Consider the following 54,195-nt stretch of genomic DNA (forward strand, 5'->3'; position numbering starts at 1 on the left):
ACGTCCCGGCAGCAACAGTGACGGACGCCTGGCCGTGGTACGGCTGGAGCGGCCAGTCATAAACGCTGAGCCGGGCGGTGACTTTTTTGCCGGCGTCTGAAGTCTGCAGAAGGAACGTCCGCTGATTGGACCTGTAGTCCTGGACGCCATTCACGAACCAGTCGTAGTAGGGACCGAAATCGGGGACGGGGCTGAGTGTTCCGTGGTTGACGGTCAGGGTGTTTCCCGCGCTGGGTGTGCCCGAAATGGTGAACGGGGCCGATGCAGTGACGGCCTCGGCGCCCGATGCACCGGCGTGAACGGTCTCGGAGTAGGACGAATACCCGGCCTTGGTCCCCGTGACCTTTGCCCAGATGTCATACCCGGCATCGGCGGCAGTGGGCACATACGTGGTGGCTGTGGCGCCGGCTATGTCCTGGAGCTGGGCACCTTCCTTGGAGCGCTGCCACTGGTAGGCCAGAGCCACCGGAGCGGGTCCCCATGCGCCGGGATCAACTGTGAGTGTCTGTCCTGCCTGCGCCGATCCGTAAACGTAGGGCCTGCCCGGAGCCATCGACAGGCCGTCCCGCTCCAGCTGGATTGCTGCGGGCACCCGCTGCCCGGCTGACGTTGCGGTCAGGATGGAAGCGGCTTCCATCGTGGCGACGTTGTTGTAGCACTCGGGCTTGTACCGGTACTCCCGGGGTGCGCCGCCGTAGACCGTGTCGGAAACGCAGAGCTTGTATTTTTTGCCCACGGTCATGCGCCAGTAGATCTTGCCGTTGGCGTCCGAGGTCAGTGGCCCCATCTGGGGGCCGTCCCAGGCGCCGGTTGCGTCGTTGTATACCCACGGGACGTAACCGACGTCGGCAATGGGTGCGCCGTCCGGGCCCGTAACGGTTGCTTCGATCAGCGTTTCATTGCTCATCACAAAATTGGCGTTGGTCCACTTAACCCCGGCAGGAACAGTGGCTGTGGTGTAGGTGTCCACGGCAGCGGTCCCGTTCCAGTACTTCTCCAGGTAAAGCCGCTGCCCGGACTCGTCCCTGACGCTGATGTAGGCCTTGTTGGGCGGGACCTTGCCAAGCGTGTAATACCCGTTGGCATCGGGTTTGGTGCTGCTGACCTGCCCACCGCCGGCGGGCGACGCCTCGACGGAAACGGCTGTCAACGGCTGCCCTGCCTGGTTGGTGATCCGGCCGCTGATGGTGCCGTACGCCTCCAGCTGCGGGTTGAACGTGGTGGTGGGGGCAGCATCGGTCACGGCCACGGGCGTCGAGTTGTAGGAGCCCGACTCGTTGTTGTTCCACTCGCTGGCATAGGTTGCCGAGCAGGGCCCGCTGCTGCAGGTGGTCCACATCTTGTAACTGCCGGCTGCCGGTACGGTGAAGCTGTAGGACCCGTCGGCCGCTGTCCACGCGCCGGCCACGGAGGAGGCCGCGGAGTTGTTGGTGTAGGCCCCCACCCACACATCCCCCAGCGGCGTGGCCGTTGCCGTGGCGCTCAGCTTTCCCTTAACAACGCCCTTGAAGGTATAGGTCGCGGCCGAGGCAGGAACGGCGCCGGCGAAGAGGCCGGCGGCCACCAGCACCACCGCCGCCAGGACAGCCCAGGGCCGCGCCCACACCCCCTGCCGTGGTCTTTGGATCGGATGGTCGGCGGCAGATCGCGGCAACGGCATGGGTAAGGTCCTTTTCCCCAAGAAAGTGACAGAAGGGACCGAGCGGTCCGCTGCCATCGTAGGCGCCGGTCCGCAGCAGCGCCATGGGGAGTTCTGCCCGGCGTCGCGGCAGCGTGGCGTGAACGGACGACGGCGGCGCGCACCCGGGAGTTCAGGTTCAGACTCCTGGGTGCGCGGCTTCCTTAGCCCTGGCATCAGTGAGCAGGGCACCGGCCATCAGCGTGGCCGTCCGCACAATCGCTGCCCGGCGCCGGACGGCCCGGTCCGGCGCGCTCCCGGCCAGGAGGGCGTCGATCTGTGGCAGCACCGGCCAGCCGTCGCACAGCGTGACAACGGTGATCAGCAGGTCCGCCGCGTCCTCGCGGTCCACGCCCGGCAAAACGTCCATCACCTGCCCCACCTTGATGGCGCAATGATCGGTGCGGGTGGCTCTGCTGACGGTTTCCCGCCCGCGTTCCAGCCCTTCCCAGAACACCAGCCGGGGCAGCACGCCGTCCGTGGTGTGCCTGTCGAACAGCCGGCCCGCATAATCGCCAAAGGCTTCCGGGCCGGAGCCGCGGATGGGAACCTCGGTCATCACCCGGATCATTTCGGCGGCCAGGACGGCATCGAACAGGTCATCCTTTTTGCCGAAGTATTGGTAGATGCGCTCCTTGTTGACGCCCGCGGCGGCGGCGATCCGGTCCACCCGGGCTCCGGCGAGTCCGTTGGCGCTGAATTCCGCGGTGGCGGCAGCCAGCAGCAGCTCTTTGGTGCGTTCGGTATTCCAGGCCATGGCACCCATCCTACGCAATTTCCAACCAAGTAGTTGCAATTGGCCGGACGTCCCCGTAGTGTCGCCATCAACATAAGCAACTAACCAGTTGGAGATTTCGATGACTGCCGTGCCACAGCCCGCCACCGACACCCCTCCCGCGGCTGCCCTGACGCCTCTGCCGCCCGCACCGCCGTCCATCCACACCCGCGCCGTCATGACCTGGCTGGCCATCTTTCCGCTCGTTTCCATCGGCATGCTGGTCCTCGGTCCGCTGATGGACAGCTGGCACCCGGTGCTCCGGGCCATGGGGCTGACCCTACTGGTGGTTCCGTGCGCCGTTTACGTGGTGCTCCCCCGGTTCTTCCGGCTGCACGGGGCCCTGGCAAGTCGCCGCGCGGCACGCTGACAGCTGCCGTAAACGCCAAAGGTGCGGTGCCGGCGAAGCCGGCATCGCACCTTTTCCTGCATCTTCCGGTAACCCCGGCTGGGGCAACCGGGCGTGAACTAGCGCCTTGCCTCGAGGAGGTCGGCGCCGTCGTCGGACTTGGCAACGTCCCAGGCGTGGCCCTGTTCCTCATCCAGCTGGGTGGGCTTCTTGTTTTTCAGCGCGAAAATGTACACCAGCAGCGACAAGGCAATGGCCACCGTGACGTAGGTGAAGAAGAGCTCGATGTTGCCGGCCTTCTGCAGCGCCGCGCCAATCAGGGGAACCGTTCCACCAAACAGGGAGTTGGCGATGGCGTACCCCAGGCCCACGCCGAGGGCGCGGATGGAGGCCGGGAAGAGTTCGGCCTTCACCAGTGCGTTGATGGACGTGTAGCCGCCCACAATGACCAGGCCGCCGAGCATCAGCAGGAAGGCCGTGAAAGGATCCCGGGTCCCGCCCAGCGCGGACAGCAGCGGCCACGTAAACAGGACGCCGGTGATTCCGAACCACAGCAGCAGCGGCTTGCGGCCCACCTTGTCGGAGATGATGCCGTAGACCGGCTGCAGGCACATAAAGATCAGCAGCGCCCAGAAGTTGATCACGGACGTCTCGGTCTTGGCGATGCCGGAGGTATCGTTCATGAACTTCAGGATGAAGTTGGTGTACGTGTAGAAGGCAACGGTGCCGCCCAGCGTGATGCCGATGCAGATCAGCAACGGCTTGAGGTGCTTGGTCAGCAGGAGGCGCATCGTTCCGGGCTGGGCCTCGCCGGCAACCTTCACGTGTGCGGCGCGCAGCTGGTCGGAGGACAGCGTCTCCTCCATGGAGCGCCGGAGCCAGAGAACCACCAGTGCCGCCACCCCGCCGATCGCGAACGGGATCCGCCAGCCCCATTCGGTAAGCACGGTGCCGCCCATGCTGTTCTGCAGGATGATCAGGACCAGCAGCGCCAGCATCTGGCCGCCCACCAGGGTCACGTACTGGAAGCTGGAGAAGAACCCACGACGGCGGGACGTTGCCGCTTCCGACATGTAGGTTGCGCTGGTGCCGTACTCGCCACCGACGGAGAAACCCTGTACCAGGCGGATGAACACGAGGATGATGAGCGCCCAGATCCCGATGACGTCCTTGGTGGGCAGGATGGCGATGGCGAACGAGCCGGCGGACATCATGGTCACGCTCAGGGTCAGGGCGGCCTTGCGTCCCTTCCGGTCGGCGTACCGGCCGAAGAACCAGGCTCCGATGGGCCGCATCAGGAAGGTCGTGGAAAACACCGCCATGGCCTCAAGGCCCGCCTGGAGGTCACTTTCGGAGCTGAAGAAGTGGGACTGGAAGTAGGCGGCGAAGACGGTGTAGACGTAGAGGTCGTACCATTCAACGAGGTTGCCGGCGGATCCTTTCAGGATGTTGCCCACGGCCCTCCGGGTCTGGGCCGCCTCGTTACGCGGCGTTGCGTGTTGGGTGCTCATCAGTGAACCTTCCTTGGCGTGGACAGTCTCCCGAACGGTTGGAGGACTTCCACCAAGTTAGGGGTGATGCGGCGCACAACCAACGCCGGGACGGCTTTCCTAACACTTCCTTAGGATTCGCCCAGCCGGGCCCCGCCCATGCCGCCGCAGGTATCCGGCCAATGGCCCGCCCCGGGTAATTCCGGCCCGCACGCGATAGTCTCCAGTGACGCTTCCACCCGGCAGCGCAGAAAAGGACAGGCAATGGACGTGCTGATCGTCGAGGACGACGACGCCATGGCCGCTGCCCTGACCGCCGCGGTTGGCTCAGCCGGACTGCATACCACCCGGGTCTCCCGCGGAGCCGACGCCCTGCTCTCGCACCGGAACTTCCAGGTGATCCTCCTGGACCTGGGGCTGCCGGACATGGACGGGCTGGAGGTCCTGCGGAAGCTCCGCCAGGTCACGGACTGCCCCATCCTGATCCTGACCGCCCGCGATGATGAACGCAGTGTGGTCCTGGGCCTGCGCTCCGGCGCGGACGACTACCTGGTCAAACCCGTCAAGTTGGTGGAGTTGTTGGCCAGGATCGAGGCGGTGACCCGCCGGGCAGGGCGCGCCCGGGACAGCGCGCCGGCCACCATTTCCCTGGCCGGGCTGGAGATCGACGTGAACCGGCGGTCCGCCACCCGCGACGGCGCGGTCCTGCCACTGACGGCCACGGAGTTCGACCTGCTGGCCCTGCTGGCCCGCCATGCCGGATCCGTGGTCACCCGGGAACAGATCCTGGACGCGCTGTGGGGCGATGCGTTCCTGGCCTCGTCCCGGTCGCTCGACGTGCACCTTACCGGGCTGCGGGCCAAGCTGCAGAAGCCCGGCTTCATCATCAACGTGCGTGGGGTGGGCTATCGGGTGGAGGCTGATCCGGCGTGAGGATCCGGGTCCTGGGCATCCTGAGCGTGCTGTGCCTGGCGGTGGTTTTCCTGGTCACCGGGACCATCCTGACCTCGGCGTCCCGGGAGCTGACCCAGGAACTGCAGATCAACCGCGCAGCCTCGCTGAACCGGCTGGCGCAGGTGGCCTTCGATGCCTCGTCCGACGGCGACACCGCCCGGCTGCAGCGCGACATGGACACGTACTCGGGGTTGTACGGGGAGGGCATTGTGGTCCGGGTACAGCAGTCAATGCTGCGGTCCGGCGGCCTGGACGGAGACCGGGCGGACGTCGCTGCTGCGTTGTCGCAGGCCAGGCTCAACGTAAACGGCACCTCGCTGGCGCCGATTGAGCCGTTCGGTGCCGGTTCCCAGCTCATGTTCCGGCCCTTCGGAAGTGCCAGCCAAGTGCTGGGGGCGGTGGTCCTGGAAGTTGACCTGGACGCCGCCCGCCAAAAACTCCGGGAACGCTGGCTGCTGGTGGGAGCTGCCGCACTGGCGCTGGCAGCCGTCCTGCTGCTGGGGGCCGCACGGCTGACCGGCTGGGTCCTGCGGCCCGTCCTGCGGCTGGATTCCGCCGTGACCGAGCTGGAACGGACAGGCCGGGCAGGAAGGCTGCCGGAGGACGGCCCGCCGGAGCTCCGCCAGCTGGGCAGGTCCTTCACTGCCATGGCCGGGACGCTGACGGCCAGCCTCGACTCCCAACGCCAGCTGATCGCCGACACATCCCACCAGCTCCGGAATCCCGTGGGAGCCCTGCGGCTGCGGATGGACCTGCTCCAGCTGGAGTTGGCAACGGCCCGGGAACGCGGCGCCGCGGACAGTGTCATGGCGGAGCTGGAACGTGTGGAGGAAATCCTGGACGGCGTGCTTAAGCTTGCCGCCGCCGAGCACCGGTCATCCGAGGACGCCGCCCGGCCGTTCAGCGGTCCGGCCCGGCCGCCGGCCCAGACCATGGACCCGTACCCGATCCTGCAGGGGGAAGTGGAGCGGGCCCTGCCGGCGGCGGAGCGGGCGGGCTGCCGCCTGGTGCTGGCCCCGCCGCCGGCGCCCAGCGCGTTGGTGGGCTGCCATCCGGCGGAACTCGCGCAGATGGTGGCTGAGTTGCTGAACAACGCCGTCAAGTATGCGCCGACTGCAACGGTCACAGCGAGCCTCCAAGTTGACCCCGGCACTGCAGTGGTGGAAATTTCCGACGACGGTCCAGGGCTTTCCGCGCCGGACCGGGCCGCCGCCGCCACCAGGTTCTGGCGGGCGGCGCAGCACTCCGCGGTCCGGGGGACGGGGCTGGGGATCACTATTGTGGGTGAGCTGGCGGCAGCCAACGGCGGCCGGTTGGTGCTGGCCGCGGTCGAACCCCATGGCCTGGCGGTGCGGCTGGAGTTCCCGGTGCTGCCGGATCAGCGGCTGGCCACGGACCCGGGAGCCAGGCGTGGCTGACGCCGGTGCGGGGCTTTCACGGCGGATGGTCCTGCGGGGCGGGCTTGCCGCAGGACTCGCCCTGGGACTGCCGGCTGCGCTGGCCGGCTGCACAGGTGCCGGCCGCCCTGATCTGGTCACCGTTGCCGGTGGTGAGCCTGGCGGCTTCTACCTTGAGTTCGCGGCCCTCCTGGCCGCTGCGCTGGAGCGGCACGGGGTGGCCGGCAAAGCCACTGCCGTCCCCACCGGCGGCAGCCTGGACAACCTGGCGGAACTGCGGGCGGGCCGGGCCACGTTTGCCGTGGCCCTGGCGGACGCCGCGGGCACCGGAACGCCGGTTGAGGCCGGGACGGATCTTGCTGCCCTGGGCCGGGTTTATGAAAACTACGTTCATTGCGTGGTGCGGCGGGACAGCGGCATCAGTGCACTCGGCCAGCTGGCCGGCCGCCGGATCGCCGTGGGCCAGCCGGGCTCCGGCACCTCCCTGACCACACCAAGGATCCTTGCGGCTGCCGGCCTGTCCGCCTCGCCGGAAGGTGCGGCATCGAAGGCGGGGACCGTCGTCGTCCTCAACCTGGGGCTCAACGAGGGACTGGCCGCCCTGCGGGCTGGCTCCGTGGACGCCTTGTTCTGGTCCGGCGGTGTGCCCACGGCGGCCATCGCCGTTGCGGGGCAGGACGTGGCGCTCGGGCTGCTGGACCTGTCCGCGGTGCTCCCGGAGCTCCGCCGGCAGCACGGGGCGGTGTACGACAGGGTGCTGATCCCCGCCGACAGCTACCCGGGCGTGCCGGCGGCGTGGACCGTGGGCGCCGCGAACCTGTTGCTGTGCCGGCCCGACCTGGACGCCGCAACAGTGCAGCGGACCGTGAAACTGCTGGTGGACAACGCCAGTGAGCTGATCCCGGAATCAAGCCTTGGGGTGCAGTTCCTCAGCCCGGAAAGCCTGATCAACACGGCCGGCATTACCCTGCATCCGGCGGCCGCTGCCGCGTACCGGGAGTTGCACGGCTAGGGCGTTTCGCGGTGTTTTCCACATACGTCCGATGGGTCGTGGCTGCCGGATATCTTCGGGCCTAGCTTTGGAGCACAGCCTGTCAATGCTGACAGCGCAGGAGAGGAAACGATGGCCACGAAATCACGCAACGCGAGGGGTCAACGGCATCATGCCAGGTGTCAGCCGGGAAACCCCTTCGTCAACGCAGACCAACACGTGGTTCTGCCCTCGCCCGCTAATGTACGCGAACTGGAAGCCCTCACTCCGGCCTTTATCCGCTGGTTCCGGGCAGGCCCCGGTAATCCTGACGCGACGTTTGTCGTCGAGCATCTGGCCTTCTTCTTTCGCTTTTACCCGCGGGACGAAGAAACATCCTCCATCACTGCATTGCATCCGGAGAATGTGGCCGCGAAGATGGCTTCGCTCCTTCTGCATACAGTCCAGGAAGGAATAGTGGCCATGTACTGTTTGATGCACTTTGTGGAATTTCTCCGCGATTCCAGCCGGTGGACCGGCGACCAGGAATCGTTCCGGGCAGTCCACGGGCTCCTTACCGATTTCATCTGCATCGATCTCAGGGCGGCGCGCCAAAGCCTGGACAGGGCAGTACGCCGCGGCTAAGCCGGCTCAGCTTCCCGAATGCGCCTGCAGGAAGCTGTACACCTCGGTTTCGTCCACGCCGGGGAACGCGCCGGGCGGCATCGCGGCCAGCAGGTGCGAGTGGGCGCGGGCGGACGGCCAGGCGTTTCCCGCCCATTCGGACGCCAGCGCCGCCGGCGGCCGCTTGCAGCAGTTGGGGTCCGGGCACAGCGACTTTTCCCGTGCGGTGGTCTCCCGTCCGCGGAACCACTTCACGTGCTGGTACGGCACCCCGATGGACAGGGAGAACTCGCCGTTTGCGGAGCGCTCCGTCCGCGCTGTGCACCAGTACGTGCCGGACGGCGTGTCCGTGTACTGACTGTAGGCACTGAACTTGTCGGGCACATCGAAGACGGCCCGCGACGTCCACGCCTTGCACGACGGTTGGCCCTCGATGGCGCCGGTATGGTCCTGCGGGAACGTCACGCCGTCGTTCTCATAGGCCTTGTAGATGATGCCGCTTTGGTGGGTCTTCTGGAAATGGGTGGTGATCCCCAGATGCCGGGTGGCGAGGTTGGTGAAACGGTGCGCGGCCGTCTCGTAGGAAACCGCAAACGCGTCCCGGATATCCTCAACAGCGATCTCCTTCGCCGCCTTGGCCTTCTGCAGGAAGTCCACCGTCGTCTGCTCAGGCAGGAGCAGCGCCGCCGCGAAATAGTTCGTGGCCACGCGCTGGGCCAGGAAATCACCGTAGTTTTTCGGCGTCTCGTGCCCCAGCACGTAGTGGCCCAAGGCCTGCAGCAGCACGGAACGGGGGTCATGGTCCTGCCGTTGGCTTTGCGTCAGGTAAATTCGGCGGTTCTTCAGGTCCGTCACCGACCGGGTGGAATGCGGCAGGTCCCCTACGTGGTGGAGGCTGAAACCCAGGTTCTCCGCGATGTCCGCGATGACGTGCTGGGACAACGGACCGGAGGTGTACCCCACGGCGGCCAGCACCTTCTTCGCCTCCGCCTCGTACTCCGGGAAGTAGTTGCCGCGCTCGCGCATCATGGCCCGCAATCCGCCGTTGGCCCGCCGGGCCTCCTCGGGGGTTGCCACCTGTTCGTTCAGCTTGCGTTCCAGCTCGTGCAGCAGCCCCACCTGGGCTTCCAGCACATCCAGCGGAAGCCTTGAGCTGATGCGGATTTTGGGGATGTTCAAGGTCTCATACAAGGGCCCCCGCTGGTAGCGTTCCAGCTCGATCTCCAGGGCCGCCCGGCGGCTTGGCGGTTCGGCCCCAAGCAGCTGTTCGATCCCCACCCCCAGGGCAGCGGCGAGCTGCTGCAGCATCCCGAGTTTGGGTTCCCGCTTGCCGTTCTCGATCAGGCTCAGCTGGCTTGGCGCGGTTCCCACCGCGGCACCCAGGCCGTCAAGGGTCAGGCCTGCCGCTTTCCGCAGGTGCCGGACCCTGCGGCCCAGGCTGATGACGTCCAGTTCGGGGACGGCGGCGGGGACGGTGGACGGCGCAACGTTGCGGTTCCAGCTGGTAGGCGGCATTTATGCAGGATAAGCGAAGAAACGCATTTCTTTCCAGTCTTTTGATCTATTTTCCGGATTGCAACTACGGAAAAGTGTTGTTCACGGAAAAGATTTGCACCACCGTACCGGCCCGCCGGCAACCGCAGCGAAGCGGCCCGGCGGCCGGAACCCCGGCGCATAAACGAGGAGACAACGATGACTGCAGCTTTTGAGCCCGCCCAGCAGACGCCCGGCCAGCAGGCAGCGGCCCTGGAACTTGAGTGGGCTGCCAACCCCCGCTGGGAAGGCGTGACCCGCGACTACTCAGCCTCCGACGTCGTCAAGCTCCGCGGCCGGGTCACCGAAGAGCAGACCCTGGCCCGCCGCGGTTCGGAAAAGTTGTGGAAGCAGCTCACGGAAGAGCGGCAGACCGGCGGCTACACCAACGCCCTCGGCGCCCTCACCGGCAACCAGGCCGTGCAGCAGGTCAAGGCCGGGCTGCGCGCCATCTACCTCTCCGGCTGGCAGGTCGCCGCAGACGCCAACAACTCCGGGCACACCTACCCGGACCAGTCCCTGTACCCGGCCAACTCGGTCCCCACCGTGGTGCGCCGGATCAACAACGCCCTGCTCCGGGCGGACCAGATCGAGTTCTCCGAAGGCATCCAGACCGTCGAGGACTGGCTGGTGCCCATCGTGGCCGACGCCGAGGCAGGCTTCGGCGGGCCGCTGAACGCCTACGAACTCATGAAATCCATGATCCAGGCGGGCGCGGCCGGCGTGCACTGGGAAGACCAGCTCGCCTCTGAAAAGAAATGCGGCCACCTGGGCGGCAAGGTCCTGATCCCCAGCCAGCAGCACGTCCGCACCCTGAACGCTGCCCGGCTCGCCGCCGACGTCGCCGGCACCCCCACCGTGGTCATCGCCCGCACCGACGCCGAGGCCGCCACCCTCATCACCTCGGACGTCGACGAACGCGACCAGGAATTCATCACCGGCGAACGCACGGCCGAAGGCTTCTACAAGGTCCGCAACGGCATCGAACCCTGCATTGCCCGCGCCAAGGCCTACGCCCCCTACTCGGACCTGATCTGGATGGAAACCGGCACCCCGGACCTGGACCTGGCCCGCAAATTCGCCGAAGCCGTCAAAGCCGACTTCCCGGACCAGATGCTCTCCTACAACTGCTCGCCCTCCTTCAACTGGCGCAAGCACCTGGATGACGACACCATCGCCAAGTTCCAGCGTGAACTCGGCGCCATGGGTTTCACCTTCCAGTTCATCACCCTGGCCGGATTCCACGCCCTGAACTACTCGATGTTCGACCTTGCCCACGGTTACGCCCGGGACGGCATGAGCGCTTACGTCGAGCTCCAGGAAAAGGAATTCGCCTCCGAGTCCCGCGGCTACACCGCAACGAAACACCAGCGCGAAGTCGGCACCGGCTACTTCGACAGCATCGCCACCGCGCTCAACCCGAACGCGTCAACACTCGCCCTCGTGGGATCCACAGAAGAAGGCCAGTTCCACTAATCCCCAGCCGCCTTTCCCACCCACTTGCCCTATCACATATGGTCCCTATCGACAGCTGTTGGGAGCCATAAGTGATAGGGCAACGGGGTGGACAGCCAAGGAGCAACTCCCATGAACACTTTCACCGACAACTTCAGCATCAACGGAATCACCCTGACCGCGCAGCCCGTGTGCCGGCAGGACGAGGTCCTCACCCCTGACGCGCTGGCGTTCCTCGCCAGGCTCCACCGGGCCACGGCGGGACGCCGCCAGGAACTGCTCCGGGCCCGCCGGGCACGCCGCGCCGGAATCGCAGCAGGACAGGACCCGAGGTTCCTCCGCGAAACCGAGGACATCCGCAACGACCCCACCTGGCGGGTGGCTCCCCCGGCCCCCGGCCTGGAGGACCGCCGCGTGGAAATCACCGGCCCGGTGGACAAAAAGATGACCATCAACGCCCTGAACTCAGGTGCCAAGGTCTGGCTGGCGGACATGGAGGACTCCTCCACCCCCACCTGGCGCAACGTCATCAAGGGCCAGCTGAACCTGACCGACGCCCTGGAGCGCCGCATCGACTTCACCTCGGAGGAAGGAAAGGAATACCGGCTCCGCCCCGCCACCGAGCTGCCCACCATGGTGGTCCGGCCACGGGGCTGGCACCTGCCGGAAAAGCACATGCTGGTCGACGGCACCCCCATCGCCGGCGGAATCGTGGACTTCGGGCTGTTCTTCTTCCACAACGCCCGCCGCCTGCTCGCCCAGGGCAAAGGCCCCTACTTCTACCTGCCCAAGATCGAGAACCACCTCGAGGCCCGGCTCTGGAACGACATCTTTATCCTGGCCCAGGACCTGCTGGGCATCCCGCAGGGCACCATCCGTGCCACCGTGCTGATCGAAACCATCACCGCCGCCTTCGAAATGGAGGAGATCCTCTATGAACTGCGGGACCACGCCGCCGGCCTGAACGCCGGCCGCTGGGACTACATCTTCTCCCTCATCAAGAACTTCCGCACCCGCGGCCCCCGGTTCGTCCTCCCGGACCGGGCCCAGGTGACCATGACGCAGCCGTTCATGCGGGCCTACACGGAGCAACTGGTCCGTGCCTGCCACAAGCGCGGCGCCATGGCCATCGGCGGGATGGCGGCAGCAGTGCCCAACCGCAAGGACGAGGCCGCCAACGGCATCACCTTCGAAAAGGTCCGTGCCGACAAGGCACGCGAAGCCGCTGACGGGTTCGACGGCTCCTGGGTGGCCCACCCGGACCTCGTTCCGGTCTGCCGCGAGGTCTTTGACGAAGCCCTCGGCAGCAAGCCCAACCAGCTGGACCGGCTCCGGGCGGACGTCACCCCCGATGACCGGGCTCTGATCAACGTGGCCACCACGGAAGGGACCATCACCGAACACGGCATCAGGATCAACATCGAAGTGGGCATCCGCTACATCGAATCCTGGCTCCGCGGCAATGGCGCCGTGGCCATCCACAACCTCATGGAAGACGCCGCCACCGCCGAAATCTCCCGTTCCCAGCTGTGGCAGTGGATGTACGCCCACGCCATCACGGACCAGGGCGAGATCATCACCCAGCAGTGGGTGGAGGAACTCCTCGATGAGGAATTCGCCCGCCTGGAGCGCTTCGACGGCGACCGTTTCGAGGATGCCCGGGACATCTTCGAAGAGGTCACCCTGGCCCAGGATTTCCCGACTTTCCTGACGCTGCCCGCCTACGCCCGCTACCTCACCGAGACCCGCGAAAAGGCCACCGTGGAGGAACTCGCCGCGGCCTGACATCCTTCCGTCCGCCGGCCCGGCACGCCCCTCGCAACAAGGCACCCCGAAATCCGGGGCGCCGGGCCGGCACGGAACCCCCGTCCCACCCCCTCCCTGAGTGGGTGGGACAATCCCGTTTTGCTGGCGGGCGTTCGGGGCCGCGTACGACGGCGGCACCCGGCTCAGCGGCCCCGCGGCACCTGGCGCACGGACAAGGTGGTGCCGGCGAAGAAGACCAGTACGGAACCAAGGATCAGCAGCAGGGGCAGGGTCCAGGAACCGGACGCGTCATGGACGAAGCCCACCAGGGGCGGCGCGAGGGCCGCGAAGCAGTAGCCCAGGCCCTGCACCGTGGCGGACATCCGCCCGGCGGACGCCTGGTCCCGGGCCAGCCGGATGACTGCGATGAACACAACGGTGATGCCGCCGCCCTGGGCGATGCCGCCGGAAACGCTCCACAGCCACCACAGCCCGGGCGCCAGCAGCAACCCGACAGGAACCGCGACCCACAGCACTCCCAGGGTGATGGCCACCGTTTTCATGCTCCAGTACTTGGCGGCAAACGGAACGCCCAGGCCGCCCACGATGGCCAGGATCTGGAAAATCGAGGAGGCCGCGCCGGCTCCGGACGCGGACATGCCGAGTTCGTCGTGCAGGTAGCTGGGCAGCCAGGCGGTCACCCCGTAATAAGAGAAAGCCTGGCCTGCAAAGCCGGCAGTCAGGCCTGCCGTGACCCAGCCGGCGCCCTTCACCGGCGGCAACGGCGCAACTGCAGGCACCTGGCCGGACACCAGGAAGGCGTTCCGCGGTCCCACCGCCAGCGTCCACCCCACGATGGCGAGGACGGCCAGGACCGCCACGGCCGCGAGCGCCGTCCGCCATCCTGCCGCGGCTGCCAGCGGGGCGGTCACCACGGACGTCAGAAAGGACCCCACGTTCAGGGCGGCCGTGTAGATGCCCATAGCGGTGCCTTGCCGGCCGGGAGCAAAATCACGCCGGATGATCAACGGCGCCGCAATGTTGCCCACCGTGATGGCCACGCCGATCAGCACGGTGCCGGCCACCACCAGCACCGGCCCCCCGGCGGACCGCAGCAGCACACCGGCCAGGACCCCCAGGATGGTCAGCGTCACCGCGAACTCGGCCCCGAATTTTCTGGCCGCGAGGGATGCCAGCGGCGCCGCGAGCGAGAAGCAGAGCACGGGGATGCTGGTCAGCAGCCCAAGCATCACCGGTGAGAACGCCAGTTCCGCCTGCATCAGGTCCACCACAGGCGCTACGGCCACAAACGGCCCGCGCAGGTTCAGCGCCAGCAGGCCAATGCATGCCAGCAGGATCCAGCCGGCAGGAATCCTGGCGGAAAGCCGGCCGGTCATGGGCGGCGGGCGGGTCGGGGCCGAAAAATCATCACCCCCATTGCTATCACGGCGCCCTTCCCCGCTTCAGAGTGTTGCCCCGTGAGGGCCTGCTTTACGATGAACATCACGCCATTCCGGGACAAAGGACACCGCCATGAAGCACCGCCTAGCCATCCTCGACGATTACCAGGACGTGGCCTCCGGTTTCGCCGACTGGGCCGCGCTCGAAGCCCAAGGCATCACGGTCACCACGTTCCGCAAGCCGTTCGCGTCCCCGGAGGCCCTGGTGTCGGCGCTGGCCGGCATAACAATTGTCATCGCCATGCGCGAGCGGACCGCATTCCCCGGCGAGGTCCTGGAACAGCTCCCGGCGCTGAAACTGCTGGTCACCACCGGCATGGCAAACGCCGCAATCGACACCGGGGCCGCAGCCGACCTCGGCATCACCGTGTGCGGGACGCCGGGCTCCCCTGCCGCCGCGCCGGAGCTGACCTGGGGGCTGCTGCTTGCCCTCGCACGGCACCTGCCCGCGGAGGAGCGTTCACTCCGTGCCGGCACCTGGCAGTCCACGGTGGGCTTCGAACTCGCCGGCAAGACCCTGGGGATTGTGGGCCTGGGCAAGATTGGCCGCAGGATAGCCGGCTACGGCAAGGCCTTCGGCATGGACGTGGTGGCCTGGAGCCAGAACCTGACGGCAGAGGCTGCTGCGTCCGCCGGTGCCCGGCTGGTCAGCAAGGAGGAACTGTTCCGCGCCGCAGACGTGGCCACCCTGCACCTGAGGCTCTCAGCCCGTTCCGAGAACGTTGTGGACGAACCGGAACTGCGGCTCCTGGGGCCGGAAGGGCTCCTGGTCAACACCGCCAGGGGACCGCTGGTCAACCAGGACGCGCTGGTCAGGGCGCTGAACGGCGGCTGGATCCGCGGTGCCGCCCTGGACGTCTTCGACCAGGAACCCCTGCAGGCGGGCCACCCGCTCCTCACCGCACCCAACACCGTCCTCTCCCCGCACCTTGGCTACGTCACCACGGAAAGCTACCGCCAGTTTTACGGCGGCGCCTTCGAGGACGTCACCGCCTGGCTGGCCGGTTCGCCCGTCCGCACCATCACCGCCTGACAGGAAGATCCCATGAGCCACCTCCTTCGGCAGGCAACAGCGGACGACGCCGGCGCGCTGGCGGAGCTGGCGGCCGTCACCTTTCCGTTGGCCTGCCCGCCGTCGTCGTCGGCTGTTGACATCGCCGCGCACCTCGCGGCGACCCTCAGCGAAGCCTGCTTCGACGACTACCTCGCGGACCCGGACATCACCATCACGGTGATTGACTCCGAGGGTGCGCTGGACGGCTACAGCCTCCTGGTGGCCCGGCCCGCCACCGACCCCGACGTGGCGGCCGCCCTGACCCTGCACCCTTCGGTGGAGCTGAGCAAGTGCTACGTCCATCCGGTCCAGCACGGGCTCGGCGCCGCCGCCGAACTGATGCGCGCCACGCTGGCCGCAGCCGCCGCTACCGGCGCTGCGGGCATCTGGCTGGGTGTCAACAACCAGAATGAGCGGGCGCTCCGGTTCTACACCAAGTCAGGTTTCCGGCAAGTGGGAACCAAGTCGTTCCGGCTGGGCACCACCGTGGAACACGACTTCGTCTTGGAGCGTGCCCTCACCCCTGAACCGCCGGTGTGGGATATCCAACAGCGGCAGCAGGAATAGCCGCCGCTGCCGTGCGGTTGTGCCCACCATGAAGGTAGAGATCTGGTCAGACGTTGCTTGTCCCTGGTGTTTTATTGGCAAGCGCCGCTTCGAGGCAGCGCTGGCCGAGTTCCCGCACCGTGCCGCGGTGGACGTCCAGTGGCGCAGCTACCAGCTGGATCCGGCACTGCCGGAACACTACGACGGCACCGAACAGGACTACCTGAGCACCCGCAAGGGTATGGCGCCGGACCAGGTACAGCAGATGTTCAGCCATGTCACCGAGGTGGCCAAGGGCGAAGGCCTGGCGTATGACTTCGACTCGGTGGTGGTGGCCAACAGCTTCACCGCCCACCGGCTCATCCATCTCGCCGCCACGCAGGGCGTCCAGGATGCCGCCAAGGAGCGCCTGCTCAGCGACCATTTCGAGCACGGCAGGGACATCGGCGACCAGGACTACCTGGCCGCACTGGGCCACGACCTTGGCCTGCCCCAGGCTGAGGTGGCGGAACTCTTCACCTCGGACAAGTACGCAGCGGACGTCCGCTTCGACTTCGAGGAAGCCCGGGCCCTGGGCATCAGCGGTGTGCCGTTCTTCGTGATCGACCGGAAGTTCGGACTGTCCGGCGCCCAACCCGCGGCCACGTTCACGGAGGCGCTGACCCGCGCCTGGGAGGACGCCAACCCGCTGGTGCTGGTTGACGCTGCCAACGCCGGGGAAGCCTGCGGGCCGGACGGCTGCGCCACCAGCTGACTGTTTTACTGACACATCGGGGTAAAGTGTCTGTATGCCACGGATTACAGCCGCCAGCAACGCAGACCAGCGCGCGGACACGCAGCGCCGGATCCAGACGGCGTTCGGTGAGCTCCTGTTTTCCCACGGCCTGCCCGGCCTGACCATGACGGATGTTGCCCGGCACGCCGGGGTTGGCCGCACCGCCGTGTACAACTATTACGCGGACATCGAGGAACTGCTGATCGCGTACGCGCTGGATGAGACGGAGAAGTTCCTCACCGAGCTCCGTGACTCGCTGGCCACGCTCGAGAACCCCGTGGACCGGCTGGCACTGTACGTGCGCGCCCAAGTGGTGGACCTCTCCCGCCGCCACCTCCCGCCGGGCCCTGCCATGGGCGCTGTGCTGTCGCCGTCGTCCTTTGCCAAACTGGCCCATCACGTGGGCGACCTCAGCGTGCTGCTGCAGGGCATCCTGCGCGACGGCATGGAGCAGGGCTTCCTGCCGGCCGCGGACATCAGCCAGCAGGCGCAGCTGATCCTGGGGACGCTGTCCTCCAGCGCGGCCCGCGGCAGCGACGAGGCCGCGGAACTGGAGGCACGCGTAGCCCGGACGGTGCGCTTCATCCAGCTCGGTGCCGGCGCCAGGTTTGACGACGGCGGCCGGCCCGTCCGCCAGGGGCTGGACCCCGCACCCCTCCCCTGACTTGCGCTATCAGATGTGGTCCCCATCGCCCCGGTATAACGACCAGGACTGATAGCTCAACGCGAGGGCGGGGGCCTAGGGAGCGGCGGACGGGACGACGGGTGACTTATCGTCGTCGGCGATCCGGCGGCTGTCCCGCGGGCAGCTGAGCCGGCCGGGCGTCTGGTCCACAACCTCCGGCGCAGTCAGTGCGCTGTAGGCCTGGGACAGGATCACGTCCACGCTGCCATCGGTCCTGCCGTCCTGGAAGTAGTCCGAGCCCGGCAGGTTGCGCTGGATGCTGAAGGCCGAGGACTGGCCGGTGGGGCCGGAGACCACGGCGGCGATGCCCCGGTAGCCGGCGTCGATGTTGGCCACGGCGCCCACCACGAACTTCCGGGCCAGGAGCTCATCCGCCACGGCGCGGGCCAGGCCGGGGCGGCTGGTGGAGTTGTACACGTTGACGTTGATGGTCTCGTTGGGCGCGTAGTCAAAGGTGGCGGCAGGACAGGTGGCAGCAGTTTCCCTGGCTGCCTCGGCCGCCGGGATCTTGAGCTGTCCGTTCATGATGGCCATGGCGGTGATGATGGCTGCCGCGATCATGCCGACGAGGAGCACCAGCACCGCCCCGTGCACCGCGCGGCGACGCACCTTGGCGGTGCCGTCGTCGTCCCGGACCGCATCCAGCGCGGCACGAAGCTCCGGTCCGCTGACCACATGATGGCCGTGCAGGACCGTGGTGTCCTGCGGCTTTCTCCTAGCCATCGAGCACCAGGACCCTGGCGTGGATCGCGGTGCGCTGGTGCAATGCCGTCCGGACGGCCCGGTGCAGGCCGTCCTCTAGGTAAAGGATCCCCTGGTACTGCACCACGTGCGGGAAAAGGTCGCCAAAGAACGTGGAGTCCTCGGCCAGCAGGGCCTCGAGGTCCAGGGTGCGTTTGGTGGTCACCAGCTCGTCCAGCCGGACCGGGCGGGGCGGAAGCGAAGCCCACTCCTTGGGCGTGGTGTAACCATGGTCGGGGTACGGGCGGCCCTCGCCCACAGCTTTGAATATCACCATGCCACCCTAGGCATCCTGCCAGCCCAGCGAAAGTCTCCAGCGCCGGCGGCGGGCAGGTTGTAGCCAAAAAGCAACCATTGGCCACGTCCCGGGCGGGCCCGTAACGGGGGCCTGCCCGGCGCCGCCCGCCTGACAGAATGGGACCCATGACAGGTTTCCAGTCCCCCGCCGTGCCCACCGCCGAAGCCCACCACCCGGCAGCGCCGCCGCTGGCGCTTTTGCTCGACGTCGACGGGCCCGTGGCCAGCCCCGTCACGCGCTCGGTCAAACCGGAAATCATCAACGACCTGCTGGCGCTGGCCGCCGCGGGCATCCCCGTCATCTTCAACACGGGACGGTCGGACGCCTTTATCCGCGAGCAGGTTATGGACCCCATGATCCAGGCCGGCATCCCGGCCGGCACCCTGATCCATGCCATCTGCGAGAAGGGAGCCGTGTGGTTCACGTACACGGCGGCCGGTGCGGGCCCCCTGCATGTGGACCACGAACTTGCCGTGCCTGCCGCCTACGGCAACGACGTCAGGACCCTGGTGGCTGACAAATACGCGGAACACATGTTCTTTGATGAAACAAAGCGGGCCATGGTGTCCGTGGAGCAGCACATCGGGGTGGCCAGCGCTGACTACCTGGCCGAGCAGAAGCTGTTCGACGCCGATGCCATGGATTTGATGACGAGCCATGGCCTGGGTGTGGTCCGGTTGGACCACCACGTCCCCGATTCCGATGATGCAGTGGACTACCGGGTGGACCCCACCATCATTTCCACCGACATCGAGTCGGTCCGGCTTGGGAAGGACCTGGGCGCCAGCCGGGCGGTGGAGCTGCTGGCCGCGCAGGGCATCACGCCGCAGGCCTGGCGGACAGTGGGCGATTCCCGCACGGACTACGCCATGGCCGACTGGCTGCACCACAACGGCCATGCCGTAAAACACGTTGATGTCCGCCCCGCGGACGGCGTCCCGGTCAAACCGTACACAGTGCTTACCGCGGCGGACCTGGGACTTGCCGAAGACGTCATCCACGACGACGCCGGCGGAGCATTCCTGCGCAGCTGGCGGGAGGAATCCAGCCGCTGAACCGGGTGGCCCCGGGCAGTCAGGATCGGTCCGGTAAACATTGCGTTAGCCCGGCAGGACTATCATGCAGGTAGGAACGCAACATATACCAGCATGGAGACAACCATTACAGAAGCAACGGTTCAGGACGAGGTCTACTACGGTGGACAGGCGTCGGCAGCAGAAGAATTCCATGCAGAGGTCACATCGGCCGAGGCGCAGCAGCGCCTGAAACACCGCCCCGATGTTGTCCGGCATAAGGGCCGCTACGCCCTGATCAACGACACCAGGACGCCTTACCAGGCCATGGTGGAGGATCTGGTCTTCCTGCGCAACGTGCTCACCGACGCCGGACTGGCCTATCTGCTGGTCCGTGGCAACAACCACCGCCCCGTCATCGCCCTGGACTGGAAAGACCGGAAGAAGCTGCGGGCGGCGCTGGTTGAATCCTGCCGGGACGAGCCGTTCTACTCCATGACGGTGGACGCCAAAAAGAAAACGTCGGTCCTGGTGGCTGACGGGGAACTATCCTCCAACCGGCAGGCCCGGATCTTCCGCCTGTACAGGCCCCGGGTGGAACCCGTGGGCGGCTTCGAGTTCGGCGCTTCCGCGGGCGTCCAGATTGAGCTGTGGTCCTTCGAAGGGGAAGAGCTCACCCTGCCCATCGAGAACTCGCTCACCCGCCGCACCCTCCTGCGCCAGGACGCGGTCCGCGGCACGGTGGAGCGTTACGGCCACTCCTGGCCCACCATCGAGAACATGTTTGCCGACCACGCCAGCGACATCAGCTTCGACATTGACCTGGTGTTCTCCTGGGTGGACGGCAGTTCCCCCGAATACATCGCGGCGCGGCGCTCCCAGCAGAAGGACGTGGTGCTGGGCGAAGGCGACGACCACGAGGCCCGCTTCCGGCAGATCAACGAGCTCAAATACGCGCTGCGCTCGGTGTACATGTTTGCGCCCTGGATCCGCCGGATCTTCATCGCCACCGACTCCCCCGCGCCGTCATGGCTGGCGGAGGAGCACCCGGCAGTGACCATTGTCCGCAGTGAGGAGTTCTTCTCCGACCCGTCGGTCCTGCCCACCCACAATTCGCAGGCCGTGGAGTCCCAGCTGCACAATATCGATGGCTTGTCGGAGCACTTCCTGTACTCCAACGACGACATGTTCTTCGGCCGTGCCGTCAGCCCTGACCTCTTCTTCACGCCCGGCGGCATCACCAAGTTCATCGAAGCCGAAACCCGGATCGGCCTGGGCGACAACGCCGCCGAACGCAGCGGTTTCGAGAACGCCGCGAGGGTCAACAGGAAGCTCCTGTGGAACAGGTTCGGGCGGATCACCACCCGGCACCTGGAACACACCGCTGCTCCGCTGCGCCGCAGCGTAGTCTCCCGGATGGAGAAGGAGTTCCCGGACGAGTTCCGCAAAACAGCGGCCAGCCGGTTCCGGGCCGCCGACAACATCTCGGTCACCAACTCGTTTTACCACTATTACGCCCTGCTCACCGGGCGTGCGGTGACGCAGACCGCGGCGAAGGTCCGCTACGTGGATACCACCATGCGGAGCGGGCTGAACTACCTGCCCAAACTCCTGTCCAAGCGCAACATGGACTTCTTCTGCCTGAACGATGGCAGTTTCCCCGAAGTAAGCTCCGATGAGCGCGCGCAGCTGGTGACGGACTTCCTGGAGAAGTACTACCCCATCAAGGCACCGTGGGAGAAGTAACCGCTGGTCGTCCCTCCGTTTAACCCAAGAGGCCGGCACCTGGGTGCCGGCCTCTTTCTTCCAATCGGGACTGTTGCGCCGGACCTGCCGGGGAACTACGTGAACCGGGATGGCTGGCCGAGTTTGGGGCCGACCGCCTGCTTGCGGGTCTCCGGGATCCGGACGCCCGCGGCGGCCAGCCGCCTGGCTGTCTCGGCCGCAGGAACGTATTCGCCCACCGTCGCGGCGCTGCCCAACGGCACCACCGAGTGCACAATGGTGTGCTCGTAGACATGGACCAGGTTGAAGGACTGCCCCTTGTCCTGGCCCCGGGTGCCGCCGACAGGGACATTCAGGTCCTGCGTGTAGCAGCTGGCCGATGCCACCGAAACCGGTACCCCGGCGAAGCTGGCGGTGGTGGAGTAGTGCAGGTGCCCGGCGAGGATGGTCCGGACGTCCGAGTTCCGCACCACGGCCGCCAGTGAGGCCTGGTCCCGCAACTCCACCAGCACCGACAGATCCAGGACCGACGGGACGGGCGGGTGATGCAACGCCAATATGGTCCCATCCGGTGCCGGCGTTTCCAGCTCCCGGGCCAACCAGTCCAGTTGATCGGGGCTTAGTTCTCCGTGGTGGAAACCTGGCACCGTGGTGTCCATGGTGATGACCCGCAGGCCTTCGATGAAGTAGCTGTGATCAACCGGCTCATCCGTCCCGGGCTGGTCCAGCAGTCCGCGCCGGAAGTTAGCCCTGTTGTCATGGTTGCCCATGGCCCAGATGATCTTGGCGCCCAGTTCTTCACACGCGGGTTCAACGATGGCCCGCAACTTTGTATAGGCGTCAGGATCGCCTTTATCTGCAAGGTCACCGGTGAAGATGACCGCCTCCGGCCGCGCCCCTGATGCCTTGACCTCTTCAAAAAGTTGAATCAGCCTGGCTTCGCTGTCAACGACGCCATAAAGGGGGTCCGGTCCTCCCAACAAGTGGGGATCGCTCAGGTGGAGAAGGAAGTGGCGTGGCCGGGGATGTTCGGCCTCGATGTGCTCCATTGCTGCCTCTGTGGTCGGTGGGAAACGGCGTTTCCCTTCTACCTTCAGTAACGTTTATCCAACCAGACATCCGGCAAACTTTGGGCAAATCGCCGACGCCCATGTGGAAAAAGGTAAAAAAACTGCGCTTCTGCGCCGCAAATTCGCGGAACGCGCGGTTTTTCTTATCCCAAGGCCTTTTCGACGGCGTCAATGACCTCCGCCGAGTCCGGTTCCGTGGTGGGGGCAAACCTGTCCACAATCTCGCCGTCGCGGTTGACCAGGAACTTCTCAAAGTTCCACTTCACCATCCCCGGCAACAGGCCCTTCTTGAACGTGGTGAGCTCCGAGTAAAGCGGGTGCTGGCTCTTGCCGCGGACATCAGCCTTGACCGTCAGCGGGAAGGTGACGCCGAAGTTGCGCTCGCAAAACTCGGCGATCTCGCTGTCCGATCCGGGCTCTTGTCCGGCGAACTGGTTGCAGGGGACGCCCAGGATCTCGAAGCCGCGGTCCTGGAACTTCCCATAGAGCGCCTCAAGGCCAGCGTACTGGGGGGTGAAGCCGCAGTTCGAGGCCACATTGACCACCATCACCACGTTGCCTTTGAACCTGCCGAATTCGGTCTCGGTTCCGTCGTTAAGGGTCAGCGGGATCGGGTACAAAGATGCCACGGGTCTCGTCCTCAGAAAGTTGTCCATACAGGGTGTTCGTTACCAAAGACCCAACGTACTGGTGGGTGCTGGTGGTTTCCTGTACGCGGAATTCGGTGCGGCGAAGGACCGTTGCGGGAGGCGGGGCAGCAGGGGCGCAGTTACCCGAGCGTGGGACGTAGCGTCGGCGTCAGTGTTGGCCCCGGCGTTGCAGCTGGTTCAGTTTCCGAGCGGGCAGGGGCCGACGACGGCGTGACGGCCTGTTTCAGCGCGGCAGGTGGCGTTGTGGTCGGCGTAGTCGTGGCCGTGGCAGTTGCCGGCGGGGTTGGGGCCGGCAACGTCGCCGGCACCGCCGCCTTCGTTGGAGTGGGGGTTGTCGTTGGTATTGGCGTGGGGGTCGGCGTTGCCGTGGATGAAGGCGTAGGTGAAGACGTGGAAGTAGCGCTTGGCGCCGGAGTTGCAGTGGGCGACGGCGACGGCGTTGTCGGGGTCGGCGTAGGAGTCGGCGACGGCTTTGTCGGCGTTGGCGTCGGTGAAGGGCTGGGCGACGGTGTAACTGTCGGCGTTGGCCTTGGTGAAGGGCTGGGCGACGGTGTAACTGTCGGCGACGGCGAGGGGCTGGGCGACGGTGTAACTGTCGGCGACGGCGAGGGGCTGGGCGTCGGAATGACTATCGGCGACGGCGAAGTGCTGCCCGACGGCCCGGTCACGTCTTCGTCGCCGGGTTCCTCACTTGTGGACGGAATCGCGGCAGCCTGCCCGCCGGGAATGGTCCAGATGATGGATCCGCCGGTGGCTGGACCGCTGCCGGGAAGATACGACTGCGCCGGGGTGGAGTCGCCGCCCGTCACCGCACTCAGCGGAACCAGGCCCCACGTCTGCGGATTCACGTATTTTCCGTTGACGATCGTTTCGAAATGCAGGTGGCATCCGGTGGACCAGCCGGTGGAACCAACGTGTGCGATGGCCTGGCCCATCCGGACCGGATCTCCGGCGCGAACCGAGATGGACTGCAGATGGTTGTACGTGGTGACGAGCCCGTTGCCGTGGTCGATCTCCACGCGGTTGCCGCCGCCCCACGGGTGCCAGCCGGCAGCGCGGACCACACCCCGGTCGGCCGCGTACACCGGGGTTCCGCAGGCCGCGGCGTAGTCCTGGCCCAGGTGGAAATCGCCGCCTCCGCCGGTGAGGGGACTGACCCTGAAGCCGAAGGGCGAACTGGGGCTAAGCGCCGCAAGCGGAGCCATCAGGAAACCCGCTGGAGGGCGTCCGACTCCGCTCGTGCCGATGGCCGAAGGCAAGATGCCGGCGGTGCTTTGGCCGGTGATCGGCGATCTGGTGAAGGGTACTGCCGCAGTGGGATCCGAAAAAATGACCTGCGCAAGCGCACCCGCGCCCACGGTGCCGGAGGCGGGCTGGCCGGAGTCACCGGTTGCAGCGCCGGAGCCGGGAGAACCAAAAGCGCCCGTAGCGGCTCCATTGAAACTCGCGGCCGGGTCGACGGACCCGCGGGACAGGGCCGCCGCGTCACGAAGGTTGGTGCCGCCGGCAGGGGCGCCCGACTGGCTGACCACACACACCACAGCGGCCAACACGGCAGAACCTGCGGCAGCACGACTGGCAGCGCGGAAGGAACGTCGACGTTCCTGGCCGTTTCCGGCGCCCCAATGCTTGCCCAATAGATCGACTCCGATGGTGATCCAGCGCATGTTGCCCTTGCGCGTTCTCCCATGGGAACACACCTCCGGCGGCGTGTGAACCCTGCTGGGCTGCGGTGTGGCAATAATTGTGGAAATACGCCACCCCCGCCGGTTCCATGCGGACCAACACCACCCTGTCCTGGGTCCAACCGCCGCATTCGCCCGCGGCTGGGCAACAATGGGGCATGCGGAATTTCTTCAGCGAATGGCGTGACGAAGTCCGGAAAACCTTCTCGGGCAAGTCCGGGGCGCCACCGGAATGGACGCTGCGCCTGGCCGACGGCGATGATCCGGGCTACCACCTGCCGGGGTCGGCAGTCTGGGCAGTACATGGTTCCATGTCCCCCATTGTCGGGGGCATCCGGACGCTGCTGATGCAGTCCCTGCATCCTGGCGCGCTGGCCGGCGTCCACGAGCACTCAAATTTCAGGGAAGACCCGCTGGGCCGGCTGGCAAACACCATCCGATGGATCTTCACGGTCACCTACGGGTCGCAGGCAGCCGCCCGGGAAGCGTCCCGACGGGTACGGCGACTGCATGAACCGGTGCAGGGCAGCTACCAGGACAACCAGGGTGCCAGCCAAAGCTACAGCGCCAACGATCCGGATCTTGCCAACTGGATCCACATCGCCTTCACGGACGGATTCCTCGCGGCCCACAAGCTCTGGGGCGGCCCCATCCCTGGCGGCGCCGACGCCTACGTCCGGGAGTGGTCACAGGCAGGAACGCTGATGGGAGTGGAACATCCGCCCCGCACAGAAGCCGACATGCGGCGCCAACTCGACACATGGCACCGTAACGGCGACCTCCGCGTGGATGCCAGGGTCCAGGAAACTGTTGCCTTCATCCGTGATGCACCACTGCATCCCATGCTCCGGCCCGGATACCGGATTCTGTTTGCCGGCGCGGTCTACAGCCTGGAGCCCGAATACCGCCGGATGCTGGGCCTGACTGTTCCCCGGCTAGGGCCGTTCCCCCTGCCGGTAAAGCTGGCCACCAAAGCCGTTCTCGGCGTCGTCCGCCTTGCCCTGGGACCCATGGGTCCCAGCGAAGTCTCTGCCCGGCAGCGGCTGCGCCGGCTGGGCTCCCCGGCGGCGGACCGGCCTTAATGGGCCCCGGAAGCACCGGGGGTATCTCCGGCCGGCCCTTCCGCTCATTTGCCTACGTACACGTTCTGGTGAACCCGCTTCAAGCCTTCAGACTCGAGTTGGGCGGCGTCCGCGTTGTCCCGCACCAGGACGGCCGGTCTCCTGTCTGACCCGGTCACGGTCACGATCTTGTTGCTGGAGCTGCCGGCTGCAGCTGCGCATCCCGCGTAATCGGTGACGTGCCCATCGGCATTGACCACCGCCAGGCATGCCTGGGCGCCATCGGTACTCTGCGCTGCAAAGAACTGCCGGCCGTTATCTTCGACCAGGAACCGCAGGGTTGTGGCATCAATGTGTTCAGGAAACTGAAAGTGCGCATCGCTTGGGAGTTCGTCTTCAGGTCCGGCAGGAGTTGTCAGTGCAGCAATACCTGACCCGTCGCCGGCGCAGCCTCCGAGCAGCAGTGGAACCGTCAGTATTGCCATCGCTGCCGCTGGTTTGAGCTTCATCGCCTGTCTCCCCCGTTAGTTACCGTGCCAAGGATGCTAGCGCACGGCTATCGGCAGGTCTTGTCATACGCGGGAAGGCCTGAGCGGCCAAGCCGCATAGGCCTCGTAAGCCGCGGGGCGGTTAAACCAGGAAATCCGGCCCCATCATGATGGGACCGGATTTCCGTTCGGCGGAGAATGGGGGATTTGAACCCCCGAGGGCGTTAACCCAACACGCGTTCCAGGCGTGCGCCATAGGCCGCTAGGCGAATTCTCCAACTGCTTCTGAATCAAAAGCAGATACTAGATTACCTGAACCTTTCCCCATCGCCCAATTGGCGCCTTTTCCGGTTTGCGTACGGGGCCTGGCAGTGTCCGGAGGGCCGGCGCTTAAAACCGAAATGGACGCCCCCAATGCGCCCATTCCCGTGTGCCACCGTTGAGCTGCCGGGTCCGGCCCCGTTCTCCCAGGCCCCGCAGCTCACAACCTTGAGATTGCCCCAATCGGTGTACATACCCATGATCGGGGGTGGCGGGGGGATAAGCAATCAAATTCGCTGATTGGCCGGACTCAGCAGCCGCCACCGGGGCCCGCGCCCGCCGATTCGAGTCACGCCGGATGTTCGGGTAAAGTAACTGGCGGCCCCTCATGTGGCGTCATCCTGTTGAACTCCCCCAGGACCGGAAGGTAGCAAGGGTAAATGGGCTCTGGCGGGTGCATGGGGGGTCTTTACTTTTCCCCCACAGGGCGGCAGGTTGTCGGCCCGGATTGGTAGGGTTTTCTCTGTGACAGTTACTACCGCCCTCTACCGCAGATACCGTCCGGATTCCTTTGCAGACGTTATCGGGCAGGAACACGTCACGGAGCCGCTCATGACGGCCCTGCGTAAGAACCGCGTCAATCACGCCTATCTTTTCTCCGGCCCCCGCGGCTGCGGCAAGACCACCTCTGCGCGCATCCTGGCCCGCTGCCTCAACTGCGCCAAAGGCCCCACGGACACCCCCTGTGGCACCTGCCCCAGCTGCGTCGAACTGGCCCGGGGCGGCTCCGGATCGCTTGATGTCATCGAAATCGATGCGGCGAGCCATGGTGGCGTTGACGATGCGCGCGATCTTCGCGAGCGGGCCACCTACGCCCCGGTCCGCGACCGCTACAAGATTTTCATCATTGACGAGGCCCACATGGTCACGTCGGCCGGCTTCAACGCGCTGCTGAAAATCGTCGAAGAGCCGCCGGAACACATCAAGTTCATCTTCGCCACCACGGAACCGGACAAGGTGATCGGCACCATCCGGTCACGGACCCACCACTATCCGTTCCGCCTGGTTCCGCCAGAACCGCTGATGGCCTACCTTGAACTGCTCTGCAACCAGGAGAACGTGCCCGTGGCCCCCGGCGTCCTCTCCCTGGTGATCAGGGCCGGTGGCGGCTCCGTCAGGGACTCGCTGTCCGTCCTGGACCAGCTAATGGCCGGAGCCGGCCCCAACGGCCTGGACTACGAACTGGCTGTTGCCTTGCTGGGTTACACCCACGCATCGCTGCTTGACGACGTTGTGGAAGCGGTGGCGGCATCTGACTCAGCTACCGTCTTCCGCGCAGTGGACCGGGTCATCCAGACCGGGCACGACCCCCGCCGTTTCGTTGAGGACCTGCTGGAGCGCTTCCGCGACCTCATCATTGTCCAGGCCATGCCCGAAAGTGCGCAGACCATTCTTCGGGGAATGCCTGCGGACCAGATTGCCCGGCTGCAGAACCAGGCCCACAACCTGGGTGCAGCTGAACTGTCCCGCGCGGCTGACGTCACCAACACCGCCCTGACCGAAATGACCGGGGCCACGTCCCCGCGCCTGCACCTCGAACTGCTGTGCGCCCGGATCCTTTTGCCCAGTTCCGAACAGAACGAACGCGGCATGGCCGCGCGGATCGACAGGGTGGAACGCCGCATCAATTACGCCGGGAACGACGTCGGGGCTGCCGCCACCGCGGGTCCGGACGGCACCGCAACTGCCCCTGCCGCGGGCCCGAGCGGCTCTGCCCCGGCAGCGGCAGCGCCCAGGGCTGCAGCCGCCACGGCTCCGCCCGCGACTCCGGGTCCGGCCCCGTCTTCCACCTCCCTGGCAGGCCCGTCCGCCAACTCCACCCCGCGGGCCACGCCGCCGGCAGCAACCGCGCCGTCGGCCCAGACTGGGCAGTCCGCAGCCCAAACTGGGCAGCCGGCAGCCCCGGACACCAGCGCCGGGACGGCCGCCCCGGAACCTTCGTCCGCCAACCCGGATGAGGCTGAAGGTGCAACCCGGCAGCCGCTGACACCACCCAGGGTCAGCACCGCCGACTGGCCCGTCGAGGACACAGCTGGCCGCCGGCCCCAGGCCACCGAGGCATCCCCCGCATCCCCGTCCACCAGTGGCACCAGCGCAGGCAGTACCCGCGACGCCAGCGTGGCGGCTGGCAGCGGCGGCACCGGCAGCGGGGATTCGGCGCCCACCGTGTCCCGCAGTGCGCCCTCCGGATTGGGCGACGTCGAAGTGCTGCGCCGGGCCTGGCCCGAAGTGCTTCAGGCACTGTCGAAGATCAAGCGCAGCACGTGGGCGCTGGTCGAACCCAACGCACAGGTCAGCGCCTTCGATGGCACCATCCTGACGCTCTCGTTCTCCACGCAGGGACTGGCCGGCGCCTTCGGGCGTGCGGACCACGCGGAAAACCTGCGCCAGGCCATTCACAAGACCTTGGGCATCGACTGCCAGATCACCGCTGTTGCCGGCGGCGGACAGTCGAGCTCTGACCCAAACCCAAAAGCACCGGCCAAGGCAACGCCCCCGGCCACCCCCAGTACCCCGGCGGCCGCCAGCTCGGCTGACGTCGCCTGGGGCCTGGCACCTGCGCCCGCACCGGGCGCGGAACCCGCTCCAACTGCAGCGGAGGTGTCGGCGGCTGCGCCTGTATCTACGTCTGCGGCTGCCCCTGTGGAGGAGCCGGCCACAGCGGGACCTGACCAGGCACCTGCAACTGCAGCTGACCACACCGGGCCTACCGGCGCGGCAGCAACGGGACCTGCCGCGCCGGCAGATTCACCCGCGGCGGGAGGCAGCGCAGGTTCAGCGAACGGCCTGTCAGGCTGGCCAGTCACCAGCCAGGATCTTTCACGCCACAATGACACCGCTTCCACCAATCAGCCGACACCTGCGGATCCTACGGTAACGACTGGGGCCACTGCTGCCACGGCAACTGCTGCCCCGGAAGGTCCTGCCGGGACAGCGGCGGCCGCTCAGGAGCTGCCAACCGGACGCACCGCGGCTGCAGCGACCCCTGTTCCGGAATCGCCTCAGCCGGTGCAACAGGACACCCACGGCGTGGCAGGCGACTATTCGTACTCCGACGACGACTGGGGACCGCCCCGGGATGAGGACGCTCCCCCGCTGGAGGAGGAGCCGCCCATGGACTGGGCGCCGCCGCGCCAGTCCACGCCCCCGGCGTCCGCTGCTGCCGCCAGCTCCGGCTCAGGTACCGGTCGCGGCAGGGCACCGATCGCGGATGCTCCGGATCGCTCACAGAACAAATCTTCGGCACAGCAGTCCGCCCAGGCTGACAGCGGGACAGACCCCTTGGCCCGCGACCCCTGGGCCCGCGCCGTGGAGCAGGCCCCCGGAGTCTGGGTGGTGGGCGACACCAGTAACGTGGGCGCCACCGCGGAAACCTCCGAACCGGGAAGTCCGGGATCGGGTACTTCGGAATCCGGCGCTTCGGCACCGGGTACTTCGGCACCGGGCACTTCGGCACCGGGTACTTCGGCATCGGGCACCTCGGACCCGCAGCCGCACTACGAGCCTGCAACCGCTTCTGTTCCACCCTCAATTCCAGCTGGCCTGCCGGGAACATCATCAGGGCCGGAATGGGGCGCTGTCACGGGCTCTGACCCGGCGCCGGGTCAGGCGCCGGCGCCTGCGCCGGCCACTGAACCGGCGAGCGCTTCGGCGCGTGCGTCTGCGTCCGCTCCGGAGGCAGAGCCTGCACCCATACCTCCTGCCGCGCCGTCCGCTGCCGCCGCTCCAGCCGTGTCCGAGCGGCGCGAACCCGCCTACGCAATGGCCGCGGCAGCTGCGGCCCCGACTTCGACTGCAGCTGCAACTGCGGCCCAGGCCCAGTCACCGGCCGCCGTCGAAACCCGGCAAAGCCTCTACCAGCGGCTGTCCAACAGTCCGGAAGCCGAGGCCGGCCGGGCCAAGGCGCCGGCACGCGCAGTGGCCACCGCCACCTACGTCCAGGATGTCCCCAGCGCAGATGATGAGACCATCGAAGAGTCCGGGGTATTTGGCCGGGCCGCAGTGGAACGCATCCTGGGCGGCAAACTCATTGAAGAGCGCTCAGCCGATGGCAGCCCCATCGCACCAAGATACTGACCCCGTACGGTTTCGCCGCGGGCCGGCTGACCACAATCCACACCAAGTTAAGAGGAAATCGTGTACGAAGGTGCTGTCCAGGAGCTGATCGATGAGCTCGGACGCCTTCCCGGCGTGGGCCCCAAATCCGCGCAGCGGCTGGCCTTCCACATCCTTGAAGCCGACCCGCAGGACATGAAACGGCTGGTGGAGGCGATCACAACGGTGAAGGAACGGGTCAAGTTCTGCACAGTGTGCGGCAACGTCACGGAGCAGGAACTTTGCAACATCTGCAGGGACCCCCGCCGGGACCCCGCGATGATCTGCGTGGTTGAGGAATCCAAGGACGTCCTCGCCGTGGAGCGCACGCGTTCCTTCCGGGGCCGGTACCACGTCCTGGGCGGGGCCATCAACCCCATCGCCGGCGTAGGCCCGGAACAGCTGCGGATCCGGGAACTGCTGACCCGGCTCAACGATGGCGCCATCCAGGAAGTCATCATCGCCACGGACCCCAATCTGGAAGGCGAGGCCACCGCCACCTACCTTGCCAGGATGCTGAAAACCATCGGTATCGCCGTAACGCGGCTGGCATCTGGCCTGCCGGTGGGCGGCGACCTGGAGTACGCCGATGAGGTCACGCTGGGACGCGCCTTCGAGGGCCGCCGGAACGCCCTGACGTAGCAACACCTGGTTGGCGAAGCACAGGACTGAGCCGATTCCTCAGACCGGAAGCTTCCGGCTGCGTCCCGCCGCCCGCTGGCCGGCCGCCAGCACGACACCTGCGGCGGCCAACTGCGTCCCAAACCCCACCGGAGCCAGGGGCACCCCGCTACCGGCCTCCTCGCCGTCGTTCCCCGCCACGCACGGAACCTGCGTGCCCTCCGCGGCGGCCTGCAACTCCCCCGGCACCCAGTTGATGGCATCCACGCGAGGATCGGTTTCCCCTGCCAGCAGTGCCAGGAGCACCACCGGGTGGCTTGTGGCCAGCCACATTATCCGTTCCGTATGGTCAACCACGCTGGTGCCGCTTACCTCGGAAGAGCAGCTGTACGATGTGACCCGCCCCAGCTCATCCCGCTGGATATTGATGGTCACCAGGACCAATTCCTCCGCCCGGACCGTGGGCAACAACGCCACAACCGCTCCGACGTTTCCGACCAGGAGCAGTCCCGCCATCCCCCAGGCTAAGGCCCGGCCCCGCCAGTCCTCGAACCAGCACGCGGCGCCGGCACCAATACCGGCGAAAACCACTGCTTCCACCACCATCAGTCCAAACGAAACTGCGGCGACGGCAGGGCCGGAGTCCGTCAAGGCCGCAAACACTGTAAGGAGCAGCCCGGCGGCTGCAGCAAACACCGTTCCTTTGACCGTTGCCTGGGCCCAGCCCCGCCACGGACCATCGGCCCGGCCGTCGGGCGGCCCGGGTAGCACCGGAACCGCACCCCACCTGATGGCCAGCACGCAGCACGCCACCACCAGGGCTGCGGCGGTCAGGATGTAGGTCCAGCCGTGGGAATCCGGTGGCAGGCCACCGATGGCAACTGCGGCGCTCACCAGCAAGGCGCCCGCGCAGCAGCACACGGCGAGGACGGCCGCGCTCCACCCCCAAAACCAGCGCGAACGGGTGCCCTTGAGTCCGGCAGCGAAACCACGACGCAGGAGGAACCAGATATGGGGTGCCGCGGGCGACGGCGGCCCGCCGCTGACGTCGTCAGCGTCACCAACGCCGGGACTGCCATCCCCGATCGGCTCGTACCGGGGCTCACTGGCAGCCGGGTTGTCACCGTCAGTCATGGTACCCCTCCCTCCCGGTCGGACAGGCCCAACCCACTTTTTAGATGGCCGTCCCACTGGCTGTTCCAATCGTGATCCGCTGTGGTGTCCGTGTCCAGTACCGGCAGATGCCATACCGGCCGGGCGGACCACAGCGGGTCCTGGCGCGCCCTGGCGGCATGTGAGAATGGGCGTGGCCAGCGGATGGAAGGAGCACCGGCAGTGGAAGTACCTTCGGAATCTTCGTCCATGGCCCAAGGCCTTCGGATCGTCCGCATGGTGGCGGATCGGGAAAAACGGGGCAGGCGGCTGCTGGGCGTTTCCCAGCTCGCCGCGGAGCTTCACATGGAGCCAAGCCGCGTCTCCCGGCTGGCCCAGGAACTATGTGAACTGGGGCTGCTGGAACGCGTAGAGAGAGGACCATTCCGGACGGGGCCGCGGTTCTTCACGCTGGCAGCCTCGCTCAACACCGGTTGGATTCGCGGAGCCCGGACCGAGCTGGAGGCCCTCGTGGCCATGTCCGGGTTCAGGTTCAGAATTTCCGTGCGTGATGGCTACCGCGTGGTTCTGCTGCGGACGTCCAGCAACGATGCGCTGCCCGGAAGCTTTGTGAAGCCGGGCATGGTGACACCCGTCTGGTGTACCGGAGCGGGCCGGGCACTGCTCTGGGACCACGGACAGGCAGCGGTTGAGGACCTGCTCCGCGGGGTGAACTTCATCGGCATCGGCGGTCCGGGTGCGGCGCATTCGCCGGTCGAAGTCTGGGGACTGATGGAACGTGACAGGCCCCGCGGCTTCGTCACGGCTGCCGAAGAATTCGAGCACGGCATCCATGAACTGGCAGTTCCCGTCCGGAATCCTGAGGGCATCATCCTTGCCTCGCTCAGCGTCCTCGGCAGCGGTCCCGCGCTCCACGACAGCACCAGCCGCCTCGCCGGCGCCCTGCTGGTGGCCGCCGAACGGCTGGGATCCGGTGCCAGCCCTACCCTGGACGGCGCCGGCCCGGCGTCTGGCTGAACCGCGTTCCTTGCCCGGCGCGCGCGGGCATCCACCAGCTCACGGGTCATCCCCCGGCGCTTATCATTGTGCTTCGGCCTGCTCCGGCATCACATGGCCAAGCGCAGACTCAAGCCACTTTCCCCACGAAATCAGAGCCGCCGCGCAGGCCTCCCGCCGCGGCTCAAGCCGTGTTTTGGACCCCACGATCTGCAGCGCAGCCACCACCTCGCCCTTGAAATCCCGGATCGGAACAGCCAGGGAATAGAGGCCTGGCTCGGCTTCTTCGTCGACCACGGCGTACCCCCGGGCCCGTGCTTCCCGCAGCCGGCTGAGGAAATCCTCGGCGTCCACGGGTGTGCTGGGGCCGTGCCGAACGAAGTCGGCTGCGGCGAGCACGGTCCGGACCTCGGTATCCGAGGCTTCCCACAGCAAAGCCTGGCCCGCGTCGCTGCAGTAGGCGGGGTACGGCCGGCCCAGCCAGGAGCCCACCATGTTGCTGCTTGCCGGAACATTTTCGCCGATGGTCACGGTGCTGTCCCCATGCAGCACTCCCAGGAAACATCCTTCATCCGTCTCCCGGGCCAGGCCTTCCAAGGCGATGGCACCGTCCGTCTGCAGCCGCTGTTCAGTCAGCAGTTGGGCGTCGGTGAAAAGCGACCAGTCCAAGGCGTAGGACCGTTGATCCCGGCGCTCCAGGAAGCCTTCCTGCTGCGCACCGCGCAGGCTCCGGGAGACCTGGCTTCGATCCTTGCCCAGATCCGCGGCTATGCCGGCGACCGTTCCGCCGGGAAAGCCCTTGGCGGCGCGGGCACCGACCGCCAGGACGGCCATGATCCCCCGTCCCATGCTGGATGTCGTAGGCATGGCTCCGATTCTAGCCCCGCACTGCGTCGCCGGAATGCCCTCGCGCCCGGGCCGGAATCCGGCACTTCCGTGACCGCGGAAAGGCCCGATGGCCGGGATGCGGTCACAATTGTCCGCCGCGTTGCGGGCGGCGATAAACTGTCGGAGGAAGTCGCGCCATGCCGGCGTCAGGCTGCCAGGCCTCCAGAATTCCAACTGATCCAGTGAAGGTATGCGCATGAGTACGCCCACTACCGAAGTGCACAACGCAACCGAGCAGCAAGTGCTGCCCACCGGCCGTGCGGTGACCAAACAGCTCATCGTGCAGAAATTCGGTGGCTCTTCAGTCTCCGACGCAGCCGGCGTGAAGCGCGTGGCCAAACGCGTGGTGGACGCCCAGGCCGCCGGCAACGAGGTTGTGGTGGTGGTCTCCGCGATGGGCGACACCACTGACGAGCTCCTGGACCTCGCCTCACAGGTCACCGATTCCGCTCCCGCCCGCGAAATGGACATGCTCCTTTCTGCCGGCGAACGGATCTCCATGGCGCTGCTGGCCATGGCCATCAACAAACTCGGCGCCTCTGCCCAGTCGTTCACCGGTTCGCAGGCGGGCATGATCACCGACGGCATCCACGGCAAGGCCCGGATCATCGACGTCGATCCGCACCGCATCCGGACCGCCCTGGACAAGGGCAACATCGCCATCGTCGCCGGTTTCCAGGGCATGAGCCGCACCACCAACGAAATCACCACCCTGGGCCGCGGCGGCTCCGACACCACGGCTGTGGCCTTGGCCGCAGCACTGGAAGCCGATGTCTGCGAGATCTACACCGACGTCGACGGCATCTACACCGCCGATCCCCGCGTGGTTCCCTCCGCCCAGAAAATCGACACCATCTCCAGCGAGGAGATGCTGGAACTGGCAGCGTCAGGCGCCAAGATCCTGCATCTGCGGTGTGTTGAGTACGCACGCCGGTTCGGCGTTCCGCTGCACGTCCGATCCTCATTCAGCCAGCACGAAGGCACCTGGGTCATTCCCAGCGCCGAAGACAAGATCACCACTCAAGAGGGAGTTGCCTTGGAGCAGCCAATCATCTCCGGCGTTGCACATGACCGTTCCGAAGCCAAGGTCACCGTTGTTGGCGTCCCGGACATTCCCGGCAAGGCCGCAGCGATCTTCCAGGTCATCGCCGACGCACACTCGAACATCGACATGATTGTGCAGAACGTGTCCACCCACGGCACCGGCCGGACGGACATCTCCTTCACGCTGCCCATCGTGGAAGGCGCCGACGCGCTGGCTGCGCTGCATGCGGCGCACGACCAGATCGGCTTCGAGACCATCGAGTACAACGAGCAGATCGGCAAGCTGTCCCTGATCGGCGCCGGCATGCGCTCACACCCCGGCGTTTCAGCGACGTTCTTCAAGGCGCTCTCCGACGCCGGGATCAACATCAACATGATCTCAACGTCGGAGATCCGCATCTCCGTGGTGACCCACGCGGACCTGCTGGATGAGGCCGTGCGCGTCATCCACAACGCCTTCGACCTGGACAGCGACAGCGAAGCCACCGTTTACGGCGGCACCGGACGCTGACGCTGCGGCTTTGACCCGTTGGCGGCCCGGCAACCGGGCAGTCAGCGGGTCCCGCCGGTGTCCTCGCGCCGGACGGCGTAGTGATGTCCGGTTGAATCTGATTCCACTACAAAATGCGACAGGTCCTCTTCCGAGGCCTGCTCGAATTCGTCGTGCCGGTGCACCACCGGTGTATCGGCGTCGAGCCTGGTGGCGGGACCGAAGACGAACCGGAGCCTGTCGGTGAGGCCCATAAACCCCTTGAGTGCGTGTGCCACTGTTTCCACCCCCTTCCCTGCAGGGTAGGACTCGAGGCCGCCGTCATGGGCGAGCCAGTGACCCCATTTTACGCTTGGACCAGCGAAAAGGACCGGGCTTCCCCCGGCCGGAAGACGCCGGGAGGGGGGGACCTCAGGCTGTCACCGGAGGGATTTGTCGTCCGGGTTCCGGGGTACCACGTAGGTGCTGCCGTCCGGCCGGGTCAGCGTTTCCCACTGCTGGCTCTCCGCCTGGCGTTCGGCCAGCAGCTTCCGGTTGTCCTCCGTCATGGCGTGGCCCAGCGACGAACGGTTTGCCGGGCCGAACACGGCCCGGAGCTTTCCGGTGGCCCGCATGAACCGCTGCGAGGCGTTTTCCCTGCCTTCGGGGCTGGACTTACCCATGGACCTGGATTCCTTTCATCCACCGACTACCTGATCCCAGTGTAGGCTAATAATTAGTGCACTAACAATTGGAGGTCTGATGACCAACCGCGCCGACGCCCCGGCTGAGGATGACCTGCTCCTGGAACAGCAATTGTGCTTCGCGCTGACAGTTGCCGCCCGGAGTGTGGTGGGGGCCTATAAACCCGTGCTGGAGAAACTGAACCTCACCCACCCGCAGTACCTGGTGATGCTGTGCCTGTGGGAGGCCAGTCCGCGTACGGTCAGGAACATCAGCGACGCCCTGGCCCAGGAACCCGCCACCATTTCACCGCTCCTGCGGCGGCTTGAGGCCGCCGGACTGATCACCCGACGCCGCGCCGACGGCAATGAACGTGCCCTGGCCGTCGACCTCACGCCCGCGGGCGCGGACCTCCGGACCGAAGCGCTCAAGGTCCCGGGCACCATGATGGACAGGCTGGGCCTGACCCGCAGCGAGGTGGCCGGCCTGCACGCGTCCATGATGGGCCTCATCGCCGCCACGGCCGGTTCGCCGGAGGCGCGCACCGCTAGAATTGAACAATGACGGAAGTACCTGCAGATGCGTAGCGCGCGGTGGCACCTGGCACTCTTTGTGCTGGCGGCGGGCCTGCTGGCGTCCTGCTCCGGCGCTCCTGGCACGGTCGCCCCATCGTCAGCTCCTGCCGCCTCAGCCTCAGCCTCAGCCTCAGCCTCAGCCTCAGCCTCAGCAGACCCTGACCCGCTGCCTGATCCCGGGAGCACAGTACCTGCACCCTCGCCGGAAGCCAGCCCGCCGCCGTCGGCCGGCCCAGGGCAGGGCGACGCGGAACTTGCCATTTCCGTGGTTCCTGACGTGGGCCAGGAACCCGTGAACTACACCCTGGTGTGCCGGGCGGGAGTTCCGGCCGCCGAGAGCAGCCATCCCACTGCCCAGGCCGCCTGCGCCGCGTTGAAGGCCAACGCGGCGCTGCTCAGTCCGCCGAAACCCACGGCCGCGGTGGGCTGCACCCAAGAGTATGGCGGCCCCCAGAAGGCCACCGTGACCGGGGTGGTGGACGGCGTGCCCGTTGACACCGCTTTCAGCCGCAACGACGGCTGCGCCATTGGCGCCTGGAACGCCGCCCGCAGCATCCTGGGTCCAGCCGGTGGAGCAGTTTAGCGTCCTGGCGCCGGACCAATGGCAGGCGCTGGAGCGCGCCCACCAGGACCGCGTCAGCCGCTACGCCGATCCCTACCTTGCCCGCCGGTCCGCGGGCCGGAAGCATCCCGTGGAGGACTTCCTTTTCACTTATTACACCCAGAAGCCGGGCCAGCTGCGCCGCTGGCATCCCGGCGCGGGCACCGTGCTGCTCGGCCCACCGGCTGCTGCCCGCAGCAGCTGGAAGCATTACCGGACGCTTGACAACGGCGAACTCGCCGGGCTGGGGCTTGCCGCCGGAACCAGCGCTGTCACCATGGACCGGGCCGCCTTCCTGGCCGACCGCAGGGACGCTGTGGTGTTCGCGGACGTCATCCTGCGGGGCACCGCTGCCCGGCCCGCCCAGTTCGGCTGCTTCGGCCTGCATGAATGGGCGATGGTGTACCACCAGGACAGGTTTGACCTGCGCCACGAATACCTGCAGCTCCGGCTCGGCTCCGAGGGTACGGACAAGGTGGTGGAGGACAACCGGATCCGCTGCACGCACTTTGACGCGTTCCGGTTCTACACCCCTGATGCCACGCCGCTCAACGAGCTCGAACCGACCCGGGAAAACCAGCGGCAGCTGGAACAGCCCGGCTGCTTGCACGCCAACATGGACCTCTACAAATGGGCGTACAAGCTGACGCCGGCGTTGCCCAGCGAGCTGGTCATGGACTGCTTTGAGCTGTCCTGGCGGGTGCGGGCCATGGACATGAAGGCTTCCCCATACGATCTGGCCGAGTGGGGCTACCCGCCCATCCGGATCGAAACACCTGACGGCAAGGCGGACTACGTGGCCCGGCAGCGCGCTTTTGCCCAGGAGGCAGCTGTCCTCCGCAGCAGGCTGACTGCCGCCCTCCACACGGCAACGGCCGTCGAGGAAAGGGACGTTGACCATGCCCGCACCGCTTGAGCTTCGTTTGGCCATCCGCCTCAGTGACACCCCTGACGGCCCGCACCATGACTTCTCTCTGGTGGCCAGCGAGGGAGTGCTGGCCGACGGCTCCACCGTCCCGGATCCGCAGGCAGCCCTCGCGGCGGTGCTCCGGTACGGCGAAGGTATTTTCTTTCCCAAGCCGGGACCGCCCAGGATCTGCACCCAGCAGTACGGCGGCCCACAGCGGGCCGTTATCACCGGCACGTTCGGGGGCCGGCAGGTCCACACCGAGCTCTCCCTGACGGACGGCTGCGAAATTGCGCGGTGGCGGGCCCTGGCGCCCCTGCTGGGCGGAACCGCCACCTAACCTCCGCCGAATCTCCCCGCCTTCGAGGGAACAGCAACGGCGCACCGCTTGGAAAATGCGGCGCGCCGTTGGTGTTCACTGGCGAAGCTGGGGAATTTCAGCGGTCAGTGCCGCCTACACCCCCAGGTCTGCGTTGCCGGAGTTCTCCGGCAGCTCCTGCTTCTTCTTCTCCTTTTTGACCTTGTCCTTTTTGTCCTTCTTGGACGGGTCCGTCTGCTCGTCGTCAGGGACGACAACCGGCGCACCCGGGGTAACCACCACGGAAACGAAGGTGGGTTGGGCGCCGCCGGAGTAGTTCACGCGGCCGATGTAGGAACCCGGTGCCAGGTTCTTCCAGTCCAGCGTCACCTCACCGGCGGAACCGTTGGCCAGCCGGAGCGGGTTGGGGCTCACCGTTGCGTTACCCACGTTGGCGCCCAGCACCGCAGCGTCCAGGGAAGCCTTGGTGGGCTGCCCGTTGGGGCTTGCATAGAGATTGGCGAACATGGTGTAGACACCTGCCGGCGGGTTGACGACGGACACGGACTCGCTGGCGGACACCGTCTGGGCGGCAAGCTGCCGTCCGTCCGGGGCGAAGACCAGCAGGTCGAAGTCAGCGGTCTCGTCCGATGAGAATACGGAGAACTTGGCCAGCGGAGACCCTGCAGCCACAGTAACCTGCTTCACGGCGTTGGCCGGGTTGTTGGCCAGGGCCAGCGGGCCGGGGACCAGTTCAATGGCGGTGGAGTCCGCCTTGGACAGCCCATCCACGGTCATGCTGATCGGCGCGTTGGTGCCGGACACCACGGGGATCTTCCCCTGTCCGTTGCCACCCACCGAGCTGAAGGCGGCGTTGGCCGGGGCCACTGCCGACTGCGGCCGGACGGCCACCGGGGATGCGACGTTCTTGCCGGCGCCCTGCCACACCAGGCTGCCCATGGCGAACTGGCCGGTGGGTGCTGAGGTGTTTTCGAACTTGACCTTGAACGTCCGCTTTTCGCCGGCGGCGCTGAAGTTCAGGATCGACGGCGTGACGGTCACCTTGACGCCCGGCACATTGGCTTGCGCCCGGTAGAGGCCCGGGGTCAGGGCGGTGACGGTCCGGGTCACTTCGGTTTTGCCGGTCAGTGCGCCGAGGGCGAAGGATGCCACGTTCATGTCCCGCGGAGCGGTGCTCCCCAGGTCCGGGATGCCCAGGTCGAGGCCTGTGCCCTGGATGAACTTGAGGTAGTCGTTTTCGTTGGCGTCGTACACCAGGCCCGGATCGAGGACCTTGGCCACGGAGACCTGGCCGGCGCCGGTGGCGAAGACGTCAGTGTTTTTGCTGCCGTCCGCGTTCTTGACGTCAGCGGCCGTGGTCATCATTGCCGACTTCACGGTGGCCGGTGACCAGGTGGGGTTCTTGGCCAGGACCAAGGCACCGAAACCGGCCACATGCGGGGCGGCCATTGAGGTGCCGGACATCATGCCAAACTGGGCGCCGCCTTCGGCGATGGGTGAAACGCCAGCCAGGACAGCGACGCCGGGAGCGGCAACGTCAGGCTTGAGCAGATCCGAACCGGTGGCCAGCAGCGGTCCGCGTGAGGAGAACCCGGCGATCTGCGGCTGGGGTGCCTGCGGCAGTCCGGTGGTGTCCTTATTAACCAGGGCCGCCGTGATCTCCGGATTGGCCGCCAGCTTGTCCTTGATCTGCTGGGTTGCCGGCGGGTTCACGTGCACGGTGGGTACTGCGTGCTGGTCCACGTCCTCGGAGGATGTAGTGACGTTGACCAGGATCATGCCCACACCACCCGCACGCTTGACCTCGGAGCTCTTGGCGACGCGGTCCACTACCCCGCGGTCGCAGACCACAATCCGGCCCGTCGCTTTGGCGGGGTCCAGGGTGTTGGGTCCGCACAGTTCCGGGCTGGCTGCGCCTGCGGCAGCAGCGTTGGCGGCCAGGACCAGCCGGCTGGCCGGGACGTTGTTGGCCATCAGGCTGGCGCCGCGGAACTTGGTGCCGTCGGCGAATTCGACGGTTCCCTGCAGCTCAGTGGAGAAGGAGCTTGCGGCGACTGTGGTGAGCCACGGAGCACCGTGGTTCACGGTGCTGGCCGTGGGGCCGGAGTTGCCTGCGGAGGCAGAGACGAACACGCCGGCCGAGGCTGCCGAGAGGAACGCCAGCGCCACCGGGTCGGTGGTTGTGGAGGTGCTGCCGGAGATGGAGTAGTTCAATACATCCACGCCGTCCAGGATCGCCTGGTTGATGGCGGCCACGGAAGCGGAGCTGTAGCAGCCGCCCGTGTTGGGATCCGTGTCTTCCCAGCAGACCTTGTAGATGGACAGCTTGGCGGCAGGGGCCACGCCGCCGGTGATGCCCATGTCGCGGGCTCCCAGGTTGGCCCGGACATTGGCGTTGCCGGCCGCAGTGCTGGCGGTGTGGGTGCCGTGGCTTCCCACGTCAACGGGCGACAGGACTTCTTCAGGTGCTCGGTCCTCGACCGGGACGTAGGCCTTGAAGTCGTCAGCGAAGTAGCGGGCGCTCAGGACCTTGGAGTTGCAGGCGCTGCCGTCAAAGTCAGCGCCGGTGCCCTCACCCTTTTGGCACTCGCCAACGAACGTGTCGCCGTCGGACTTCAGCATGGCGATGTTGCCCTCGCCGTTGCGGTAGGGAACCCCGACGACGGGTGCGCCCTCGAGCGGCTTGACGTCGGCGCCCGCGAAGAAGGGGTTGGAGGGCGTGTAGCCGGAGTCGATGACACCGACCACCACGCCCTTGCCGGCGTTGTCCGTACCGCCGAATGACGTGTTCCAGATGCCCTGCGGACCGGACAGCTGGAGGAAGTCGGTGGTGGAGTAGTCAGGGGCGTTTTCGGTGTCCGGTGCCACCATCAGGACTTTGGGGTCCTTGGCCAGGTTCAGCGCCTGATCCGCGGACAGGTCGGCGGTGAACCCGTTGATGGCCGCGGTGAACGTGCGCTTGATCTGGACGCTTTCGTCCTTGGCCACTTCCTTCTGCCGGGTTTCCAGGTGCTGCTGGTACCGCTGGACCTCGGGCTTGGAAGCGTCCAGCTTTTTGCCGGTCTGGGGCTTGGTTGCGCTGAGCCCGTCGGTGCCGCCATCGTAGGTGGCCGCCGGCTTTTCGGCCAGCACTACGATGTACCGGCCCGCCTGGTAGTCCTTCGGGTCAACGTTTTTCTGCTGGACGGACGGGACCTGTCCCGCGCCGGGGGCCGCGGTGGCCGGCATGACGGCTACTGATGTGAGGAGTAATGGAATGCCGATGGAGAGCGCCGCCGCCCTCCGGACCCCTGGGCTTCGAAGGAAGCTCTTGCCTGCTGATTTCACGGGTGGTTTGAACCTTTCCTAAAGGAACGCTCCCGGCGGTGCCGGGCACACGAAGCCAGCCTGACGATGTGACAGATTTTGTCGGCCTTTTCCCGAGGCTGGCCGAACTCACACTACAGACTGAGAGCTAAATATGACATAGGTAACACGCAAGATTCATACGGTGTCACGTGAATTTACACAGCCTTTACACAGCCGGCGGGCGTAGTCTCCTGCGGCGGGCACGGTTGCGGGCCGGAGAGGGGTCAGGGCTTGCATAAGCGGCCGCCGGCATACGCCGGGCAGGCCGCGGCCAGCCGGTCCACAGCGTGCCGTGAAGGCGGGGCCGGGGCCTGATTGCCGGAAGGTGCCTTAGCGCGGAGTGCGCACCACGTCGCTGATCCATTGGCGGGTCTTCTCGTCAACGGGACCAGCCAGCCTGCTGTCCCGGGACAGACGGTCCGCTTTGACCTTCTGCAGCACCATCCGTCCCAGCCCGGCAAACACGGCTGCTGCCATCACGGGCAGGAGGAGCGACTTCGATTTCTCGGCCATCCAGCCATCCTAATGAAGGCCCTGCAACAACTCCAGACCCAACAGCCGCTGCGCCGGAAACGAGGCGGCCGTCACGGGCCGGCCGGCGGAAGCAGCCGGATGCGGAACGGGGCGCTGCGGCCGGTAGAATAGGTACGCAAGCTCGCGGAGCGCCCGTCCTCACTGTCCATTGCCGGCAGATCCCACCTTCGGAACGGCGTGAGACGGCATCACTCCGCTGCGCCCTTACCCAAGCTCACGCACAGGAGTTGCCGGATGCCCCGGATCGTTGTTGACGTCATGCCCAAGCCCGAGATTCTGGACCCGCAGGGGAAGGCAATCGTAGGCGCCCTCCCCCGGCTGGGCTTCACCAGCTTCAGCTCTGTCCGCCAGGGCAAGCGGTTCGAACTGACGGTGGACGGCGAGGTGACCGAGGAGATCCTGGCCCAGGCACGCGATGCCGCCGCGACGCTGCTCTCCAACCCCGTTATTGAGGACGTTGTCAACGTCGAGGTCGTCGAGGCCTGACATGACTGAACTTCCCCTCATCGGCGAAGCCGTCGCCGTCGCAGCGGTGCCGCGCCTGGCAGGCGCCCGGATCGGCGTCGTCACGTTCCCCGGCACCCTTGATGACCGCGATGCCGCCCGCGCCGTCCGGCTGGCCGGCGGAACCGCCGTCCCGCTGTGGCATGCCGACACCGCCCTCGGTGACGTGGACGCCGTCGTGATTCCCGGCGGCTTCTCCTACGGCGATTACCTGCGCGCCGGTGCGATCGCCCGGTTCGCGCCGCTGATGTCAAAGATCATCGACGCCGCCAACTCCGATGCGAAGCTCCCCGTCCTGGGCATCTGCAACGGCTTCCAGATCCTGACCGAGTCGCACCTGCTGCCCGGTTCCATGATCAAGAACGACCACCTGAAGTTCCTCTGCCGCGACCAGGTGCTGCGGGTCGAAAACAGCAACACCGCCTGGACGCTTGACTACCAGGCGGGCCAGGAAATCACCGTTCCGCTGAAGAACCAAGACGGCCAGTACCTCGCCGATGAAAAGACGCTGGACGCCCTGGAGGCCGAAAACCGCGTGGTGTTCCGCTACGTGGGTTTCAACCCGAACGGCTCCCGCCGGGACATCGCCGGCATCTCCAACGCGGCCGGCAACGTGGTGGGCCTGATGCCGCACCCGGAGCACGCAGTGGAAACCGGCTTCGGCCCCGAGTCGCTGGACGGCATCGGCGGCGCGGACACGGACGGGCTGGGCTTCTTTACCTCCGTTTTGACCAAGATTGTGGGAGGCGACAAGTGAGCACCGAAACCACCAAGAAGTTCAACATCGACACGGTGGCGAACGCCGAAAAGACGCCGGACACCGAGCTGCCCTGGGCCGGGCTGGGCCTGAAGCAGAACGAGTTCGATGACATCCTCAAGGTCCTGGGCCGCCGCCCCACCGGCGCGGAACTGGCCATGTACTCGGTCATGTGGAGCGAGCACTGCTCCTACAAATCCTCCAAGAACCACCTGCGCCAGTTCGGCGAGAAGGTGACCCCGGAGATGAAGAAGGACATGCTGGTGGGTATCGGCGAGAACGCCGGCGTGACCAACCTCGGGGACGGCTGGGCCGTGACCTTCAAGATCGAATCGCACAACTCGCCGTCGTTCGTGGAGCCCTACCAGGGCGCCGCAACCGGCATCGGCGGGATTGTCCGCGACATCATCTCGATGGGCGCCCGGCCCGTTGCCGTGATGGATCCGCTGCGCTTCGGCGCCATCGACCACCCGGACACCGCACGCGTTATGCACGGCGCCGTGGCCGGCATCGGCGGCTACGGCAACTCCCTGGGCCTGCCGAACATCGGCGGCGAAATGGTGTTCGACGCCGTTTACCAGGGCAACCCGCTGGTCAATGCCCTCGCCGTGGGCGTGATGCGCCACGAGGACATCCGCTTGGCCAATGCGTCCGGCAAGGGCAACAAGGTGGTCCTGTTCGGTGCACGCACCGGCGGCGACGGCATTGGCGGCGCCTCGGTGCTGGCCTCCGAGTCCTTCGACGACACCAAACCCTCCAAGCGGCCCGCCGTGCAGGTAGGCGACCCCTTCGCGGAGAAGGTCCTCATCGAGTGCTGCCTTGAACTTTTCAAGGGCTCCCTCGTGGAAGGCATCCAGGACCTGGGCGCAGCCGGCATCTCCTGCGCCACCTCGGAACTGGCCTCCAACGGCGATGGCGGCATGGCCGTCGAGCTGACATCGGTGCTGCTCCGCGACCCCACACTGACGCCGGGCGAAATCCTGATGTCAGAGTCGCAGGAACGCATGATGGCAGTGGTCACCCCGGAGAACGTCGCGGCCTTCGAAGCCGTGATGGACAAGTGGGCCGTGGAATACGCCTGGCTGGGTGAAGTGACCGACAGCGGCCGCCTCATCATCACGTGGGAGGGCGAGGTGATTGTCGACGTCGACCCCCGTACCGTGGCGCACGACGGCCCGGTCTACGACCGCCCGTTTGCCCGTCCCGACTGGCAGGACGCCGTCCAGGCTGACCTGTTCACCGGGTCCGTGCAGGACGCCGGGCGGCCCGCCGCCCCGGCCCAGCTTGCGGCGGCAGTCACCGAACTGGTGGCGTCCCCCAACATGTGTTCCAAGGCCTGGATCACCAACCAGTACGACCGGTACGTGGGCGGCAACACCGCCATGGCGTTCCCGGACGATGCAGGCGTGGTCCGCGTGGACGAGGAATCCGGCCTGGGCGTTGCCCTGGCCACGGACGCCAACGGCCGCTACACCTACCTCGATCCGTACCACGGCGCCCAGCTGGCCCTGGCCGAGGCCTACCGCAACGTCGCCACCTCCGGCGCCGTCCCCATGGCCGTCAGCGACTGCCTGAACTTCGGGTCCCCGGAGGACCCGGACGTGATGTGGCAGCTTGCCGAAGCCATCCGCGGCCTGTCCGACGCCTGCATGGTGCTGGGCATCCCGGTCACCGGCGGCAACGTTTCGCTGTACAACCAGACCGGCACCACGCCGATCCACCCCTCACCGGTGGTGGCTGTGCTGGGCAAGCTCGACGATGTCGCCCGCCGCACGCCGTCGGGCTGGCGGGAAGACGGCCAGGCCATCTACCTGCTGGGCACCACGGCCGTGGAGCTGGACGGTTCGGAATGGGCCAACATGCGCGGCCACCTGGGCGGCCTGCCGCCCAAGGTTGACCTCGACGCCGAACGGGCGCTGGGCGAGATCCTGATCAACGCCTCCCGCGACGGCATGGTCGACTCCGCGCACGACCTCTCCGAAGGTGGCCTCGCAGCCGCCCTGGTGGAGTCCTCGCTGCGTTACGGCGTGGGCGCCCGCATCGCTCTGCAGGATGTTATGGACCGGGACGGCGTGGACCTGTTCACGGCGCTCTTCTCCGAAACCCAGGGCCGCGCCGTGGTGGGCGTCCCCCGCTCCGAGGAAGTCCGCTTCACGGACATGTGCACCGCCCGCGGTTTCGCGCACACCCGGATCGGCGTGGTGGACGCGGACAGCGGAACCCTTGCCATCAACGGCGTGGACGAACTGGCGCTCGACGCACTCCGCGAAGCTCACGAAGGGACCCTGCCGAAGTACTTCGGCTGAACCGTAACACCGCCAGCGCGGGGTCGCCTCCGGCCCACCGGCCCTTCGGGACCGGGCCGGAGGTGGCCCCGCGCTGCTGTTACGGGCGGGGACTCAGTCCTCACTGTGCAGATCCCGCCGGCGGACCCCCAGCAACTCAATCTCCGGGCGGTACGCCACAAAACGTTCGACGGCGTCAAGCACCGCCACGAGGTGCGCCCGGTCAGCCGCCACCAGCCCGGCCCCGACGCGGGAGCGCCGGTACTGGTCGTGGTCCCCGACTTCCGCAACCGACACCTCGAAACGTCGTTTGGTCTCGGCCAGCAGCGGCCTGATCACGGAGCGTTTTTCCTTCAGGCTGTGAACATCGCCCAGGAGAATGTCGAACTCGATCCAGCCGATCCACATGCCTCATCGTAACGGCCGCCTGATCCGGCGGAGCGGCTCAGATGCTGAGTTCGCCCATGGTGTCCCAGCCCTCGCCGTCAACCTGGCGGCTGATGATCCGCGGCGTTTCCACCAGGGCCTGGCGCATGTCCACCATGGCCTGCTGGAAGTGGGCGCTGTTGACGTGGTCGCCGGCGGCGTCGTCCTTGAAGGCCTCCACCAGGACAAACTCGTTGGCGTCCGAGGTGCTGCGGGACCAGTCGAACCAGAGGTTGCCGGGTTCCTGGCGGGTTGCCGTGGTGAAGCCGTCCACCAGGTCGAGCCAGCGGTCCGACCAGTCGGGCTTGACCTTGAACTTGACGACAATGAATATCACTGGGGTGTTCCTTCCGTGGCGAGTGCTTTTGCCCCTTCAATGTACCGGGCGGTCACGTACCGCTGGGCAGCGCCGGCCACCACTGCACCTGCGGAATAGAACCAGTTGGCGGGCTTGCTGAAGGCCCGGATCCGCAGGTGCACGGCCCCGGCGGCGTCGATCAGCACCTCGAAGGACTCCTCGCCGCGCTCCGGATGGCCCGGCAGGGTCCCGTAGCCGAATCCGGCCGACTGCGGGGAGCCGCCCGGCACGGCTTCGCGGACCCACACCACCTCGCACGGCGCGTTGATGCGAAAGGGCCCGACGCCGAATCCGCTCACCACCCGTGCGCCCGGCCGGACGGTTGGGACGTCGGCCCGGACCCGGAGTCCGGCCCGCCGCTGCAGCTCCCAGGAAAGGATTCCCGCGGCAACGTGCCGGTACAGGTCCTGGCCGCTGCCCAGCCTTACTTCCTTCAGGACCTGGTGGTAGCCGGCAGGCGCAACACCATGTTCAGTCCCACCGACGCCCGGATAGTCCAGCGTGCCGCGCTTACTCATTGCCACCTGCAAGTCCGGCCCAGCCCAGCTGTTCCCGCTGCTTCCGGTTGAACCGCGCCACCACCAGGTCGTACGAATCCTCCACCATGTCCTTGACCATGCCGTCCGGCAGAGCGCCGTCCAGCCGGACCCCGTTCCAGTGGGTTTTGTTCATGTGCCAGGCACCGGTGATTTCCGGGTGGGCGGCGCGCAACTGCTCTGCCAGCGCCGGCTCGCATTTCAGGTTCACGTAAAAGTCGGCCGCATCGAGGGAAGACAGCGCAAAAAGCCGTGACTCGTGGGTTGCGCCACCGGCAATGTGGGCCCGGACTTTGAACACCGCCGTCTCCGGTCCGAAGGGGTAGTCCTCGTAGCTCCCCGGGAACGCCAGGCAGATTTTCCGTAAGTAGGCTGGATCCATACCTAGACCCTACAAAGCCGGACCGGGCGGTGCTAGTCTGCGGACATGGCACACGATCCGGGAGCCATCCCCGTTCTGGACCTCACCACAGCCCGGCTGCCCGGCGGGACGTTCAATCCGGAATTCATTGAACAGCTCCGGCACGCCACCCACGACATCGGCTTCTTCCAGGTCACCGGCTACGGCGCCGCCCCCGGCCAGGCCGAACACCTGCTGTCCGTCATCCGGGACTTCTTCAACCTCCCGCTGGCGGAACGGATGAAACTGGATAACCGGTTGTCCCCCCATTTCCGCGGGTATACCAGGATGGGCACTGAAGTGACCCAGGGCAGGGCGGACGCGCGGGAGCAGATCGACTACTCCCCCGAGCGGGAACCGGCCACCGGGCACCCCGCCGATGAACCGTACTGGCTGCTGCAGGGCCCTAACCTCTGGCCGGACCAGGGCTTTCCCGGCCTGAAACCGGCTGCCATGGCCTGGGCGGAGCTGATGTCGTCCGTGGGCATGGACCTGCTGCGCGCCATCGCTGTGTCCCTGCACCAGCCGGAGGACTACTTCGACGAACCGTTCCACGGGACCCCGGCCTGGATGGGGAAGCTGGTCCACTACGTGGGCGGGGTGGTGACGGCCGCGGGAAACCAGGGGGTGGGCTCGCACGCTGACTACGGGTTTGTCACCCTTCTGCTCCAGGACGATGTGGGCGGGCTCGAAGTGCTGCCGCCCGGCACGGCGGAATGGCTCCCCGTGGAGCCCCTGCCCGGGGCGCTGGTGGTGAACCTCGGCGAGATGCTGGAAGTGGCTACCGAAGGGTATCTGGCGGCCACCATCCACCGGGTGCAGGCCCCGCCGCCGGGCGTGGACCGCTACTCCGTCCCGTTTTTCTGGTCGCCAAGGCTGGACGCTGTCATCGGGCCCGTACCCCTTCCGCCGGAGCTGAAGGCCGCGGCGCGGGGCATCACGGACAATCCCGATAATCCCCTGCTGGCCTCGTTCGGCCGCAACATGCTCAAGGGCCGGATGCGGGCCCACCCGGACGTGACAGAGCGCCACTACCCGGAGCTGCGGGCGGGCTGAGACGCTTGAGCAGCACGACGCCGGGACCCGGGTTTCAGAGGTCGAATTTCCACGCCTGCTGAGCAGGGCAGGTATTCATCACCACATCCAGGCCCGCGTCCTTGGCGCGCTGCGCCGCTGCCTCGTCAATAACGCCCAGTTGCAGCCACACGGCCTTTGCGCCCACAGCGATGGCCTGGTCAACCACGGCGCCGACCTTTTCCGAATTGACGAAACAGTCCACCACGTCGATGGGCTGCTTGTCCGCAGGAATGCCGGCCAGGGTGCTGTACCCGGTTTCGCCGTGCACCGGATCGCCCGGCACGTTGACGGGGATGATCTCCATTCCCAGCCTGTCCCGGATAAACAACGAAGTTTCATAAGCTGCGCGCCATTCATTGGTGGTGAGGCCCACGATGGCCCACCGCCCCTTGGTCCTCATGAGGCGCTCAATCACTGCGGGGTCGTTGGTGTGGCTCATTGCCCCAGCCTACGCCGGTGGGCGCGTACGCCTGCGGACCCGGCTTAGCCGCGCGGACCGCCGGGCCCCGGCTTGTCCTTGCCGGCAGGGGCTTGGAGCCTCTCGCTGTCTTTTTGTTTGACCCGGCGCTGGTCCCTGGGGTGGGTGCCGTCGGCCTTCCGGGCGGTGCCTGGCGACTCTGCGGATTTCGGGGAGTCCCCCGGTGGGGACGCGGCGGCAGGCGGGGACGCGGCTGGCGCTGCCCGGGGTGGTGCCGCCGGGGCCGGCAGCGCCGGGGCGGCGGGTTCACGGGCTTCGGTTCCGGCCGCACCGGGGCCGTTGCCTTGGACGGCGTCCGGCAGCCCCAAGCTCCCGGCTCCCGCTGCTGCAGCCGCCGGGGCCGGCACCGCGGCACCGGAATCTGCACCAGCATCAGCGACGGCAGGCGGAACCGGGGACGGCGCAGGCACGGACCCGGGAGTTGATGCGGATTGCCGGGTGCTGTCCCCGCCTGACGGGCCGCCTGGTTCACCGGCCGTGACGTGCCCGGGCTGCGGCGCAGGCGCAGGCGCAGGCACAGGAACGGACGCAGGATCAGGAATGGGTGCAGGGGCAGGGTTAGCCGGGCCTGTCACCCACGGACCCAGTAGCTGCTGGACGGAGAAGCTGCCTGTTCCTGCGTGTCCGCCGGTGCTGGCGGCCACGCCTGTGGCGCCGAGTCCCATGCCGGCGATGACGGCCAGTCCAACGATCGTTGATTTGCCGCGGCCCAGCCTGCGGTGGCGGGCCACTTCGTCCGGGACGTCGGAAAGGAGGGCTGCCAGGCCAGGCCCGGGGGCCGGAGCCGGCGTGTGGGCCAGCCCGCCCAGGGACATCAGGGCAGCCTCGAGGGCCTCATTGTCCTGCTGGCCGGAGTCGTCCAGCAGTTCCGCCACGGTGCGGCGAAGGTTTCCGTCGTGGGCGCTCATGGCTTGAGGTACTCCTTCACGTCAGTGGTTTCCCGCAGTTTGAGGAGCGCCCGCCGCTGCAGTTGCTTCACTGCGCCGGCGGACCTGCCCATCACTTCGGCGGCCTGGTCCACGGAAAGTCCGGCCACCAGGCGCAGTGCCAGCACCTCACGCTGGTCTGCCGGCAGCACGTTGAGCAGTGCCACAACCTCGCGGGGCGCCATGCGGTCCAGGGCGGCAGCTTCAGCGGAGGCGGTGGACCGCTGGTCCAGGTCCGCGTCGAACGGCAGGGTGACGGGCGCCCGGCTTTGCCGCCGGTGGTCATCCACCATGCGGGCGTGCGCCACGGAGAAGATGAAGGTCCGCAGCCCGGCCGCCCCGCCGTGCACCGATTCCAGCCGGGGCAGCACCGCCAGGAAGACTTCCTGCATGGCCGCCTCCGGGTCCTCCACACCGCGGGCCACCAGGTATCCCAGCACCTGCGGGGCGTAGGTCCGGTAAACCAGGCTGAAGGCATTGGTCCCGCCGGCGCTCTCCGGGAGCAGCTCATCGGTCAGGGCATCAGTCACGGACGCAGCGCTTTCGGTCAGGAGGGCTTTTTCCGTGCCTACTTTACCCGCCGGTAACCATGGTTCCGGGACAGGGAAGAGCCGGTCCGGAACGTGATGGGGGACAAGTTCCGGGCCGGCTCTACAAAGGGGTAATCGTCCAGGGGCTTCCCGGGGTTACGCAGACGCTGGAAAAACTTTCAGGCTCAGCGGGCCGCTGCCACAATCCAGCGCGGTTTCCGGGCCGGTGCGCCCGGTCCCAGCGCCACCCGGAACACGTGGCCCCGGAGGGCGCGGGCGGTGTCGACGGCAGGGCGCGGCGTTTCGACCGGCAGGGCCGGGACCTGCGGGGCGGTTGGCCGGCGGCTCAGGTCCGTCACGAGGCCGGTGCCGGCGCACTCACGGACAGCGGCTATGCCGGCAGCTACGGCTGGTTTGTCAGCAAATGCTCCGGAGACCGCCATCACGGTCCCGTCAGCAGCCAGCAGCCGGAACCTGTACATCGACTCTGGATCAACAAAAACCTCGAAATTGCCCGCCATCACAAATCCTCCCGGCATCCTTGCCCCTCAACTGGTCCTCCAACCCTCCCCGACGCGGAAGACACCAACAAGGGCCGCGCGGTTAACCCTGTGTAAATTGCATGTCAACGGCGGGCCGGCGGCCTGGGCAGACGGCGGCGGCCCACCCAAAGGTGAGCCGCCGCCGTCGTCCCCACCCGCTCCCCAGCCTCGCAAGCTCGGCCAGGGAACCCTGCGGGCGTGGGCCCAGGTATTAGTCGTTGATGAGGTCGTTCACCACGATGGTCTGGTCCCGGTCCGGGCCCACGCCGATGGCGGAGAACCGGGTGCCGGAAAGCTTCTCCAGGGCCAGCACGTAGTTGCGGGCGTTCTCCGGCAGGTCGCTGAGCGTCCGTGCGCCGGTGATGTCCTCGGTCCAGCCTTCGAAGTACTCGAAGATGGGCTTGGCGTGGTGGAACTCGGTCTGCGTCATGGGCATTTCGTCGTGGCGCACACCGTCAACGTCGTAGGCCACGCAGACGGGGATCTGCTCGATGCCGGTCAGGACGTCCAGCTTGGTCACGAAGTAGTCCGTGAAACCGTTGACGCGGGAGGCGTGGCGGGCCAGGACGGCGTCGTACCAGCCGCAACGGCGGGGCCGGCCGGTGTTGACGCCGAATTCGCCGCCGGTCTTCTGCAGGTACATGCCCATGTCATCGAAGAGTTCGGTGGGGAACGGACCTGCGCCCACGCGGGTGGTGTACGCCTTGATGATGCCGATGGAGCGTGAGATCCGGGTGGGGCCGATGCCGGAACCCACCGATGCGCCGCCAGCGGTGGGGTTGGATGAGGTGACGAACGGGTAGGTGCCGTGGTCCACGTCCAGGAACGTGGCCTGGCCGCCTTCCATCAGCACAACCTTGCCCTCGTCCAGGGCGGTGTTCAGCACCAGGGTGCTGTCAATGACCAGGGGGCGCAGCCGGTCGGCGAAGGACAGGAAGTATTCCACGATCTCGTCCACCACCACGCTGCGGCGGTTGTAAATCTTGACCAGGAGTTCGTTCTTCTGGCGCAGGGACCCTTCCACCTTCTGGCGGAGGATGGACTCGTCAAAAACGTCCTGGACGCGGATGCCCAGCCGGGCCACCTTGTCCATGTAGGCGGGGCCGATCCCGCGGCCGGTGGTGCCGATCGCGCGGCTGCCGAGGAAACGCTCGGTGACTTTGTCCAGGACCTGGTGGTACGGCGCCACGAGGTGTGCGTTCGCCGAGACCCGCAGTTTGGAGGTGTCGGCGCCACGAGCCTGGAGGCCTTCGATTTCCTGGAAGAGCGCCTCGAGGTTGACCACGCAGCCATTGCCGATGATGGGGATGGCGTTGGGGCTGAGAATGCCTGCCGGCAGGAGCTTGAGCTCGTACTTTTCACCGCCTACGACGACGGTGTGCCCGGCGTTGTTGCCGCCGTTGGGCTTGACGACGTAGTCAACGCGGCCGCCCAGAAGGTCGGTCGCTTTGCCTTTTCCTTCGTCGCCCCACTGGGCTCCTACGATCACGATTGCTGGCATGGGATCCTCCCCCATTCGTTCGGGCAGCCCCGTGCCGCCACAAGGTGGCGGTCCCGGCGCGGCGCCGTTCATGAGAACGCCCCGGATGGACAGGTGCCGGCGGCACGCCGGCGCAAGAGTTCCGGGGCTCTTACCACCCAAGTTTAGCCGATCGGGGCGTTTGTCCACTCGCTGGCTGACCTGCGGGGCAATACGGGTGCGGGCCCCGGCAGATTGCCCACAACCCACCGGCGTTTCGTTTCTCCGGGCTTGGTAGACTGGACAGGATCGGCCAGGAGCCGGTCCACCCCATTTCAACCGCTTCCGGCGTGTGCGCTTCCCTGCGCCCGCGCCGGCTGGCGGCAGCAACGCCAATCCCTGCAGGAGATCCAGCCCTTTATGACAGCCCTGGCCCCCGAATCATTCCACGAACAGCTCCTGAGCCGCCGCTACGAACCCAACGTGGCGGTTGTCAACGAACTGTGCGACACCCTGCAGGCGGCCAAGCCCGGCACCATGGTCCCCTACGTGGATCCCATGCACGATGTGGACGAGTGCCGCATCATCAGCCTTTACTCCAACATCGGCGAGGCTGACGGGACGGGTTTCATCACCCCCGGCGACAGTGACGCCGCCACCCGCATGCTGGGCATCCAGTGGAAGCTGGGCCTGCGCCCCGAGTTCGTGATGCCGTGGAACGTCCACCCGTGGCACACGGCGGGCGAGCCCAACGGCAAGTTCACCCCGGACCAGATCTCGGCGGGCCTGAAGCCGCTGCTGAAGTTCCTGGCCCTGGTTCCCCGCGCCTCCGTGATCGTGGCGCATGGCACCGAAGCCAACCGCCTGGCCAACCTGCTGCTGAAGACCGAAGTGCCCATGATCTGGCGCCGCGGCCTGAAGACCTACAAGGTCCGCTCCCTGTCCGGCCGCGCGTTTGCCGGGTCCCCGGTCCGCCAGGAGGAGTTCCTAGAAGACATGCGTGTTGCTTACGCGGACGCCATGGCGCGCACGGGACTGGCCAAGGCCTAGTCCCACCCGTCGCTTCGGCTGGCAGTTTCGAACGCACGACGGCGGGCGGTGACCTTGATTTCCAAAGGGCGGTTTCTAGGGGTCGTTGCAACACCTGTTGGTTAGGTGGTTAGTAGTAAATCACGTAGGC

General features: G+C 66.8%; 53 protein-coding genes, 1 tRNA gene and 1 other RNA gene. 28 read left to right on the plus strand and 27 right to left on the minus strand.

What is annotated here, in order from left to right; translation table 11 throughout:
* A partial coding sequence (locus ASF72_RS00005) for a carboxypeptidase regulatory-like domain-containing protein (RefSeq protein WP_200933598.1) occupies positions 1-1,660 on the minus strand: 1,660 nt, incomplete at its 3' end.
* A 157-nt stretch (positions 1,661-1,817) separates the two neighbouring features.
* Positions 1,818-2,435, minus strand: a complete 618-nt coding sequence (locus ASF72_RS00010; protein WP_056595487.1) for a TetR/AcrR family transcriptional regulator — start codon at positions 2,433-2,435, stop codon at positions 1,818-1,820.
* Between the two features lie 100 nt (positions 2,436-2,535).
* Between ASF72_RS00010 and ASF72_RS00015 the strand changes: the two genes are divergently transcribed.
* Complete coding sequence (locus tag ASF72_RS00015) at positions 2,536-2,823, plus strand: hypothetical protein (RefSeq protein ID WP_056595404.1); 288 nt, start codon at positions 2,536-2,538, stop codon at positions 2,821-2,823.
* 98 nt (positions 2,824-2,921) lie between these two features.
* Here ASF72_RS00015 and ASF72_RS00020 read toward each other — a convergent pair whose 3' ends face one another.
* The gene (locus ASF72_RS00020) at positions 2,922-4,313 is read right to left on the minus strand and encodes an MFS transporter (protein WP_056595406.1); all 1,392 of its coding nucleotides are present in this window, start codon (positions 4,311-4,313) and stop codon (positions 2,922-2,924) included.
* A 243-nt stretch (positions 4,314-4,556) separates the two neighbouring features.
* On the opposite strand from ASF72_RS00020, the gene ASF72_RS00025 reads away from it, so the two are divergent.
* The 4 genes from ASF72_RS00025 (at position 4,557) to ASF72_RS00040 (ending at position 8,258) form a co-directional block, all read left to right on the plus strand.
* Positions 4,557-5,225 (plus strand): response regulator transcription factor, encoded by a 669-nt coding sequence (locus ASF72_RS00025; protein WP_050686672.1) that lies wholly within the window; start codon positions 4,557-4,559, stop codon positions 5,223-5,225.
* A complete protein-coding gene (locus tag ASF72_RS00030) occupies positions 5,222-6,664 on the plus strand; it encodes a sensor histidine kinase (protein ID WP_056595409.1) in 1,443 nt (480 codons plus the stop codon). Before ASF72_RS00025 ends, ASF72_RS00030 begins: the two co-directional genes overlap by 4 nt.
* 25 nt (positions 6,665-6,689) lie before the next feature.
* Positions 6,690-7,655: a TAXI family TRAP transporter solute-binding subunit gene (locus tag ASF72_RS00035; RefSeq protein WP_050686722.1), complete on the plus strand. Its 966-nt coding sequence runs from the start codon at positions 6,690-6,692 to the stop codon at positions 7,653-7,655.
* A gap of 111 nt (positions 7,656-7,766) precedes the next feature.
* A complete protein-coding gene (locus tag ASF72_RS00040; RefSeq protein ID WP_056595411.1) occupies positions 7,767-8,258 on the plus strand; it encodes a hypothetical protein in 492 nt (163 codons plus the stop codon).
* Between the two features lie 6 nt (positions 8,259-8,264).
* Here ASF72_RS00040 and ASF72_RS00045 read toward each other — a convergent pair whose 3' ends face one another.
* Positions 8,265-9,752, minus strand: a complete 1,488-nt coding sequence (locus ASF72_RS00045) for an XRE family transcriptional regulator (RefSeq protein ID WP_050686675.1) — start codon at positions 9,750-9,752, stop codon at positions 8,265-8,267.
* A 177-nt stretch (positions 9,753-9,929) separates the two neighbouring features.
* Here ASF72_RS00045 and aceA point away from each other — a divergent pair, with 177 nt between their 5' ends.
* Together aceA and aceB are read left to right on the plus strand one after the other, a co-directional pair.
* Complete coding sequence (gene aceA / locus ASF72_RS00050) at positions 9,930-11,246, plus strand: isocitrate lyase (RefSeq protein ID WP_056595414.1); 1,317 nt, start codon at positions 9,930-9,932, stop codon at positions 11,244-11,246.
* A 111-nt stretch (positions 11,247-11,357) separates the two neighbouring features.
* Positions 11,358-13,010, plus strand: a complete 1,653-nt coding sequence (aceB, locus tag ASF72_RS00055; RefSeq protein ID WP_056595416.1) for a malate synthase A — start codon at positions 11,358-11,360, stop codon at positions 13,008-13,010.
* Between the two features lie 164 nt (positions 13,011-13,174).
* Here the strand turns inward: aceB and ASF72_RS00060 are convergent, their stop codons facing one another.
* Entirely contained in the window at positions 13,175-14,368 is a 1,194-nt protein-coding gene (locus tag ASF72_RS00060; RefSeq protein ID WP_056595418.1) for an MFS transporter, read from the minus strand.
* A gap of 136 nt (positions 14,369-14,504) precedes the next feature.
* Between ASF72_RS00060 and ASF72_RS00065 the strand changes: the two genes are divergently transcribed.
* Genes ASF72_RS00065 through ASF72_RS00080 form a run of 4 tightly spaced genes read left to right on the plus strand, consistent with a single transcriptional unit; the run spans position 14,505 to position 17,470 of the window.
* Positions 14,505-15,464 (plus strand): D-2-hydroxyacid dehydrogenase family protein, encoded by a 960-nt coding sequence (locus tag ASF72_RS00065; RefSeq protein ID WP_056595421.1) that lies wholly within the window; start codon positions 14,505-14,507, stop codon positions 15,462-15,464.
* 12 nt (positions 15,465-15,476) lie between these two features.
* The gene (locus ASF72_RS00070) at positions 15,477-16,052 is read left to right on the plus strand and encodes a GNAT family N-acetyltransferase (RefSeq protein WP_056595424.1); all 576 of its coding nucleotides are present in this window, start codon (positions 15,477-15,479) and stop codon (positions 16,050-16,052) included.
* A gap of 28 nt (positions 16,053-16,080) precedes the next feature.
* Positions 16,081-16,785: a DsbA family oxidoreductase gene (locus ASF72_RS00075; protein WP_056595427.1), complete on the plus strand. Its 705-nt coding sequence runs from the start codon at positions 16,081-16,083 to the stop codon at positions 16,783-16,785.
* Between the two features lie 34 nt (positions 16,786-16,819).
* Complete coding sequence (locus tag ASF72_RS00080) at positions 16,820-17,470, plus strand: TetR/AcrR family transcriptional regulator (protein WP_050686685.1); 651 nt, start codon at positions 16,820-16,822, stop codon at positions 17,468-17,470.
* A 75-nt stretch (positions 17,471-17,545) separates the two neighbouring features.
* On the opposite strand, the gene ASF72_RS00085 is transcribed toward ASF72_RS00080, so the two are convergent.
* Positions 17,546-18,214, minus strand: coding sequence for a LytR C-terminal domain-containing protein (locus ASF72_RS00085; RefSeq protein ID WP_056595430.1), 669 nt, complete (start codon positions 18,212-18,214; stop codon positions 17,546-17,548).
* Positions 18,207-18,506 (minus strand): type II toxin-antitoxin system VapB family antitoxin, encoded by a 300-nt coding sequence (locus ASF72_RS00090; protein WP_197273594.1) that lies wholly within the window; start codon positions 18,504-18,506, stop codon positions 18,207-18,209. Before ASF72_RS00090 ends, ASF72_RS00085 begins: the two co-directional genes overlap by 8 nt.
* Before the next feature lie 149 nt (positions 18,507-18,655).
* On the opposite strand from ASF72_RS00090, the gene ASF72_RS00095 reads away from it, so the two are divergent.
* Both ASF72_RS00095 and ASF72_RS00100 read left to right on the plus strand, forming a co-directional pair.
* A complete protein-coding gene (locus ASF72_RS00095; RefSeq protein ID WP_056595434.1) occupies positions 18,656-19,585 on the plus strand; it encodes a hypothetical protein in 930 nt (309 codons plus the stop codon).
* A 93-nt stretch (positions 19,586-19,678) separates the two neighbouring features.
* A complete protein-coding gene (locus tag ASF72_RS00100; protein WP_082178353.1) occupies positions 19,679-21,289 on the plus strand; it encodes a stealth family protein in 1,611 nt (536 codons plus the stop codon).
* Between the two features lie 95 nt (positions 21,290-21,384).
* On the opposite strand, the gene ASF72_RS00105 is transcribed toward ASF72_RS00100, so the two are convergent.
* From ASF72_RS00105 to ASF72_RS19870, 3 genes are all read right to left on the minus strand, one after another.
* Positions 21,385-22,317, minus strand: a complete 933-nt coding sequence (locus ASF72_RS00105; protein WP_056595437.1) for a phosphodiesterase — start codon at positions 22,315-22,317, stop codon at positions 21,385-21,387.
* 164 nt (positions 22,318-22,481) lie between these two features.
* Complete coding sequence (locus ASF72_RS00110) at positions 22,482-22,967, minus strand: glutathione peroxidase (protein WP_050686694.1); 486 nt, start codon at positions 22,965-22,967, stop codon at positions 22,482-22,484.
* Between the two features lie 140 nt (positions 22,968-23,107).
* Positions 23,108-24,655, minus strand: coding sequence for a M23 family metallopeptidase (locus ASF72_RS19870; RefSeq protein ID WP_082483838.1), 1,548 nt, complete (start codon positions 24,653-24,655; stop codon positions 23,108-23,110).
* Between the two features lie 176 nt (positions 24,656-24,831).
* On the opposite strand from ASF72_RS19870, the gene ASF72_RS00120 reads away from it, so the two are divergent.
* Positions 24,832-25,755, plus strand: coding sequence for an oxygenase MpaB family protein (locus ASF72_RS00120; RefSeq protein ID WP_050686728.1), 924 nt, complete (start codon positions 24,832-24,834; stop codon positions 25,753-25,755).
* A gap of 44 nt (positions 25,756-25,799) precedes the next feature.
* Here the strand turns inward: ASF72_RS00120 and ASF72_RS00125 are convergent, their stop codons facing one another.
* A complete protein-coding gene (locus ASF72_RS00125) occupies positions 25,800-26,243 on the minus strand; it encodes a hypothetical protein (protein ID WP_050686696.1) in 444 nt (147 codons plus the stop codon).
* 171 nt (positions 26,244-26,414) lie between these two features.
* Positions 26,415-26,499 (minus strand) — tRNA-Ser (locus ASF72_RS00130).
* Positions 26,500-26,860: 361 nt separating this feature from the next.
* Between ASF72_RS00130 and ffs the strand changes: the two genes are divergently transcribed.
* The 3 genes from ffs to recR all read left to right on the plus strand — a co-directional run bounded on the left by ffs (position 26,861) and on the right by recR (position 31,280).
* Positions 26,861-26,957, plus strand: an RNA gene (gene ffs / locus ASF72_RS19875) — signal recognition particle sRNA small type.
* A 51-nt stretch (positions 26,958-27,008) separates the two neighbouring features.
* The gene (locus tag ASF72_RS00135; protein ID WP_082483847.1) at positions 27,009-30,620 is read left to right on the plus strand and encodes a DNA polymerase III subunit gamma and tau; all 3,612 of its coding nucleotides are present in this window, start codon (positions 27,009-27,011) and stop codon (positions 30,618-30,620) included.
* A 60-nt stretch (positions 30,621-30,680) separates the two neighbouring features.
* Positions 30,681-31,280 carry a recombination mediator RecR gene (gene recR, locus ASF72_RS00140; RefSeq protein ID WP_050686699.1) on the plus strand — a complete coding sequence of 200 codons (600 nt, stop codon included), beginning with the start codon at positions 30,681-30,683 and terminating at the stop codon, positions 31,278-31,280.
* A gap of 39 nt (positions 31,281-31,319) precedes the next feature.
* Here recR and ASF72_RS00145 read toward each other — a convergent pair whose 3' ends face one another.
* Positions 31,320-32,393: a hypothetical protein gene (locus ASF72_RS00145; protein WP_056595446.1), complete on the minus strand. Its 1,074-nt coding sequence runs from the start codon at positions 32,391-32,393 to the stop codon at positions 31,320-31,322.
* 228 nt (positions 32,394-32,621) lie between these two features.
* Here ASF72_RS00145 and ASF72_RS00150 point away from each other — a divergent pair, with 228 nt between their 5' ends.
* The gene (locus ASF72_RS00150; protein WP_442854139.1) at positions 32,622-33,389 is read left to right on the plus strand and encodes an IclR family transcriptional regulator; all 768 of its coding nucleotides are present in this window, start codon (positions 32,622-32,624) and stop codon (positions 33,387-33,389) included.
* A gap of 63 nt (positions 33,390-33,452) precedes the next feature.
* Here ASF72_RS00150 and ASF72_RS00155 read toward each other — a convergent pair whose 3' ends face one another.
* The gene (locus ASF72_RS00155) at positions 33,453-34,235 is read right to left on the minus strand and encodes an IclR family transcriptional regulator (RefSeq protein ID WP_056595451.1); all 783 of its coding nucleotides are present in this window, start codon (positions 34,233-34,235) and stop codon (positions 33,453-33,455) included.
* A 217-nt stretch (positions 34,236-34,452) separates the two neighbouring features.
* Here ASF72_RS00155 and ASF72_RS00160 point away from each other — a divergent pair, with 217 nt between their 5' ends.
* Positions 34,453-35,811: an aspartate kinase gene (locus tag ASF72_RS00160; protein WP_050686704.1), complete on the plus strand. Its 1,359-nt coding sequence runs from the start codon at positions 34,453-34,455 to the stop codon at positions 35,809-35,811.
* Positions 35,812-35,852: 41 nt separating this feature from the next.
* Here the strand turns inward: ASF72_RS00160 and ASF72_RS00165 are convergent, their stop codons facing one another.
* Together ASF72_RS00165 and ASF72_RS00170 are read right to left on the minus strand one after the other, a co-directional pair.
* A complete protein-coding gene (locus tag ASF72_RS00165; RefSeq protein ID WP_050686730.1) occupies positions 35,853-36,068 on the minus strand; it encodes a hypothetical protein in 216 nt (71 codons plus the stop codon).
* 141 nt (positions 36,069-36,209) lie between these two features.
* Positions 36,210-36,452 carry a hypothetical protein gene (locus tag ASF72_RS00170; protein WP_050686706.1) on the minus strand — a complete coding sequence of 81 codons (243 nt, stop codon included), beginning with the start codon at positions 36,450-36,452 and terminating at the stop codon, positions 36,210-36,212.
* Positions 36,453-36,531: 79 nt separating this feature from the next.
* On the opposite strand from ASF72_RS00170, the gene ASF72_RS00175 reads away from it, so the two are divergent.
* From ASF72_RS00175 to ASF72_RS00190, 4 genes are read left to right on the plus strand one after another with little or no spacing between them, the layout of a single operon-like run.
* Positions 36,532-37,017 carry a MarR family winged helix-turn-helix transcriptional regulator gene (locus ASF72_RS00175; RefSeq protein WP_056595454.1) on the plus strand — a complete coding sequence of 162 codons (486 nt, stop codon included), beginning with the start codon at positions 36,532-36,534 and terminating at the stop codon, positions 37,015-37,017.
* A gap of 15 nt (positions 37,018-37,032) precedes the next feature.
* A complete protein-coding gene (locus ASF72_RS00180) occupies positions 37,033-37,611 on the plus strand; it encodes an SSI family serine proteinase inhibitor (RefSeq protein WP_056595457.1) in 579 nt (192 codons plus the stop codon).
* A complete protein-coding gene (locus ASF72_RS00185) occupies positions 37,598-38,545 on the plus strand; it encodes a hypothetical protein (protein WP_056595460.1) in 948 nt (315 codons plus the stop codon). Before ASF72_RS00180 ends, ASF72_RS00185 begins: the two co-directional genes overlap by 14 nt.
* Positions 38,529-38,876: a hypothetical protein gene (locus ASF72_RS00190; protein ID WP_050686711.1), complete on the plus strand. Its 348-nt coding sequence runs from the start codon at positions 38,529-38,531 to the stop codon at positions 38,874-38,876. Before ASF72_RS00185 ends, ASF72_RS00190 begins: the two co-directional genes overlap by 17 nt.
* Before the next feature lie 114 nt (positions 38,877-38,990).
* On the opposite strand, the gene ASF72_RS00195 is transcribed toward ASF72_RS00190, so the two are convergent.
* The gene (locus ASF72_RS00195; RefSeq protein WP_442854140.1) at positions 38,991-42,182 is read right to left on the minus strand and encodes a S8 family serine peptidase; all 3,192 of its coding nucleotides are present in this window, start codon (positions 42,180-42,182) and stop codon (positions 38,991-38,993) included.
* 351 nt (positions 42,183-42,533) lie between these two features.
* Positions 42,534-42,716 (minus strand): hypothetical protein, encoded by a 183-nt coding sequence (locus ASF72_RS00200; protein ID WP_056595466.1) that lies wholly within the window; start codon positions 42,714-42,716, stop codon positions 42,534-42,536.
* A gap of 255 nt (positions 42,717-42,971) precedes the next feature.
* Here ASF72_RS00200 and purS point away from each other — a divergent pair, with 255 nt between their 5' ends.
* From purS to purL, 3 genes are read left to right on the plus strand one after another with little or no spacing between them, the layout of a single operon-like run.
* On the plus strand, positions 42,972-43,223 hold the full coding sequence (purS, locus tag ASF72_RS00205; RefSeq protein ID WP_050686715.1) for a phosphoribosylformylglycinamidine synthase subunit PurS: 252 nt from the start codon (positions 42,972-42,974) through the stop codon (positions 43,221-43,223).
* Position 43,224: 1 nt separating this feature from the next.
* On the plus strand, positions 43,225-43,998 hold the full coding sequence (gene purQ / locus ASF72_RS00210) for a phosphoribosylformylglycinamidine synthase subunit PurQ (RefSeq protein WP_050686717.1): 774 nt from the start codon (positions 43,225-43,227) through the stop codon (positions 43,996-43,998).
* On the plus strand, positions 43,995-46,304 hold the full coding sequence (purL, locus tag ASF72_RS00215) for a phosphoribosylformylglycinamidine synthase subunit PurL (RefSeq protein WP_056595469.1): 2,310 nt from the start codon (positions 43,995-43,997) through the stop codon (positions 46,302-46,304). The genes purQ and purL overlap by 4 nt, the downstream gene beginning before the upstream one ends.
* A gap of 93 nt (positions 46,305-46,397) precedes the next feature.
* Here purL and ASF72_RS00220 read toward each other — a convergent pair whose 3' ends face one another.
* Genes ASF72_RS00220 through ASF72_RS00235 form a run of 4 tightly spaced genes read right to left on the minus strand, consistent with a single transcriptional unit; the run spans position 46,398 to position 47,985 of the window.
* A complete protein-coding gene (locus ASF72_RS00220; protein ID WP_050687938.1) occupies positions 46,398-46,691 on the minus strand; it encodes a DUF503 domain-containing protein in 294 nt (97 codons plus the stop codon).
* Positions 46,692-46,728: 37 nt separating this feature from the next.
* A complete protein-coding gene (locus ASF72_RS00225; protein ID WP_050687937.1) occupies positions 46,729-47,046 on the minus strand; it encodes a putative quinol monooxygenase in 318 nt (105 codons plus the stop codon).
* Complete coding sequence (locus tag ASF72_RS00230) at positions 47,043-47,585, minus strand: DUF1990 family protein (protein WP_056595473.1); 543 nt, start codon at positions 47,583-47,585, stop codon at positions 47,043-47,045. Before ASF72_RS00230 ends, ASF72_RS00225 begins: the two co-directional genes overlap by 4 nt.
* On the minus strand, positions 47,578-47,985 hold the full coding sequence (locus tag ASF72_RS00235) for an MmcQ/YjbR family DNA-binding protein (protein ID WP_050687935.1): 408 nt from the start codon (positions 47,983-47,985) through the stop codon (positions 47,578-47,580). Before ASF72_RS00235 ends, ASF72_RS00230 begins: the two co-directional genes overlap by 8 nt.
* Before the next feature lie 45 nt (positions 47,986-48,030).
* Between ASF72_RS00235 and ASF72_RS00240 the strand changes: the two genes are divergently transcribed.
* Positions 48,031-49,059: an isopenicillin N synthase family dioxygenase gene (locus ASF72_RS00240; RefSeq protein ID WP_056595475.1), complete on the plus strand. Its 1,029-nt coding sequence runs from the start codon at positions 48,031-48,033 to the stop codon at positions 49,057-49,059.
* 34 nt (positions 49,060-49,093) lie between these two features.
* Here the strand turns inward: ASF72_RS00240 and ASF72_RS00245 are convergent, their stop codons facing one another.
* From ASF72_RS00245 to ASF72_RS00265, 5 genes are all read right to left on the minus strand, one after another.
* Complete coding sequence (locus ASF72_RS00245; RefSeq protein WP_050687933.1) at positions 49,094-49,519, minus strand: CoA-binding protein; 426 nt, start codon at positions 49,517-49,519, stop codon at positions 49,094-49,096.
* Positions 49,520-49,563: 44 nt separating this feature from the next.
* Complete coding sequence (locus tag ASF72_RS00250; RefSeq protein ID WP_056595478.1) at positions 49,564-50,466, minus strand: hypothetical protein; 903 nt, start codon at positions 50,464-50,466, stop codon at positions 49,564-49,566.
* Positions 50,463-51,014, minus strand: a complete 552-nt coding sequence (locus ASF72_RS00255; RefSeq protein WP_056595481.1) for an RNA polymerase sigma factor — start codon at positions 51,012-51,014, stop codon at positions 50,463-50,465. Before ASF72_RS00255 ends, ASF72_RS00250 begins: the two co-directional genes overlap by 4 nt.
* 185 nt (positions 51,015-51,199) lie before the next feature.
* The gene (locus ASF72_RS00260) at positions 51,200-51,535 is read right to left on the minus strand and encodes a YegP family protein (RefSeq protein ID WP_056595484.1); all 336 of its coding nucleotides are present in this window, start codon (positions 51,533-51,535) and stop codon (positions 51,200-51,202) included.
* A gap of 232 nt (positions 51,536-51,767) precedes the next feature.
* Complete coding sequence (locus ASF72_RS00265; protein WP_050687929.1) at positions 51,768-53,057, minus strand: adenylosuccinate synthase; 1,290 nt, start codon at positions 53,055-53,057, stop codon at positions 51,768-51,770.
* 378 nt (positions 53,058-53,435) lie between these two features.
* Between ASF72_RS00265 and ASF72_RS00270 the strand changes: the two genes are divergently transcribed.
* A complete protein-coding gene (locus ASF72_RS00270; RefSeq protein ID WP_050687928.1) occupies positions 53,436-54,065 on the plus strand; it encodes a uracil-DNA glycosylase in 630 nt (209 codons plus the stop codon).
* Positions 54,066-54,195 lie beyond the last annotated feature (130 nt).

It is taken from the genome of Arthrobacter sp. Leaf141 (assembly GCF_001424565.1).
Lineage (GTDB): Bacteria > Actinomycetota > Actinomycetes > Actinomycetales > Micrococcaceae > Arthrobacter.

What these genes read in the sequence shown, in the direction of transcription:
- ASF72_RS00010 (WP_056595487.1), bottom strand. Translation starts at nt 2,435, where the DNA reads ATGGCCTGGAATACCGAACGCACCAAAGAGCTGCTGCTGGCTGCCGCC.
- ASF72_RS00015 (WP_056595404.1), top strand. Translation starts at nt 2,536, where the DNA reads ATGACTGCCGTGCCACAGCCCGCCACCGACACCCCTCCCGCGGCTGCC.
- ASF72_RS00020 (WP_056595406.1), bottom strand. Translation starts at nt 4,313, where the DNA reads ATGAGCACCCAACACGCAACGCCGCGTAACGAGGCGGCCCAGACCCGG.
- ASF72_RS00025 (WP_050686672.1), top strand. Translation starts at nt 4,557, where the DNA reads ATGGACGTGCTGATCGTCGAGGACGACGACGCCATGGCCGCTGCCCTG.
- ASF72_RS00035 (WP_050686722.1), top strand. Translation starts at nt 6,690, where the DNA reads ATGGTCCTGCGGGGCGGGCTTGCCGCAGGACTCGCCCTGGGACTGCCG.
- ASF72_RS00040 (WP_056595411.1), top strand. Translation starts at nt 7,767, where the DNA reads ATGGCCACGAAATCACGCAACGCGAGGGGTCAACGGCATCATGCCAGG.
- ASF72_RS00045 (WP_050686675.1), bottom strand. Translation starts at nt 9,752, where the DNA reads ATGCCGCCTACCAGCTGGAACCGCAACGTTGCGCCGTCCACCGTCCCC.
- aceA (WP_056595414.1), top strand. Translation starts at nt 9,930, where the DNA reads ATGACTGCAGCTTTTGAGCCCGCCCAGCAGACGCCCGGCCAGCAGGCA.
- aceB (WP_056595416.1), top strand. Translation starts at nt 11,358, where the DNA reads ATGAACACTTTCACCGACAACTTCAGCATCAACGGAATCACCCTGACC.
- ASF72_RS00060 (WP_056595418.1), bottom strand. Translation starts at nt 14,368, where the DNA reads ATGACCGGCCGGCTTTCCGCCAGGATTCCTGCCGGCTGGATCCTGCTG.
- ASF72_RS00065 (WP_056595421.1), top strand. Translation starts at nt 14,505, where the DNA reads ATGAAGCACCGCCTAGCCATCCTCGACGATTACCAGGACGTGGCCTCC.
- ASF72_RS00070 (WP_056595424.1), top strand. Translation starts at nt 15,477, where the DNA reads ATGAGCCACCTCCTTCGGCAGGCAACAGCGGACGACGCCGGCGCGCTG.
- ASF72_RS00075 (WP_056595427.1), top strand. Translation starts at nt 16,081, where the DNA reads ATGAAGGTAGAGATCTGGTCAGACGTTGCTTGTCCCTGGTGTTTTATT.
- ASF72_RS00080 (WP_050686685.1), top strand. Translation starts at nt 16,820, where the DNA reads ATGCCACGGATTACAGCCGCCAGCAACGCAGACCAGCGCGCGGACACG.
- ASF72_RS00085 (WP_056595430.1), bottom strand. Translation starts at nt 18,214, where the DNA reads ATGGCTAGGAGAAAGCCGCAGGACACCACGGTCCTGCACGGCCATCAT.
- ASF72_RS00095 (WP_056595434.1), top strand. Translation starts at nt 18,656, where the DNA reads ATGACAGGTTTCCAGTCCCCCGCCGTGCCCACCGCCGAAGCCCACCAC.
- ASF72_RS00100 (WP_082178353.1), top strand. Translation starts at nt 19,679, where the DNA reads ATGGAGACAACCATTACAGAAGCAACGGTTCAGGACGAGGTCTACTAC.
- ASF72_RS00105 (WP_056595437.1), bottom strand. Translation starts at nt 22,317, where the DNA reads ATGGAGCACATCGAGGCCGAACATCCCCGGCCACGCCACTTCCTTCTC.
- ASF72_RS19870 (WP_082483838.1), bottom strand. Translation starts at nt 24,655, where the DNA reads ATGCGCTGGATCACCATCGGAGTCGATCTATTGGGCAAGCATTGGGGC.
- ASF72_RS00120 (WP_050686728.1), top strand. Translation starts at nt 24,832, where the DNA reads ATGCGGAATTTCTTCAGCGAATGGCGTGACGAAGTCCGGAAAACCTTC.
- ASF72_RS00125 (WP_050686696.1), bottom strand. Translation starts at nt 26,243, where the DNA reads ATGAAGCTCAAACCAGCGGCAGCGATGGCAATACTGACGGTTCCACTG.
- ASF72_RS00145 (WP_056595446.1), bottom strand. Translation starts at nt 32,393, where the DNA reads ATGACTGACGGTGACAACCCGGCTGCCAGTGAGCCCCGGTACGAGCCG.
- ASF72_RS00150 (WP_442854139.1), top strand. Translation starts at nt 32,622, where the DNA reads ATGGCCCAAGGCCTTCGGATCGTCCGCATGGTGGCGGATCGGGAAAAA.
- ASF72_RS00155 (WP_056595451.1), bottom strand. Translation starts at nt 34,235, where the DNA reads ATGCCTACGACATCCAGCATGGGACGGGGGATCATGGCCGTCCTGGCG.
- ASF72_RS00160 (WP_050686704.1), top strand. Translation starts at nt 34,453, where the DNA reads ATGAGTACGCCCACTACCGAAGTGCACAACGCAACCGAGCAGCAAGTG.
- ASF72_RS00170 (WP_050686706.1), bottom strand. Translation starts at nt 36,452, where the DNA reads ATGGGTAAGTCCAGCCCCGAAGGCAGGGAAAACGCCTCGCAGCGGTTC.
- ASF72_RS00175 (WP_056595454.1), top strand. Translation starts at nt 36,532, where the DNA reads ATGACCAACCGCGCCGACGCCCCGGCTGAGGATGACCTGCTCCTGGAA.
- ASF72_RS00180 (WP_056595457.1), top strand. Translation starts at nt 37,033, where the DNA reads ATGCGTAGCGCGCGGTGGCACCTGGCACTCTTTGTGCTGGCGGCGGGC.
- ASF72_RS00190 (WP_050686711.1), top strand. Translation starts at nt 38,529, where the DNA reads ATGCCCGCACCGCTTGAGCTTCGTTTGGCCATCCGCCTCAGTGACACC.
- ASF72_RS00200 (WP_056595466.1), bottom strand. Translation starts at nt 42,716, where the DNA reads ATGGCCGAGAAATCGAAGTCGCTCCTCCTGCCCGTGATGGCAGCAGCC.
- purS (WP_050686715.1), top strand. Translation starts at nt 42,972, where the DNA reads ATGCCCCGGATCGTTGTTGACGTCATGCCCAAGCCCGAGATTCTGGAC.
- purQ (WP_050686717.1), top strand. Translation starts at nt 43,225, where the DNA reads ATGACTGAACTTCCCCTCATCGGCGAAGCCGTCGCCGTCGCAGCGGTG.
- ASF72_RS00220 (WP_050687938.1), bottom strand. Translation starts at nt 46,691, where the DNA reads ATGTGGATCGGCTGGATCGAGTTCGACATTCTCCTGGGCGATGTTCAC.
- ASF72_RS00230 (WP_056595473.1), bottom strand. Translation starts at nt 47,585, where the DNA reads ATGAGTAAGCGCGGCACGCTGGACTATCCGGGCGTCGGTGGGACTGAA.
- ASF72_RS00235 (WP_050687935.1), bottom strand. Translation starts at nt 47,985, where the DNA reads ATGGATCCAGCCTACTTACGGAAAATCTGCCTGGCGTTCCCGGGGAGC.
- ASF72_RS00240 (WP_056595475.1), top strand. Translation starts at nt 48,031, where the DNA reads ATGGCACACGATCCGGGAGCCATCCCCGTTCTGGACCTCACCACAGCC.
- ASF72_RS00245 (WP_050687933.1), bottom strand. Translation starts at nt 49,519, where the DNA reads ATGAGCCACACCAACGACCCCGCAGTGATTGAGCGCCTCATGAGGACC.
- ASF72_RS00250 (WP_056595478.1), bottom strand. Translation starts at nt 50,466, where the DNA reads ATGAGCGCCCACGACGGAAACCTTCGCCGCACCGTGGCGGAACTGCTG.
- ASF72_RS00260 (WP_056595484.1), bottom strand. Translation starts at nt 51,535, where the DNA reads ATGGCGGGCAATTTCGAGGTTTTTGTTGATCCAGAGTCGATGTACAGG.
- ASF72_RS00265 (WP_050687929.1), bottom strand. Translation starts at nt 53,057, where the DNA reads ATGCCAGCAATCGTGATCGTAGGAGCCCAGTGGGGCGACGAAGGAAAA.
- ASF72_RS00270 (WP_050687928.1), top strand. Translation starts at nt 53,436, where the DNA reads ATGACAGCCCTGGCCCCCGAATCATTCCACGAACAGCTCCTGAGCCGC.